Raw genomic sequence first — 45,912 nt, 5'->3', positions numbered from 1 at the left:
CTATATGACGCCAAGCAAATTTTATGAAGAAATTTTAAGAAATAATGTGAGTCGAGGAGTGTTAGTCGTTTAAGTCCAAATAATCGGGGGCCAGTACATGCCTGTAGTTTCCACTACATTTGCATCAGTATCTACGTTTTTAAAGTATATAGGTAAGGAAGAACTTGGTATACTGGTTATCGATGAAGCTGGCCAGGCCACTCCTCAATCTGCTTTAGGAGCGATATGGAGGACAAGTAAAGCCATTGTTATTGGGGACCCTATGCAAATAGAACCTATTGTTACAGTACCAGATGTATTTTATGAGAAATTTGCAGAAAAATTAGCAAAAGAATTAAATATTCTTATTTTCCTTTTGTTGTTTAATATTAAATTAAGAAATCTTGTAATAAAAACCCTTATGTTGAGAGCTTTCCTGAAAGCACAGAGTATGTAAGCCCTCCCAAGAGGATTAGACCTGCTATTCCTACCACTGAGTAAAGGTACCTGACCATATTAGAAAATCCAAGCTGGCTGCATACCAGTGCTGCTGCAGTTGTGATAACTGAATATGTTACATACTTTGTACTTTTGGCATTTGTAAAGCGTGCGACAAACCCATATAGTCCGCCAAGAGCTGTTGAGTAAATCTCAGATATTAGTATCAGGCTGTATACAATGGTAAAAACAGGTGATATTTTGTTTGTGACAAAAAGCATCGGAATCTCATATCTCGATACTTCCGGCATGTTTAAAAGAAGTGTCGTTTGAATTATCAAAGCACATGTCCCTAGTCCAATACCTCCTAACAAAGCCCCTTTGAAAAGATTGCTTTTGTTATTTATCTCTTTACCTAGAGGTACCAGGATAGCGATGGCCATAACCAGGTTGTAGGAAGCGTATACAATACCAGAAAGCAGTGGATTTGGCAGTATAGGAGTGGTATTGAGCGCTACATTTCCTGCAAATGGACTACCAGGGTTTGTAAGAAGCGTATATGTCCCGGTAGCAAAAACTCCTAAAATGAGGACAGGTACCACAGCGCTTATGGCGTTGATTATGCCTGCTATTCCGGTTAGTGTGGTCAAAAGGGTAATAATAGCCATGAAGATATTGCCCACTATAAGCGGCAGTCCAAGCTGCTCCTTAAATATTGCCCCTGTGCCAGCTATCATCGCTGTAAAAGCAACGAACAGAAAAAATGTTATAACCCAGTCTACAGCCCTACCCAAATAAGCCCCTGTAGAAAATATTACAACGTTATGATAAGAATCAGCGCTCAGCTTGTTCCCCAAAACAAGGATCACGTAACCGTAGACTACAAATATTGCTGTAGCAACTATAATGCCTGTATATCCGGCTCTGCCGTGATAGCCAAAATACTGCAGCACCTCCTGGCCCGATGCAAACCCTGCTCCTACTACCGTGCCTATGTATGTAGCAGCTATGCTAAATACAGAAAGCTCTCTTTTCAAACAATCCACCACCCTGTCTTTTTTTATTATTTTGTCCCCCACTATATAGTTTTATAGATCTTTATCATAAAAAATAACCACTGGTAAAAACCAGAGGAGTGCTCTATAGGTGTCATATATTTATTGGAATTATTAACTCAGAAAAATTGAGAATTGGACAATTTTATATATGTGTGTTATACTGAACTGTATTAAATTATAGGGATATGAGGACAGTGATATAAATGAAATCATTGGTTTTGGCTGAAAAACCCAGTGTGGCCAAGGAAATAGCCAGGGTTTTAAAGTGCAATAATAAGAATAAGGGTTATTTTGAAGGGCCTGAGTATGTCGTCACGTGGGCACTGGGACATCTGGTGACTTTGGCTGAGCCTGAGGACTACGACCCGAAATACAAGGAGTGGCGGCTGGAGGATCTTCCTATGCTGCCATCGAGTATGGACCTTCAGGTGATACGGGAGACGTCACATCAGTTTAAGGTTGTGAAGGGCCTGATGAGGCGCCGTGATATAGGTGAGCTTGTCATTGCTACGGATGCCGGACGTGAAGGTGAGCTTGTGGCCCGATGGATAATGATGAAGGCTGGCTGGAAGAAGCCTTTCAAACGCCTGTGGATATCATCGCAGACAGACAGCGCTATAAAAGAAGGGTTTAAAAATTTAAGGCCTGGCCACTCCTACGACAACCTATACTATGCAGCACAGTGTCGTGCCGAGGCTGACTGGCTGATAGGCCTCAATGTTACACGTGGCCTGGCCTGTAAATTTAATGCACAGCTCACGGCGGGAAGGGTACAGACCCCAACCCTTGCCATGATAGTTGACAGGGAAAATGAGATAAAAAATTTCATACCAAGGGATTTCTGGACCGTACGGGTTGACTTTGGAGAGTATTTTGGCGATTGGCGTGATAAAAATGGTCAGGGGAGAATATTTGAGCAGCATAAAGCAGAAGATTTAATCTCTAAGATTGAGGGGCATACCGGTGTTATAACCAGTGTAAATGTATCAGAGAAGAATGAACCGGCACCGCTGGCATATGACCTTACTGAACTGCAGAGGGATGCCAATAGGAGGTATAGCTTTTCAGCACAAAAAACCCTATCATTGCTCCAGAGCCTTTATGAACACCATAAGCTGGTTACCTATCCAAGGACAGACTCCCGCTATATAAGCACTGACATAGTGCCTACATTGCCGGGCAGGCTAAGGAGCATAGCAGTAGCGCCGTATGCGGAATTTGTAAAGCCACTGCTGCAAAAGCCCATTAAGACCACCAGGCGCTTGGTCGACAACAGCAGGGTTACTGATCACCATGCCATCATACCTACAGACCAACCGTTAAACCTGTCTCTGCTGAACTCTGATGAGTACAAGCTTTATGATTTAATAGTACGGCGTTTTATAGCAGTCCTGTACCCGCCATATTTATATGAACAGACTACCATCATTACGGAAGTCAATGGTGAGATCTTTTATTCTACGGGAAGGATAGAAAAGGATAAGGGCTGGAGAGCCGTGGCAACATATTCATCGGAGAAAGAAGATTCGGATGATGGGGCACCCGTAGAGCAGGTTTTGAATTGCCAGCACAGGGGCGACAAAAAACAGGTTAAGGGCTGCAAGGTAAACAAATCGAAGACAAAGCCGCCTGCCCGCTATACAGAGGCAACGCTCCTGACGGCCATGGAGGGCGCCGGTAAATTTGTTGAAGATGAGGAACTGCGTGAGGCTATAAAGCAGGGTGGTCTGGGTACCCCTGCGACCAGGGCTGAAATCATAGAAAAACTTTTATACAACAACTATGTGGAACGCCGCGGCAAGGAGCTGGTCCCGACAACCAAGGGCATTCAGCTTATTGAGCTTGTGCCGCAGGAGCTTAGAAAGCCCGAGCTTACAGCCCAATGGGAACTGCGCCTGTCAAACATCGCCACGGGCAAGGACAGCCATAAGGATTTTATGGAGGGTATAAGAAACACTACTGTTGAACTGGTGAATAAAATAGTTGAACAGGATGTCAAAGCATACAGGCCTGATAACATTACCAGGACAAAATGTCCAATGTGCGGCAGGTATATGCTCCTGGTGAACAGCAGAAAAGGACGTATGCTTGTATGCCCGGAAAGGTCATGCGGGTACCGTCAGCCTGAAAGACAGGATAATGCAAATATCTTTAAACGCAGCAGAAATGAGCATTATGCCAATCAAAAGCTCATTGCAAGATACAGTGACAGGGAGTCTGTTGGTATAAGTTTGGAGGTATTGCTTAAAGAGGCATTAAAAAAGAAAGGGGATCCCAACTAAGTTATAATTGAAATGCCAGTGAAAGATAAGATTTTAAAGTAAATGGAGGTAACCATATTTTATGGGATTTAAAGAATTAGGATTAAAAGAAAAAGTACTCAAGGCTATAGATGATATGGGCTTTGAGGAGCCGTCTAAAATTCAGGCAGAGGCTATTCCCGTTATTTTAGATGGTTTTGATGTCATCGGCCAGGCCCAGACGGGCACGGGTAAGACGCTTGCATTTGGAGCTCCTATCATAGACAGGTTTACAGGGTCTGATAATGAGATATACAGCGTTATACTGGCGCCTACCAGGGAACTGGCCATACAGGTGAATGATGAACTGGCACGAATTGCTAAGTACACTGATATAAAGCTGTTGCCGGTCTACGGCGGTACGCCTGTAGACAGGCAGATAAAAGCACTGAAGAAGGGCATCGATGTCATTGTCGGCACGCCGGGCAGAGTACTTGACCTGCTTAGAAGGAATATCATAAGCCTGAAGGGTGTTTGTTATCTTGTCGTTGATGAAGCGGATGAAATGCTTGATATGGGGTTTATCGATGATATAGAAGAGATAATAAGACAGTGCAACGATGACAGGCAGACAATGATGTTTTCTGCTACAATGCCTGATGCAATAAGAAGACTGACAAAAAAATACATGAAACCAGAAGCAAGATTTATTTCGATTGTGAAAAACACGATGACAGTATCCACTGTGGACCAGTATTATTACGAAATCAAGCATGAAAACCGGTTTGAATCACTGTGCAGAATACTTGATGTAGATGAACCGTCCAGCGCCATAATTTTCTGCAAGACAAAAAAAGGGGTTGATGAACTGACGGAGGCCCTGCAAGAAAGGGGCTATAATGTTGAGGGAATGCATGGTGATATGAATCAAAGTCAGAGGCTCAACACCTTGAAAAAGTTTAGAGGTGGCAACCTGGATTTTTTGGTTGCGACCGATGTTGCGGCCAGGGGCATAGATGTTGAAAATGTTACCCATGTAATAAATTATGATATGCCTCAGGACGTTGAATCATACGTGCATAGGGTCGGGAGGACGGCAAGGGTTAATAGAAAAGGGACAGCATATACCCTTGTTACTGCGAGGGAGTACATGGCCTTAAAGCAGATTGAGCGTGCTATAAAGTGTAAGATCAGGAGGAAGGAAATTCCCACAATTGATGATATATTCCAGGCCAAGTATAACAATATACTCAAGAGGGTTAAAGAGGTGCTGATACAGGAGGAGTACAAGAGATTTGTGCCGCTGGTGGTGGAACTTGATGAGGAGTTTAACCTTGTAGATGTGGCAGCGGCATTGATGAGCATGGTTTATAATAAGGAGTTAAGCTATGACTATAAGGAGAACAGCATAGGCATAGAATCGAAAAGGGTGAGGCTGTTTATTTCAGTTGGACGTAGAGACAAAATAAGCAGCAGGCAGTTGCTTAAGTTCCTAAGCGATACGGCAGACATAGATAGGCGCGATGTAGATGATATTGAGATATATGATAGGTTTACCTTTATAGATGTAGCAGAAAATACAGCAAGGGCCATATTAAAACGCTCTTCAGGTAAGATCATGGGCGGCAAAAGGATAAGGGTAGAGGTATCAAACGCAAGACGATAATCATAAAAAACGACATATTGTGAAAAATTACACTGGCCTGTTTTAATAAGGTAGAATTGAGCCTTATGGTGTGCTAAAATAAAAATAAACTATTGTTCAAAAGAGGGATAGCATGAAGATAAGAAAAGCGATAATACCAGCGGCTGGATTGGGGACAAGGTTTCTACCGGCCACAAAGGCACAGCCAAAAGAGATGCTTCCGATTGTAGACAAGCCCACAATACAGTATATTGTGGAGGAAGCTGTTAACTCCGGTATAGAGGATATACTTATTATTACCGGCCGGAACAAGAGGGCCATTGAGGACCATTTCGACAAGTCAGTAGAGCTTGAACTGGAACTCAAGAATAAGGGGAAAGAAAACCTTCTAAACCTTGTAGAGGATATAACCAATATGGTGGACATCCACTACATAAGGCAGAAAGAGCCCAGAGGCCTCGGACATGCCATATACTGTGCCAGGGCTTTTGTGGGCAATGAGCCTTTTGCCGTCCTTCTGGGCGATGATATAGTTGACAGCAGGGTGCCAGTCTTAAGGCAGATGATTGATGTGTATGAGAAATATAACTGTACCATCCTGGGTGTGCAGGAGGTGCCGGAGGATGATGTGAGCAAGTATGGTATAGTGGGCTGCTCGGAGATAGAGGATAGGATCTATAAGGTCAATAATCTCATTGAAAAGCCCAAAAAGAGTGAGGCGCCGTCAAGGGTTGGTATACTTGGCAGATACATAATTTCCCCAAGGATATTTGAGATACTGGAGCATACTAAGCCGGGGGCAGGAGGAGAGATACAGCTCACTGATGCCTTAAAGGAACTTTTGAGATATGAGGCTGTTTATGCCTACAATTTTGAGGGTAGAAGATACGATGTAGGCGATAAAATGGGCTATCTCATGGCTACCGTGGAGTTTGCACTGAAAAGGGATGATCTGAGGGAAGAGTTTGGCAGGTATTTGAAGAGTCTGGTAACAAATCTGCCGGATGATGTACTCACAGAGGCTGCCATATCAAACGATTTATAAGGATGGTATAGGATAATGGCATCTAATGTACGGAGAGCTGCTAAGGCTGCCACCTTAATCATGGCAGCAAATATAATCAGCAAATTCCTTGGTTTTTTACGTGAGATGGTCATAGCAAGAGAGTTTGGGGCAGGATTGGGTTCTGATGCATATTTTATGGCCCAGAGCATCCCTATGCTGTTTTTTACCAGTATAGGGTCTGCACTGGCTACCACCTTTATACCACTGTATACTGAATATAAATCTAAAAATGGCAGAGAAGACGCAGACAGGTTTGCCAATCAGATAATGAATCTTGTGCTGATAGTGAGCGTTGTTTTGACAGTGGCAGGTGTACTGTTTTCACCACTGCTTGTCAGGATAATAGCGCCCGGGTTTACAGGAGAGAAGTTAAGTCTTACTGTTGGGCTGTCAAGGACTTTGTTCCCGCTTATTATCTTTGTCGGCCTGGCCAATGTTGCCACAGGGATTCTTCAGTCCAATGAGTCTTTTACTGCGCCGGCCCTTGTAGGCATACCCTACAACATTATAATTATAGCGCTCACCATTATTTTGGCTGACAGGATAGGTATATACGGCCTGGCCATTGCATCAGTTCTGGCTACAGTATCTCAATATTACATACAGGTCCCCTCCATGAGGAGATTGGGATATCATCACAGGTACTCTATGGACTTTTCACATCCCGGGATAAAACGGCTTGGACTTATGATTGTCCCGGTCCTTATGGGTGTCGCTGTCAATCAGCTAAATACCTTTGTGGACCGTATGCTGGCGTCAGGATTACCCGAAGGCAGCGTCTCAGCCCTCAATTATGCCAACAGGCTCAACGGCTTTGTACTTGGGACATTTGTAACCTCTGTGGCGACCGTTGTATACCCCAGTCTTTCAAACCTGGGGGCAAAAGAGGAGATGGAGAGTTTTAAAGACTCTGTGGCAACATCCCTGAACATGATATTTCTGATAGTCCTGCCTGTCACTGCCGGGACAATTCTACTCAGGACAGAGGCGGTACGCCTACTGTTTGAGCGTGGTGCCTTTGACGCCAGAGCTACTGGTATGACCTCAGTTGCTCTGCTATTTTATTCCATAGGCATGGCCGGGGCTGCGGCAAGGGAGATACTCTCAAGGGCCTTTTACTCTTTGAAGGATACCAGGACCCCAATGTATAATGGCATGTATGCGGTGGCCTTGAATATAATACTGAACATTGTACTGGTGAGGTTTATGGGCCTGGCCGGCCTGGCCCTTGCCACTTCAATATCGGTCATATTCACCTCATTTACCCTGGGGTGGAGGCTGAGGAATAAAATAGGTGGGATAAACGGGCGGCTGATACTGAAAGAGGGCATAAAGATTGCCATATCCACCGCTGTGATGGCTGTGGCGGTCTATTTCTTTAAGAATTTCATCTATTCATATATTCCGGGGGTATCTTTGACTGCCCAGATTATTAACCTTGCTTTGACTGTATTTGTTGGTGCTATAGTATATGGGATTTGCACGATTATCTTCAAGGTTAGAGAAGTAACCAGACTGTTTTCTTTTCTTTACAGAAGACTTCACATTAATAATGTATAAACAAAGCTCCTTACCATAACGGCAAGGGGCTTTCAGATTATAAAATGGGGCCTGCTGCTTTTATTTCTTCAGAAACGTCGGTATATTTCTCAAAGTTCTTAATAAAGTTGCCGGCTAATTTTTTAGCTGTCTCATCGTATGCATACTTATCCTGCCATGTATTTCTTGGGTTTAATATTTCAGATGGCACGCCGGGACAGGAATCCGGCACCAGTATATTAAAAATCGGGTGCTGGGTATAACTGACATTCTCCAGTTCTCCGCTTACAGCTGCACTGACCATCGCCCTTGTATAGGGTAGATGCATCCTCTTGCCAATGCCGTAGGGCCCGCCTGTCCAGCCGGTGTTTACCAGATACACCGGTACATTATACTTTTCTATCTTTTCACCCAGGAGTTTTGCATAGTTCATCGGACTTAACGGTAAAAATGGTGCGGCAAAGCATGTGGAGAAGGTTGCCTGAGGCTCTGTTATGCCGCGCTCTGTGCCGGCAAGCTTGCTGGTGTATCCAGAAATGAAGTGATACATTGCCTGTTCTTTGGTTAGTTTGGCTACAGGCGGAAGCACGCCAAAAGCATCGGCAGTCAGGAATATTACAGCTTTAGGGTGGCCTCCTGTGCCTGGTATCACTGCACCAGGTATATAATCTACAGGGTATGCAGCTCTTGTGTTTTCGGTTACACTGTCACTGTCATAGTCCGGTATTCGGGTATTTTCATCCAGGACCACATTCTCAAGGACCGTGCCAAACTTTATAGCATTGTAAATTTGCGGTTCTTTTTCAACAGACAGGTTTATGCACTTGGCATAGCATCCACCCTCAAAATTGAATATGCCTTTATCAGACCAGCCATGCTCATCATCACCTATCAGTCTGCGGTTTGGGTCAGCAGAGAGTGTTGTCTTGCCGGTGCCGGAAAGCCCGAAGAACAAGGCAGTACTGCCATCGCTTCCCAGGTTGGCTGAACAGTGCATGGGGAGAACACCTTTCATAGGCAAAAGATAATTCATTACGGAAAAGACCGACTTCTTTATCTCTCCTGCATACATGGTACCGCCGATGATGATTAATTTTTTTGTGAAATTAATTACTATAAAGGCTTCGGAATTTGTGCCGTCAATGTCAGGTATGGCATTGAAGCCAGGTGCACTTATTATAGTAAACTCGGGGATATGCCCCTCAAGTTCTTCTGGCGTTGGCCTTAGGAATAGCTGGTGGGCAAACAGGTTCTGATATGCATATTCGTTGACCACTCTTATGGGTAGTCTGTAAGCGGGGTCAGCTCCAACAAACCCATCAAATACGAAAAGGTCTCTTTTTTGCAGATACGCAAGCAAGCGTTTATATAATCTATCAAAAATATCAGGTGACATGGCTTTGTTATTATCCCACCATATCTTATTATGGACCTCTGGTTCATCTACTATGAATTTGTCACTGGGCGACCTTCCGGTGTACTTGCCGGTGCGCACGTTCAGTGCTCCATTGCTGGCCAGGAATCCTTCCTTCCTTTTTATAGATTCTTCAACCAAAACTGGAACCGACATGTTATAATAGATATTACCGGGGTTTGTAAGGCCTTGGATTTTTAACTCCTGCATTTATGCACACCTCTTTTACTTTTTATATACAGTTATAATTATATTACAAATACTTTGTATATCCAAGGAGAAAAATATGCATGGCACTGTACGTTTAATCTATCTATTTTTATTTATGGCCTTTGGTTCACTCAGCCCTTTGCTAAACCTGTATTTCAGTAGAATTGGTTTCAGTGGTACAGAGATAGGTATTATAGCATCCGGCGAACTTATGGTATCCGTATTGATGCAGCCAGTATGGGGAATGATAAGTGACAGATACAGGAAGAGAAGGCATATCTTTATGGTTTCAGCCTTTACCTGCAGCCTTATAATCCTTGCCAACATGCGTTACAAGGATTTTGGCCATGTATTTGTTATTATGGGAATCCTATCTCTGTTTCAGTGTGCTCTGGTGCCTGTATTGGATTCCAGTGTCATGATAGAATTAAAGGGAAGGGGAGAGGAGTACGGTACATTCAGATTGTTTGGCTCCTTAGGTTATGCTGTTACCTCTATAGCTATTGGTTCTTTGGCTGACAGGCTGACGCTGGAAATTATATTTATCGCTTATGCTGTGAGCATGGCGATTACAGGGGTTATATCATTCAAACTTCCAGAAAAATACGCGGATGACAGCGGGATTGTCAGAAGCAGCCCGGGGTCATTATTTAAAAACAGGAATTTTTCCATATTTTTAATAGTGGCGTTTATGTCTCAGGCCTCAATGGTAGTTTCGGAGAACTTTCTTGGTGTATATATAGACTATCTGAAGGGTTCAAGCAGTATGGTCGGCCTGGCCTGGATGCTGGCTGCGCTCTCTGAAATACCTGTCTTTTACTTTACAGGCAAATTGATAAAAAGGTATAATCTAAGGAAAATAATAATATTGGCATTAATACTGGTGTTTTTAAGGGTGCTGCTTTACGGCCTATCCACCACGCCTCTTATGGTAATTGTGGTACATGGTATTAGCGGCCTGGACTATGCTACCTTTTCTGCCGCAGCCATAAACTTTGTAAGCAGGCATACCCCCGATTCACTAAAGACCAGCGGACAGACAGTATACACCATGGTTTCAACCGGGCTTGGAGGAATGGTTGGCAACATCCTGGGTGGGACCATAATGGATAAGGTGGGTATCAGGGCGATGTATCTATCATTCAGTATGGTTATTTTGATATCCCTTATTGTATTTATACTTTTTGTAAAAGATAATAGTGAAAATGTGAGGGGATTTAATGAGGTTTGAGGTATTGGTTGATGAAGAAACAGCATGTATGAAGATAGAAGACATCCTGATAAAAAAGCTTTTCATGTCAAAACGGCAGATAAGGAAACTCAAGAACATGAGGCTTATCCTCTTAAATGGTCTCCCGGTGTATATAAAGTCGTATCCTTCTAAAGGAGACAGGCTGGAGGTCATCTTTCCGGATGAGTATGTCGAAAACATAGAACCGGAGGATGTACCTGTCCATGTACTGTATGAAGATAGCGACCTCCTTATAGTAGACAAAGAGGCAGGAATCAACGTCCATCCATCATCCAGAAGAGAAGGCGGAGCTCTGGCCAATGGCATTGCCTACTATCTGATTAATAAAAATGAGAACCCTATGGTAAGGCCTGTAAACAGGCTGGATAAGGAAACATCAGGCGTAGTAATTTTTGCAAAGAATCAGTATACCCATTATTTTCTTCAGCAGCATGGGTTTGAAAAGCAGTACATTGCGGTGGTCCACGGCATAATAGAGGGGCCGTCTTATATAGACCTTCCCATTGAAAGGGAAGAGGGCAGCATAATAAAGAGGAGGGTAGGGGAAAATGGGAAAAAAGCTGTTACCTATTATGAGCCCATAGGATATGCCGGCGATTCGACAATATTGCTTGTAAAACCGGTCACCGGCAGGACTCATCAGATAAGGGTCCATCTGAGCTATACTGGACATCCCATATATGGGGACACCCTGTACGGGAGGCCTGACATAATGGACCGTCAGGCCCTCCATGCATGGAAGATAAGGCTGAGACAGCCTGTAAATGATGGGCTTATAGAATGTGAAGCACCTCTGCCAGAGGATATGGAGCGGTTGATAGATGCCCTCAGGAATCATAAAAGCTCATAGGTGTTTTTGCGCTCAGAAATAATGTCCATTACGATATCTCCACCACAGTATTTTTTTATAAGGGCGGCCATCTCTGACATGGCAGCCTTTACATCATCTTCTCCTGCCGGCGGCATACCGTCCACATTTATTATGACATCTTTACTTTCAGGGAGGATCTTTGTAGCGTCGCCCTGGCGCCATGTCCATTTGCGGCACAACACCTTCCTGTCATCCTTGTATATAACCTCGCCCGTTACCACAGGCTGAGGCTCTGACTCATTCAATGGGATATACAGCTCATCTCCCTTTGCATAGGTTAGCAGCAGGTCTCCCTCCACTCTGTCCAGGTCGTCACCTCCACAGGGGAGGACATATTTCAGTGAGATATAGTTAAATATGGTCACAAGTTTATTTATGTATGGCAGTGTATGGCCTTTCAATATCCTCTTTATAAGGTTTTCTATGGAAGGGGGATACTTGTTGGGATTGCTGCCAAACTTTTGAAAAGCCTCCCTCCAGCTGGCGATGTATGACTCTTCCCTTAAACGCTCTATTGTGAATATACTTCTGGCCCTGTCCTCCTGCGCTTTTAATGCATCATTTAATTCTTCATCAGTCCCATAGTTATTTGCATCTCTCAGGTATATTATACCTCTTATATAGCCGGGGTTGTTTTTAAAAATTTCCTCTGATATGACATATTTCACAATAATCCCTCCACTATGATATTAGCATAAAATTCGCCTGTATCAAAAATTATTCTCAGGGACATTATAAAGAGAGGAGGTGTTTTATGTGTACGACAAGGAAAAGAAAATCCAGGAAATAATCAATTTCGTAAATGACCACAGGGAATCGATGGCTAGCCAGATTGTTGGAAGGCGTATGCTGGGTGATGGTACACTTACATCCAATGAACGATTGGAGGAATTAAAAAATGCACTCTTTAATGCCAGTGAAGACGAAATTGATTCACTTTACTACATAGTCAAATAGGGGACTGTTAAGTCCTCTTTTTATATAGTATAATTATTAGTGAAAAGATGGAATAATGAAAGAAGGATGCAAATGACAGAAATAGTAAGGCCTAAATACCAGCAGATAGCCCTTGATATAGCACGGAGGATTGTTAAGGGTGAATTTTTAGAAGGGGAAAGGCTCCATGGCCGTTCAAATCTTGCCGGTCTTTATAACGTATCCCCTGAGACAATAAGAAGAGCTGTATCCCTGCTTGAGGACATGGAAGTGGTGTCATCGGAGCAGGGCAGCGGGATAATTGTTAAGTCTAAAGAGGCTGCCTATAAATATATAGATAGGTTTAATGAGAGGGATACGCTGGATTCGCTAAGGAATGAACTTTCCAGGTTGTTGCAAACAAAAAGAGAACTGGATGAACGGTTTGAAGTGATAATCATGAAGATAAGTGACTATGCAAACAGGCTTAAAAACATCAACCCTTACAATCCAGTGGAGATTGAGATTAAAAAGGGCAGCCATGTTATAGGTAAAAGTATAACAGAGCTTAAATTCTGGCAGAATACAGGTGCTACGATTATCGCCATAAGGAGAGGGAATGACATTATACTGTCTCCAGGGCCATATAATGAGATAAATGAGGGCGATGTACTGGTGCTTGTTGGAGATGAGGACATATTGAAAAACACAATGAAGTTTTTATATGGCTCCTACTGAAGGAGCCTGTATTAATTTGACAACTGACAACTCTTATAATATAATTGAGTTGTAAGAAAGGAGACCAGGTTATGATACGGTTTGAAAATGTTGCAAAAAGCTATGGAGATACAGAGGTTATAAAAGGTATAAACCTTGAGATCAACGATAATGAACTGGTTGTACTAATAGGCCCCAGTGGATGCGGTAAAACCACAAGCCTTAAGATGATAAACAGATTGATAGAACCCACATCTGGCACTATTTATATTAACGATAATGATATATTAAAAATGGATGTGATAGAACTCAGGAGAAATATCGGTTATGTCATACAGCAGATAGGACTATTCCCGCACATGACTGTTGGCGAAAATGTTGAGTTGGTCCCTCTCCTTAAGAACTGGCCCAAGTCTAAAAGGAGAGAAAGGGCGAGAGAGCTTTTGGATCTTGTCGGTATGCCTCCTGATGAGTATATAGATAGATACCCAAGTGAGCTATCGGGTGGCCAACAACAGAGGATTGGTGTCGCCAGGGCTTTGGCTACAAATCCTGATGTGATCCTTATGGATGAGCCTTTCAGTGCCTTGGACCCTATTACAAGGGCTCAGTTGCAGGATGAGTTATTCAATTTACAGCAGGAGCTGCACAAGACCATCGTGTTTGTAACCCACGATATGGATGAGGCATTAAAGCTTGGTGACAGGATCTGCATAATAAAAGATGGACAGGTGCTGCAGTTTGATACCCCGGAGAATTTACTCAGGCATCCAGCTCATGGCTTTGTAGAGGAATTTATAGGGAAGAAACGTATGTGGCAGCAGCCTGAGTATGTTAAAGTGGAGGATATAATGATAAACAATCCTGTAAAAGCATTGCCATCCAGGACATTAACTCAATCCCTGGAGATAATGAATGATAGCGGGGTAGACAGTATTCTTATAGTAAATGAAAGAAATCAGCTTCTGGGAATTGCAACAGCCAATGATATAAGGTCAAAATGGGACACAGCAAAGAGGTTAGAGGAAATATATACGCGAAATGTTTTAAGCGTGCATCCGGATGACTCAATTGTGGAGGTCTTAAAGCTGATGTCGCAAAATAATATTGGTTATGTACCTGTAGTTGATGTAAGCGGTATTCTAAAAGGTCTTATAACACGCAGTAGCCTTGTTAAGGTCCTTGGAGAGAAATATGTTGGGTGAGGGGTGAGAAAATTGGCAACGATAAATGAATACCTGACGTTTATGTCAGATAGAATAGATCAGATATTTACTTTAACCGGTCAGCATATATATCTTACATTGATTGCTGTGGCAATTGCAATATTGATTGGTGTCCCTCTTGGTATTCTCATAACAAGGGTTGATAGTATATCTGGATTGGTTATAGGAATAGCTAATGCTGTACAGGCAATACCAAGCTTGGCGCTGTTAGGTTTTTTAATACCATTTCTTGGTATTGGTTCAATACCATCGATTGTGATGATATTTTTATATTCTCTATTACCTATAATAAAAAATACCTATACCGGCCTGGCCAATGTGGATAGGGCTATGATAGAGGCCGGCAGAGGCATGGGGATGACAGATGCTCAGCTAATGAGAATGGTTCAACTTCCCCTTGCACTTCCGGTAATAATGGCTGGTATAAGAATATCAGCAGTAACTGCAGTTGGTCTTACTACCCTTGCTGCCCTTATAGGCGCTGGAGGGCTCGGACAGTTGATATACAGAGGAATATCAATGGTTAACAACAAAATGATCATTTCTGGGGCAATACCAGCTATGGTATTGGCATTGCTTGTTGACTTTATATTGAGCATAATGGAGAGGAGTGTAACACCGAAGGGATTAAAAAAATAGAGGGGGAGTAGATTTGAGAAAGAAAGGATTTATATCCGTAATTGTTTTACTTGTTCTGATATTGGGGGTTTTAGCAGGATGTGGCACGAATGCAGACAATGTTGCTGCTGGCAAAAAGGAGTTTATTGTTGGTTCAGCCAGCTATACGGAGCGGTTTATAATGGGAGAACTTTTGGCTACTCTTGTGGAAGAGAATATGCCCGATGTGAAAGTGGTGAGAAAGCTTGGGCTAAATGGTACGATGGTGGTACACAGTGCTATAACTAACGGTGATATAGATGCTGCTGTAGAATATACAGGCTCAGGTCTGATGCAGATACTGCACAAGGATCTCATTACTGACCCTGATGAGGCATACAGCGTTGTTAAAGAGAATTACCACAAAAACTGGGGAATAAAATGGCTTGAGCCTCTGGGATTCAACAATACGTACGCTATGGCTGTAAAGAAAGATTATGCTGATGCTAATGGCTTAGAGAAGGCTTCAGATTTAATCAAAGTTGCTCCTGATGCCGTTCTTGGCTGTTCTATGGAATTCAGCGAAAGGCCAGATGGATATCCGGGCTGGAGCAAAGAGTACGGGATTAAGTTCAAAGAGGTTATGCCTATGGATCCCGGTTTAATGTATAGCTCAATAAAGAATGATGAGGTTGATGTAATTTCTGCCTTTTCAACCGATGGACGTATACCTGCATTTGATCTGGTAATATTAGAAGATGACAGACGTTTCTTCCCGCCATATTATGCAGTACCAATGGTAAGGGAGGATACACTATCCGAGATACCAGGTCTTGAGGATTTGATAAATAAACTGGCAGGTAAAATTGATGATGCTAAAATGGCTGAGCTCAATGCCAAGGTTGATATAGACGGCATGGACCCTCATGAGGTGGCAAAAGAATTTTTACAGACGGAGGGATTAATATGAGTATAGGGAGGATAATGATACTATGTAGTTTGTTGCTTTTAACTGCAATAGTGGCAGGGTGCGGTACATCTGGCGGTGGCGCCAGTCAGTCGGCGGCAGGCGATACTATTGTAGTTGGCTCCAAAAACTTTACAGAGCAGATAATTGTTGGTCACATGATGGCAGACCTGATAGAAACGCATACAGACCTGAAGGTAGTGAGACAACTAAATCTTGGCGGTACAAATGTATGCTTTGAAGGCATTAAAAAAGGTAGTTCAAACAATGGGATAGATATCTATATGGACTATACAGGCACGGGTCTTGTTGATATATTGCAGATGGAACCCACTACAGACCCGGATGAAGCATATGGAACAGTGAAAAAGGAGTACAAGGATAAATGGAATCTTGTATGGCTTGAACCATGGGGGTTTAATAACACATATACATTAGCCGTAAAAGAGGATTTTGCAAATAAAAGCAATATTGAGACATTTTCTGACCTGGGTAAGATAGCTGACCAGTTGGTACTGGGGTGCTCTATGGAATTTGTAGAGAGGCCAGATGGTTATCCTGGATTAAAAGAAAAGTATGGTTTTGAGTTTAAAAATGTAAAATCCATGGATACAGGTGTAAGATATCCTGCTATTGATAATGATGAGGTTCAGGTAATAGATGCCTTTGCTACAGACGGGCTTCTTGTATCTCACAATCTTAAGATACTGGAGGATGATAAGCATTTCTTCCCACCGTATTATGCCGCACCGCTGGTAAGAGGCGATGTACTGGAAAAGCATCCTGAAATAGCTGATGTACTGAATAAGCTGGCCAATTCAATAACCGATGAAGACATGCAGAAATTAAACTATCAGATTGATGGTGAAGGAAAGAATGCAGCAGATGTGGCAAAGGAGTTTCTAAAGTCAAGGGGATTATTATAAAAGGCATTTACCCTTTATATTTTTGCCAGTAAATGATGAATCGGGTCTTGAAATCCACGGGTATGCTGAGCGGCTTTCGGCGTTTTTACCTAGCGTGCCCTCTGTGTTTTTTGGAGTGCGGTACAACTGTTTTATCAAATTCCTTAATATTGCTTGCGGTAAAGGGAGAAAATATTTGTAGAAAGGAGGGAGAGATATGTCTAACTGGAGAAAGATATATCCAAAATCAGAGGACGAGCTGGATGATCTTAGGGACGAAGTAGCAGAAGAGCTGGACCTGGATGATGACATTGAGGAGAGAGGTTGGGAGAACATGACCACAAGAGAGGTCGGCAAAATTGGCGGCCACATGGTTAAGAAGATGATACGGTATGCGGAAAAGCAGATGGATAGAAAAAGTAATATAACAGACGGCAATCAAGACAGTGAAAAAAAGAATAAAAATGAAATTTGAACGTGAATCAGCTATTCGGTGGACGATACAGGTCGGAAAGATTTAAACAGGATTAATGAATTAAGGGATGTGATAGTAATGAAAAAGGTCCAAAGGACGGCAGGCCGGGTGATTAACCCGGCCTATATTTTTTAAAGGAAATTTCGGAGTAATATCGAATATTATAAACTATCATCAAATTTACAATGGGGTGATATCGTGAAAGAATTGAGCCATGAGGATTTAAAGAAGAGAATCAGCCTTGAAGACCTTGACTTTGAGACCACAGCAAAGCTTGGCAAGGACTATGGAATTATAGGTCAGGAGAGAGCTGTGGAAGCCATGCAGTTTGGGCTTAGGATGAAAAATAAAGGCTATAACATCTATATGTCAGGGATTACTGGCACAGGGAAAAACAGTTATGCCCGCCACATAGTTAAAGAGACGGCTATTAAAGAAAAAGTCCCGGAAGACTGGTGCTATGTTTTTAATTTTAAAGAACCCACCCAGCCGATAGCGTTGAGCTTTAGGCCTGGCGAGGGTATACGATTTAAAAAAGATATGGAAGACTTTGCAGCCGTATTAAAATCGCAGATACCAAGGGTGTTTGAAAGTGAAGACTATCAATCACAGAGGAACAACATAATTAAAAAGTATCAGGACGCCAGGGTGGAGATCCTTGAAGAGCTTAAGGATACGGCGAAGGATTATGGCTTTGCCCTTCAGACAGGCCCGACGGGTTTTGTTACAATCCCGATTGTGGATGGAAGAAAGATGAGCCAGGAAGAATTTGAGGCTTTAGGTGGGAATGAGAGGAGAGAGATTGAGGATAGGCTTAACAAACTACAGTTAAAGATATCCGATGCCTTCAAAAGGTCGCAGGCATTAGAAAAGCAGATGAAGGATGAACTGAACCAGCTGGACAAAAGAGTAGGATTATTTGCAGTGGGTCAATATATTGAAGATATGAAGCGAAAGTATGGTGACAACAAAAAGGTAGAAGAATATTTTGAGAATATGCAGGAGGACATATTGGACAACCTGAATGAATTCATAAATCCTGAACAGGAAGTTCAGGAAGGCGATAACCCGTTTGCGATGATAATGAGGGGAAGAAGGGATGACTACTTTACAAGGTTTAGCGTCAATCTCCTGATAAATCATGAGAACAGTGAAGGAGCTCCGGTTGTTATAGAACATAATCCGACATACAGCAACTTATTTGGAAGTTTGGAGTATGTTAATGAGTTTGGGGTAGCAACCACTGATTTTACAAGGATAAAGCCGGGGGCTTTTCACAGGGCCAATGGTGGTTATTTAATCCTTCAGGCCCATGATGTGTTATCCTACCCGTATGTATGGGATGGGATAAAGAGGGTTTTGAAAACGGGTGAGCTGCGTATTGAACTGCCGCAGGACAGACTGGGATTTGTCTCCATGAGTTCATTAAAGCCCGAGCCAATACCTGTAAATGTAAAGATAATTATGATAGGAAGCCCGACTATATACTCTATTTTGTACAGCAGTGATGAGGACTTTGAAAAGTACTTTAAAGTACTTGTGGATTTTGACGATACCATGCCATTAAATGATGATAATATTAAAAGAATGATTGGATTTATCGGTAGTTATACAGAAAGCCATGGGCTGAGGCCATTTGATAAATCGGGGGTAGCTGCCGTGCTGGAGTTCTCGACAAGGGTCTCGGAAAGCCAGAAGAAGCTCTCAACAAGGTTCAATGCAATAGCCGAGGTGTTGCATGAATCAGACCTGTGGGCATCGGACAGCGGGAGTGATGTGGTGAGAGAAGAACATGTGAAAAAAGCCATAAGAGAAAAAGAGAAGAGGTTTAATAGATATGAGGAGAGGCTTTTAGAGGCCACACTTGATGGGACATTGATGATTGATGTAGATGGAAAGGTTGTGGGTCAGGTAAATGCCCTTACAGTAATTGATCTGGGTGATTATACATTTGGAAGACCTACAAGGGTTACTGCATCTACCTATGCTGGTAAGGAAGGCGTAGTTAACATTGAGAGAGAAAGCAGACTGAGCGGCAGCATCCACGACAAGGGAGTAATGATAATAACAGGATATCTTGGTTCAAAGTTTGCACAAAACAAGCCATTGACCCTTTCGGCACGTATATGTTTTGAACAGTCATATGGAGGCATTGAGGGAGATTCTGCATCCAGCACGGAGCTTTATGCTATACTGTCCAGTCTTTCTGGATTACCTGTACGGCAGGATATAGCTGTAACAGGGTCTGTAAATCAAAAGGGTGAGATACAGCCTATTGGCGGTGCCACTTATAAGATAGAGGGGTTTTATAAACTCTGCAAAGCAAGGGGCTTTACAGGTAGTCAAGGCGTGATAATACCATATCAGAATATAGCTAACCTGTGTCTTAACGATGACGTGATTGAGTCGGTGAAAAAGGGTGAATTTCATATATATGCCGTACATACCATAGACGAGGGGATTGAGATACTTACCGGAGTGCCTGCAGGGGAGCCAGACGAGAATAATAACTACCCTGTGGGTACGGTGAACTATCTGGTAAAGCAAAGGCTGGAACAGTTTGCAGAGAGCGTGAGAGGTATTGAGAGGAAGGAATAAAACTTATCCTTCCTTTTTTTTGTATTTTATTCTAATATTATATAAGTGGAGGTGTTTGACATGAAAACAAGAGAAGAACTGGTTGAAACACTCGATAGAGTAGATGGTAAGGGCTATAAGGCCTATAAGGATATAGAGGGAGAATACGACATGGGTGGCTTTTTGCTCTATATTGACCATGTACAGAGTGACCCCTTTGCACCGCCTTCAAGGTTGAGGGTAAGGGTGGCTCAGACGTTCCCACCCGATTATACAGCTGACAGGGATAGTGTGGTGGCCTTGAGCGATTATCTCACAAGGCAGTTTTCAAAAAGTATAAATAAATATAACACCAGGGGAAGGGGCACAGGAAGGAGCTTTTTGATATCCATTGACTGTGGCCGGCAGGAGATACTGGAGAGGACATCGATGCACATTGCACAGGAGTATGTAGAGGCAAGGTTTGAGGTAGGGCTGCCCGCTGCCGGACGTAGAATCCTTGGAAGGGAAGCAGTTAAGATATTTACAGAGACAATTCCCAGTATAGTAAAAAATTCACTTTTCTTTGGGAGTATAGACTGGAAGGAGGCTGTGGATTTTATAGATCTGTATCAGGACCAGCAGTATATAAGGAGGGTTCTTCGTAATATGGGACTGGTAGCCTTTGTGGCTGATGGAGCTGTACTTCCGAGGGAGAGTGGAATAAGTGAGAGGCCGCTTAAAAATGCTGTACCGTTTAGGTCTCCGGATACTATGAGGGTATCCATAATGTTGCCGCACAGGGGGACAATTACAGGTATGGGTATACCCGAAGGGGTGACACTCGTTGTAGGCGGAGGATACCACGGCAAGAGTACCCTGCTTAAGGCTCTCGAAAAATGTGTATACAACCATATTCCTGGTGACGGCAGGGAGTATGTCATCACCGTGGACGATGCAGTAAAGATAAGGGCTGAGGATGGAAGATACATTGAAAATGTGGACATATCGCCTTTCATTAACAATATACCGACCGGGGAGGATACGAGATTTTTTTCCACATTGAATGCCAGCGGCAGCACATCCCAGGCAGCAAATATCATTGAGGCCCTGGAGATTGGCACTTCGTTACTGCTTATGGATGAGGATACATGTGCTACAAACTTTATGATAAGGGACGCCAGAATGCAGAGGCTGGTCTCCGCAGAGAAGGAGCCAATTACACCATTTTTAGACAGTGTGAGGGCGCTTTATGAAAATAAAGGGGTCTCAACTGTGCTGGTGCTTGGTGGTGCTGGTGATTACTTTGATGTATGCGACAGGGTTATAATGATGGATGGTTTTGTGCCGCATGATGTCACTGTTAGAGCCAAGGAGATAGCTGAGGAAATAAGGTCGTTCAGAGAGCGTGATAAGGCGCCGGACTTTACCTGTATTAAGGAGAGGGTACCCATGAAAAGAAGCCTTAATGCTGGCTATAAGGATAAGATACAGTCAAAGGGCCTTGAAAATATCAGGATGGGATATGAGACGGTGGACCTGAGCATGGTGGAACAGATAGCTGATGACAGTCAGACTGCGGCCATAGCAAACATAATTCGGTATGCCAGGGACCGGTACATAGATGACAGGGCTACTCTAAGAGAGGTGATTGACAGGGTCCTGACGGACATTGACGAGAACAGCCTTTCATGCATTTCTCCATTTAAGGGGCACCCGGGTAACATGGCCAGGCCAAGGAGATATGAGATCGCAGCAGCTTTTAACAGGTACAGGGGCTTTAAGACGGTGAGATGATATGTGTGAAGGATGAGATAAGAGAATATGCACTGTCCATAGGCTTTGACGTGGTGGGGTTTACTGGTGCCGATGTGTTTGATATAGCAGACGTTCTAAAGGAAAGGGGAGAAAAGGGGTATCTGTCAGGGCTTGAAAAAGGCGGGATAGAGGAACGGATAGACCCGAGAAAGGTCCTACCTGAGGCAAGGTCTATAATTTCTGTAGGGATATATTATGGTGGGACGAAAAGGTCTGAGAAGAACAAGGGAATGATATCGCAGTCGGGACGGGGCAGAGACTATCATCTTATCCTTGATAAGATGATGGGTGAGCTGGTAGATTATCTGAAATGCGAGTACAATGCGGAGGCGGTGTGTTTGGCAGACAACGACCCGCTTGTGGATAGGGAGATAGCCAGGAGGGCAGGGGTTGGTTTTTTTGGTAAGAACTGCTCAATTATAAACCCCTTTATGGGCTCGTGGATTTTCCTCGGAGAGATATTGACTGATCTGGATATCTTGCCAGACGTGCCCCTTATGCATGCCTGTGGAGACTGTGACAGATGTATAAAGGCCTGTCCAACAGGGGCTATCGCAGCCCCTTATGTGCTGAATGCAAAGAGGTGCCTTTCGTATGTTACAGTGATGAAGGGGTTTGTTCCCTCCGAGTTTAGAGAAAGACTTCAAAACAGGATATATGGATGCGATACGTGTCAGGAAGCGTGTCCCTATAACAGGGTAGACCTGCCGGTTAATTCCTGTCTGGCACAGGATATACCGTATGATATGGAGGACATAGGGTTTATCCTGTCTATGGATAGTAAGCAGTTTAAGGAGAGCTTTAAGAACACATCGGCCGGGTGGAGAGGGAGGACAGTGATTCAGAGAAATGGGCTTATTGCAGCGGGAAATATGAGGCTCAAGGGCCAGGCCGAAAACATAATAAGACTTCTATCAGATGAAAGACCTGTTATAAGGGGCACAGCAGCATGGGCAATCTCAAGGATAATGGGAAAAGAGGCCCTTGGAATTTTGTATGAGGCCTCTAAAATAGAAAAAGATTCCGAAGTGAGAAGGGAAATTGAGGAGGCAATCTCTTGGATAAAGAAAGGGCAATGAAGATATTTGATATTCTTAAAAAGACATATCCTGACGCCAGGACCGCACTGAATTTTTCCAATCCTTTTGAGCTCTTGATAGCGACGATATTATCCGCTCAGTGCACAGATAAGAGGGTAAATGAGGTTACCAGGGAATTATTTAAATGGTACAGGACACCTGAGGACTACCTCAAACTCGGTCAGGAAGAACTGGAAAAACAGATAAGGTCCTGCGGCTTTTATCACAATAAGGCAAAAAACATATTGGAAACATGCAGAATTTTAGTGAAAGAGTTTGGAGGGAAGGTGCCATCCAATATAGATGACCTTATGAAGCTCCCGGGCGTTGGCAGGAAGACAGCCAATGTGGTTATGAGCAACGCTTTTGGAATACCGGCTATAGGTGTGGACACCCATGTGTTTCGTGTTTCGCACAGGCTGGGTCTGTCAGACGGTAAAACCCCTGAGCGTGTTGAGGAAGACCTGATGGCTCTGTTGCCAGTGGAGATGTGGTCTCTATCTCATCATCTTTTAATTTATCACGGAAGAAACATTTGTCATTCAAGAAAACCCCAGTGCGATAGATGTCCTGTAAACAGCCTCTGCAGGTATTTTTTAACCATTTCTTAAATATTTACTTTATAAAAATATGTTATACTCTTAAGAGGGGGGTACTATGATAAGAAGCGTTCTGGTTGGAGGAGGCAAGGGAGGATATAATATACTCAAGCATTTTAAAGACTCAGAGGTTATGTCTGTGATAAGTGTGATTGATGTCAATGATGACGCACCAGGTATGAAATTTGCTAAAGAGATAGGTATAAATACCAGCAATGACATTGGGTCGGTTTTGGAGTTTAACCCCGACCTTATCATAGAGGTGACTGGGAATGAGGATGTGTTGGAAAGACTGAGGGCACTGGCTGGCAATATAAGGGTAATGGATTCTGCAATGGCAAGAATCATGATGAGCGTTATAGAGAAATTAGATATGCAGGTGGAAAACCTGAAAACCCAAGGCGAGGTCATTGCTTCTAATATCAGGTCACTTTTTCAGGAGATTGAAAGAATAAACACCGTGACCAACGCTATATTTGAATGTATGGAGATGACGGGTAAAAATGTTGAAAAGATAGACTCACTGGTAGAATCAATAAAAAGAATAACGAAAGAGACAAAGATACTTGGGATCAATGCCTCAATCGAGGCGGCCAGGGCGGGCGAGTATGGCCGAGGGTTTGGAGTAGTCGCCAACGAGATTCAAAACCTTACAAGGGACACGGACCGCTCTTACGGCAATATCATTGATACCATAGATAATATAAAATCACAACTTGTGTCAATGAGTAATGAGATAAATGAACTGAAAGAGATATCAAACAGACAGGAAGAGGCATCAGGGTCCGTTTCCAATGCTTTAAATGAACTATTAAAGAATATCAGTTAATACATGATGATTTTATTGGGGTGAGGCATAGATGGTGTCCAACAATGTAACCAACGGCGGCAGAAGCAGGGTGGGTTTTGTGCTTTTGCTAGTTGTGTTAGCTGTATCTGTATTTATTCTCACTTATATTATTATATACCTGAGCAGGCCGGTGGTTTATGAAGGCGTGAGGGTGGATGGGGTCGATGTTGGCGGCATGACATTAGACAGGCTGAAGAGCTTTCTAGAACAGTCATATGCCAGCACAAATCAGGAGATAGTGCTGGATGTGCTGAATAAGAAGTATAACATCACGTTGAGGGATATAGGCCACTATGATTATGAAAGGGCTGCAGAAGAGGCATATGCATTTGGACGGCAGGGGAACATGCTTATCAACCTGAAAAACATTGCCGGGGCAAGGATGGGAAAAGTATATGTAAATTATGAAGTCAAACCAGTAATCGACGACGATAAGGCAAGGGAAACCTTGCAAAAAATAGCAAAAGACATAGACAAGCCTGCTGTAAACGCAAGAATTGCCTTTAAAGGGGACAATATTATCGAGGTGATACCCCATCAGGTTGGCTATGAACTGGATATAGAGGGTTCTTTAGAGATGCTAAAGAGGAAGATGACCTATGGGCAGCTGACCCTCCCGGTTAAAGAGATAAAACCCAGAATCACAGAGGATATGCTGAGTTCGGTAAAAGATATTATAAGCCAGTACTCCACTGTGTTTAACCCTGCTGATGTGAACAGGACGTTAAACCTGAAGACTGCAGCCAGTGCAATAAACGGACAACTGTTGCTCCCCGGAGAGGAATTCTCTTTAAATAAGGTACTGGGCCCAAGAATAAAGGAAAACGGATATCTTGAGGCACCGGTCATAATAAATGGTAAACTGATACCCGATTATGGCGGTGGGGTATGCCAGATAGCAACCACTGTATTTAATGCAGTTGTCAGGGCCAATTTGTCAGTCACAGAGAGGCACCATCATTCATTTCCCGTGGCCTATGTGCCGGTGGGCCAGGATGCAACCATATCAGGAGACGTCCTGGACTTTAGGTTCAAAAATACCTCCAAATATCCTGTGTATATAAGGGCTTACGTAAATTCCAACAGGTTTTTTGTGGACATCTATGGGAAGAACATGTCTCCAGGTCAAAAGGTAAGCCTGAGCACCGAGGTACTTGAAGTTATAGAACCCGTGACAGAGTATAAAGAAGATAAAACCCTTCCACCTGGCACAGAGGTCGTGGAAAGGGAGGCGCATAAGGGCTATAGGGTAAAGGTGTACAAGATGGTATATGATAAAAATAACAGGTTAATCGAAAAAAAGCTCATGTATACAGACACTTATAAGCCTGTGAATGCTATAATCAGACGCAATTCTGGCGGCAGTGGCTCAGGAAATGCGTCAGTTCCGCAAACTGATAGTCAATTATAAGAGGTGTTATAGTGTTATGATAGAGTTCATCGCATTTAATACCAATACGCCGGTTGGCACAGTATATATTGCTTCATATGCTGACATGCTTATACGAATAGATACAGATTACGATAGATTTTTGAATGACCTTGAAAAAAAGCATGATAGTGTTTTTGAACGACATAATGGGGTTTTGGATGAGACAGCGAGACAGTTAGACCTTTATTTTAACAGGAAATTAATTGAGTTTGACCTACCTGTGTATCTTGAGGGGACTGAGTTTTGCAGGCAGGTGTGGCAGGAGCTTACCAGAATCCCATATGGCAGCACAGTGAGTTATGGAGAGATTGCAGAAAGGATTGAAAGGCCAAAAGCAGTAAGGGCGGTGGGGAGGGCGGTGGGTTCCAATCCCATCCCCTTTGTCATACCCTGTCACAGGGTTATTGGTAAAGACGGCAGCCTGGTTGGTTTTGGGCTGGGACTGGATGTGAAAAGATTTCTGCTTGAGCTTGAATCTGTGTAAACATTCATTGCAAGTATCTCTATACGGTGCTATAATCAAGATGGAACGATTGCTGATTTTACAGCAGCATCAAATTGAATATGGCAAGTGGTTAAGGGAAAGTGGTTAAAATCCACTACAGCCCCCGCTACTGTGAGCATGGATGAAACCCTGGTGACACCACCCGTATTTCGGGGAAGGTCTGGGGAGTAAGATGAAGTGCAAGTCAGGAGACCTGCCACTGCCAGAAGTACACCTTCGGAGGGGAGGTAAGGTAATGGTGAAGAAGATAAGACCTACCCCGGAGGGGTAGGTAGTTTTTTTATGACTGTAAAAATAGAAGAGGCAATCGATTTCTTATTTGATTAATTGATTAATGAAAGGATGGGTGGGTATGAAAAAGATAGGTATACTTATGCTTATTGCTTTCTTGGTGCTGTCAGTTGCAGGCTGCGGCTCAAACAGCACAGGACAGACAGGATCGCAGCAGGCACAGAGCAATTCGGCATTTCCCGTCACCATAAAGGATTTTATGGGCAGGGAATTTACTATAGAGAAGGAGCCTCAAAGGATTGTCTCAATGGCACCAAGCAATACTGAGATCCTGTATGAGCTGGGCCTGGCCGATAAAATCGTTGGCGTGTCGGACTATGATGACTATCCACCTGAGGTAAGTCAAAAACCCAAGATGGGTGGATTTTCGACACCAAATATAGAGGCTATTGCTGGGGCGGAACCAGATGTAGTGCTTGTGGATGATGGCACCTTTGGTAAAGAGAATGCGGAGAAATTAGAGGAGATGGGCATACCGGTCATTATAACAGTTCCTGATTCATTTGATGATATATACACATCTTATGAAATGATCGGTAAAATCACTGGAACACAGGACAAAGCCGAAGAAATTATTAAAAAAATCAAGGATGGTATATCCAGCATACAGGAAAAGGTGAAGGACAGGGATAGGCCCAAGGTATATTTTGCGGTTTCCGTGGGCCAGAGCAATTATACTGCCGGCAAGGGTACCTTTATCGATGCTGCTATAAACATAGCGGGTGGTGAAAATGTAGCCTCTGATGTTGAAGGATGGCAGGATTACAGCCTTGAGAAGCTGGTGGAACATAACCCTGATATCATTATAGCCACAAACCATGCCGGCGATGTGGACAAACTCAATGAAAAACCGGGTTATAAGGAGACAAACGCAGCTAAAAATGGGAAGATATTTGTAATAGATGAGAACATTATCACCAGGCCAACAGAGAGGATACTTGAGGGGATAAACGAGTTGGCAAAGATAATTCACCCTGAAGTCTTCAAATAGAAGGTAAAGATATGAAGGGCAGATTTTATTTCTTGTTGAGCGTTTCAATAGTTTTTTTAATGATATGCATTGTGGCAAGCCTGATTATAGGGAGTGCCAGCATTACCCCAGTGGAGGCAGTAAGGATACTTTTCTCTAGGGTTTCCGGATCCTTGCTTGACGTGCCTCAGTCACATATAAACATTATAATGAATCTGAGGCTCCCAAGGACAATTCTGGCGCTTATAGTTGGGCTGGGGCTTTCCGTTGTTGGATTAACATATCAGTCAGTCTTTAAAAATCCGCTTGCAGACCCTTATATTATAGGCGTATCTTCCGGAGCAGCTTTTGGTGCATCTGTGGCTATTGCACTGCATTTAGACGGTGGTTACTGGGGCATAGGTATGATAAATCTGTTTGCGTTTGTAGGGGCACTGCTGGTCAGCTTTACTGCTCTTACGATATCAAGGGTGAATGGCAGGATACCCCCAACCACGCTTCTGCTATCGGGTGTTGCCCTTGGAAATCTTCTTACTGCAGGGATGTCGCTCATCATGTTTCTGGATCATGATGATATGGAGGAAATTGTATATTGGACCATGGGCAGTTTTGTGTCGTCCTCATGGGACAAGGTAAAATTTAGTCTGGTTTTTGTCTCTATCGGCGTACTTTTCCTTGTATTTTATATGAAAGAGCTCAACTTAATGCTCCTCGGGGATGAGACCGCCTCCAGCCTGGGGGTAGACGTGGAGAGGACCAAGGTAAGGATAATTATCATATCATCCCTGGTGACTGCAGCCTGCGTGTCTGTAAGCGGGATAATAGGCTTTGTGGGGCTTGTAATTCCGCATATATTGAGGATAATCGCAGGTCCGGACAATCGCAGGTTGTTCTTCCTCACTTTAATAGTTGGGGCAGGATTTATGGTTTTTACCGATACGATAGCAAGGTACATTTTAAGACCGGTTGAAATTCCTGTTGGTATCATTACTGCCCTGCTGGGGGGACCGTTCTTTATTTATCTTTTAAAGAGAAACAAGGGGATGAATTGATTTGAATGTTATTGATGTAAAAGGCCTTAATTTTAGCATTGATGAGAAGCCTATATTGAATGGAATTACCTTCAGTGTGCCACAGGGAACGGTTACCGGAATGCTGGGTCCCAATGGGGCCGGGAAGACTACGCTTTTAAGGCATCTTTCAGGCTATTACAAGCCTGATGCCGGTACTGTCTTTATAAATGGTGTGGATATAGTAAAGTTAAAGCCCAGAGAAAGGGCAAGGATAATAGGTCTTGTGCCTCAGGATGCTGTGAATTCTCTTGGGTTCTCTGTGTATGAGATGGTTATGATGGGCAGGAGCCCCTATATGGATTTTTTCGGCAATGAAAAGGAGGAGGATAGGAGGGTTGTTGAGGAGTGCCTTAAGATCTGTGGTGTGTATGAGCTAAAGGACAGAAGGATGGATGAGATAAGCGGTGGTGAGGCCCAGAGAGTCTTGATAGCCAGAGCGCTTGCGCAACAGCCAGAAATAATGCTGCTGGACGAGCCTGTGTCACACCTGGATATAAAATACCAGCTTGATATAATGGGGCTTGTCAGGGAACTTTCGCACAGAGGGATGACAGTGGTATCCATAGTGCATGACCTTAATATTGCGCTTAATTTTTGCGACAGGGCCGTACTTATAAAAAATGGGACGGTAATAGCCGAAGGAGAGATAGAAAAGGTTGTCAGCAGTGAAAACATATATGAGACATACGGTGTTAAAGCAAAGATAGAGGCAGGAGACTATTCTGTTGTGATTCCTGAATTAGAGATGGTTTAGCACAGGAGGTAGACAGTATGAAAGGGTGTTTAATGATACAGGGTACCTCTTCCCATGTAGGTAAGAGTATAATGACTGCAGCACTGTTGAGGATATTGAAACAGGATGGCTTTAAGGTGGCACCGTTTAAGGCTCAGAATATGGCCTTGAACTCCTATGTTACCTATGACGGCCTGGAGATGGGAAGGGCTCAGGCTATGCAGGCTGAGGCTGCAGGTGTAAGGCCTGATGTAAGGATGAACCCTATCCTGCTGAAGCCGACCTCTGACTCCGGGTCTCAGGTGATAGTTATGGGAAAGGTCATGAGCGATATGGATGCCAAGAGGTATGAGGGGTATAAGACAAGGGTAAGGGAGCTGCTGTATGAGACATTTATCGAACTTAAGAGTGAATATGACTATGTAATACTGGAGGGAGCGGGCAGTCCTGCTGAGATAAATCTCATGGAGAATGATATTGTGAATATGGGAATGGCGAGGCTTATAGACTGTCCCGTGCTCCTGGTGGGTGACATAGACAGGGGTGGCGTTTTTGCATCTTTTGTGGGGACACTGGAGCTTTTGCCCGCGAAAGACAGGGAAAGAATAAAGGGGTTTATTATAAATAAGTTTAGAGGGGACTATGAGATACTGAGGCCTGGCCTGGACATGTTGAGAGATATTACAGGCCTGCCCACAATAGGTGTGGTACCCTATATGAATTTGAGGATTGATGAGGAGGATACACCCTCAGAGCACAATATATCGAGGGGCGGCGATGTGGATATAGCCGTCATATATCTGCCCCATATATCGAACTTTACTGACTTTGACCCACTCCTGTACTATCCCGGTGTCAACCTCAGGTATGTAAAAAGCGTAGAGGAGCTTGGCAGGCCTGACCTTGTGGTAATACCGGGCTCAAAGAACACCATAGGGGACTTAAATGCGCTTAAGAATAGTGGTATAGCAGAGAGGATAGTTGAGCTTTATAATGAAGGTGCCTGTGTAATAGGCATATGCGGGGGATATCAGATGATGGGAAGAAGGATAAGTGACCCGCTGGGATTGGAAAGTGGTGAAGATGCTGAGGGACTTGGCATATTTGGTTTGGAGACCATATTTGAGCCTGGAAAGTTAACCATCAATTCAAGGGACTATATAACGGAGGAAAGGGGACTTACAGCAGGGCTAAATGGTGTAGAGGTGACCGGATATGAGATACACATGGGCAGGACGCCCCCAAAGGATGAATATACTGTATCCCAAAATGGCTTGATAGCAGTAGATTTTTCTGGAAGGGCCTTGGGGACATATCTACATGGGATATTTGAAAACCACAGGTTTACGCTTGGGGTTATAAACAACATCAGGAGATACAAGGGACTCAAGCCGGTAGATGTTGAGGTGGATTACATTGCAAAAAAAGAGGAAGAGTACAACAGGCTTGCAGAAATGGTCAGGGCCTCCATTGATATGAATACGGTATATGACCTGTTGAATGGTTGATGTTGTAATAGCATTTGTCCTTGACTTTATTCTTGGAGACCCTGCATTTTTATTACATCCTGTAAGGCTTATAGGGAGGCTTATAAATGTTGTGGAGGGTGTCCTCTACCCTGTCAAACTGCCCAAACGCCTTACTGGTCTTGTGCTTCTTGCCGTGACTGCATTTACTGCATGGATAATACCATATAGTATATTAAAAGTACTGTCCCCGTACCGGCTGTTGTACCATATTGTGGATATTTTAATGATATTTTTTTGTTTATCTCTGAGAGACCTTGGCAATGAGGCCATGAGAGTCTACCATAGCCTCATGGACAATGATGTGGTTATGGCCAGGAAAAATCTTTCAATGATAGTGGGCAGGGACACGGACTGCTTGAATGAGAATGAGATAATAAGGGCTGCGGTGGAGACGGTGGCAGAAAATATAGTGGATGGTTTTATATCCCCGCTTTTCTATATTATCCTTTTTGGAGCTCCAGCCGGCCTGGCCTTTAAGGCTGTGAGCACCTTAGATTCTATGGTGGGATACAAAAATGAGAGGTACATGGATTTTGGCTGGGCATCTGCCAGGACCGACGACCTTTTGAACTTTCTGCCTGCAAGGCTGTCCCTTTTCCTTATACCCACGGCGGCGCTGTTCATCGGTATGGATTTTAATAAGTCTCTCAGCGTGGGCATGCGTGACAGGCTTAAAAATCCCTCACCCAACAGCGGGCATGGTGAGGCGTGCTTTGCTGGTGCTATGGGTATAAAGCTTGGCGGCCTCAACTATTACAATGGCGTGCCATCGAAGAAGCCAATTATCGGAGGCAAGAGACAGGAGCTTGAGCGGGAAGATATAAGGAATGCAGTGCATTTAGCTTATGCCACAGGATTTGTTACCATGATAATATTTTGCGGGGTGAGGTATTTATATGCAGGTGCATGGTGGTGATATTTATGGAAGGGAAGGCATTGTAGACTTTTCATCGAACATTAATCCACTGGGGATCCCTGATTCTGCGATACCGGTTTTAAAGAATATTGATTTGCTTACATGCTATCCTGATGAGGAGAACAGGGATATAACAAGGAATATTTCAGAATATATGGGGGTTAAATGTGAAAATGTCATGGTTGGGAACGGCCTTTCCGAGGTTATACACATTATAATAGCAGGGCTTGGTATAAAGAGGCCTATAATAATTGGCCCTACCTTTGACGAATACAGGTTGGCCTCTCTGGCCCATGGGGCCTCGCCCACAGTCTATTATCTCAAGGAGGAGCACGATTTTGAGCCAGACAAAGTAGACCTGAATGGCTTAGACTATGATGCGGTATTTATATGTAATCCCAATAACCCCACTGGTGTCCTGTATGATAGGGAAGTAATTTTGGACCTTATTGGCCAGGCCAGAGGGGAAAATGCCTATGTTATAGTAGATGAAGCCTTCATGGAGTTTTGCTTTGAGAGGGGCTACACGATGGCCGAATACATATCGGAATATACTGGTCTCATTGTTCTGAGGGCCGCCACTAAGTTTTTTGGAATGCCTGGGCTGAGGCTGGGGTACGCCTTTTCTTCGGAGGAAGTCATATCAAAACTTAAAAGAGTGCAGCCATCATGGCCATTAAATGCCTTTGCCTCAAGGATCGGACCCATTTTTTTCGATACCAATTATATTAACAGGACAAGGGAATGGATAAATGAAGAAAGACCATACATGGCATGGCGTCTAAAGAGGATAAAAAAGATATATACCTATCCATCCTGTGCCAACTTTTTTATGATAAGATTGGATTCTATTACCTCAACGGAACTCAAGGCAAGGATGATAGAAAAAGGATTTCTAATAAGAGACCTTTCCAACATACCTGGCCTTGATACGAGGTTTATAAGGATAGCTGTTAAGGACAGGGGGCTCAATGAACAATTATTAATTGCACTGGAGGAGACGTTAAATGGCTGAAACAATACTGGTTACCGGAGGGGCAAGGTCGGGCAAGAGCCGCATGGCGGAACAACTGGCATCAGGTTTTGATGCGGTTACCTATATAGCCACATCCATTCCTGTGGATGTTGAGATGAGGCACAGGATAGATAAGCACAGGCAGAGAAGGCCCGACAGTTGGATTACTGTGGAAAAATACAGGGATCTGGACAGGGTGATAGCTGGACACAGCCACTCAAAGGCAATACTCTTAGACTGCATTACCGTCATGGTGAGTAATTTAATGCTGGACTTAAATATAGACTGGGATAAGGCGTCGATGTCCGACTTTGACAGGGCGGAGAAAGAGGTAATGGGGGAGATAGGCAAGCTTATAGATGGTATAAGGTGCTTTGAGGGCAGGTTTATCATCGTCACCAATGAGGTGGGTATGTCGCTTGTCCCTGAGTATCCACTGGGCAGGGCATTTCGCGATATCGCCGGCTTTGTAAACCAGAGACTTGCAGAGATCAGCGACACTGTATATCTTATGGTATCAGGTATAGCTGTCAAGATAAAGGGGTAATTTTGACGATGAAGCACTTATTGATGGCTATTATGTTTCTTATCAGGACACCGGTATATATTGACTTAAAACCGGAGGATGATGACTTTTCCAGGTGTACGGCCTTTTTCCCTCTGGTTGGCATAATACCAGGAGGTGTGGTTGCTGGCATAATATACCTGACAGAACCACTTGGCAGGGAGATTGCCGCTTTGCTTGCTCTTACAATGTATGTCTATCTTACACTGGGGTTTCATTTGGATGGTATGGCTGATTGTTTTGATGGCCTGGCCAGTGGTAAAAAAGAAGAAGCGCTTATGAATGTCATGAAAGATAGCAGAATTGGCACTTTTGCTGCTGCGTCTGTCTCTATAGCACTCCTTTTTTACTTTACCCTTTTAAGGTCTGCAGACTATAGGTTTCTGTTTTTTTTCCCAATAGCCGGCAGGTGGACAATGACTGTGGTTTCATCATTGTATAAACCCGCAAAGAATGAGGGACTCGGGTATCTCTTCAGCAAGAGTGCTGGCATAAGGGAATTGGCCATAGCAACATCTATATCATGTATAATTGGCTTTTTTCTGCTTGGCATGAGGTTTGTTGTACCATCTGTAGCCTCCATAGCGGCCTCATTGATGTTTGCAAAAAATATGTCGTCACGCCTTGGCGGGATCAACGGGGATGTGCTGGGAGCTTCCCTCGTGATTTCCGAGATAGTGTTCCTTCTGACAGGAGACATAATGGGGGTGTTGTGGTGAGAAGCATCTATCTCTTAAGGCACCCTGAAATAAAGGGAAAGGGAAGATACATAGGCAGGACAAATGCCGAACTTTCTGAGAACGGTCTGAAACAGGCGGAAAGAATAAAAGCATATTTCAAGGATATAAAGCTCGATATGGTGATATCCAGTCCACTTAAAAGGTGCAGGGGCGTTGCTGAACAGATAGCTTTGCAGAAGGATACACGACTTATTATAGAGGAATGTCTTGCTGAAATTGACTTTGGACTCTGGGAGGCACTGAGTTACAACGAAATTGAGAAGGAATATCGGGAGGAGTGGGAGGAATATATGGCCAGGCCTCTTTTGTTTACCTTTCCTCAAGGGGATAATGTAGTAAATTACATAAATAAATCTGCTGCATGTTTTGAACGATATGCTGGTGAATTTACCGGCAATATCCTCTTTGTATCCCATGCCGGGTTTATAAAGTCTGTGATATCAAAAATCTGGTATGATGATGTGCGCCAGTTTTTTAACATTGACTGCAGCTATGCCTCATTTTATCAATTAAATGGAAAGAATGCACCGGTTTATAAACCGTATCCATTTTATTAAAGAGGATTTTTAAAAAATATGTAGAATATATAAAATAATTATAGAAAAAGAGGTGAACAAATGGAACAGGAAAGGTACTTATCAGACAGGGTAAAATCAATTCAAACCTCTGAAATACGTCATTTTTTCAACATGGCGGGAGAGGTGAAAGGGGCCATATCTCTGAGTCTTGGCCAGCCAGACTTTGTAACGCCAAAACATATAATAGACGCTGCAGTTAAGGCTCTAAATGAAGGACATACATTTTATACCCACAACATGGGACTTTTAGAACTGAGGAAGGAGATTTCCCATTTTCTTTCCAGAAGACACAGCATAACCTATAACCCAGATACAGAGATCATAGTGACCATAGGTGTAAGCCAGGCCATTGATACGGCTCTGCGCGCACTGGTATCAGAGGGGGATGAGGTCATAATACCACAGCCATCCTTTGTTACATATAAGCCGTGTGTCATTATGGCCGGGGCGGTGCCGAAGTTTGTGCCTACCTTTGAAGAGGATAACTTTATATTGAGGCCGGATATACTGGAGAGCAATATAACGGAGAGGACAAAGGTCCTGATACTTAATTATCCCAATAATCCGACCGGCGCCATAATGACAAGAGACGAACTGGCTGCCATAGCAGAGGTGGTAAAGAGGCGTGACCTTATTGTCATATCCGATGAGATATATAGTGAGCTCACTTATGGTGTGGACTATACGTCCTTTGCCAGCCTGCCGGATATGTGGGATAGAACAATAACTGTAAACGGTTTTTCCAAAACCTATGCCATGACTGGTTGGAGGCTTGGGTATATTGCTGCGCCGGAGGGCTTTATAAAAGAAATGGTAAAAGTACATCAATATACAGTTACATGTGCCCCTTCAATGGGACAGTATGCTGCTATAGAGGCATTAAAGAATGGCGATAATGACATAAAAAATATGGTAGAGGAATATGACAAGAGGAGAAAATTTTTACTTGATGAGGTAAGGAACATGGGACTTCATTGTTTTGAACCACGGGGGGCGTTCTATATATTCCCATCCATAAAGAATACAAGCCTTACCTCTGACGAGTTTGCTACCAGGCTCCTATACGAGGGGAAGGTAGCGGTTGTACCTGGCACTGCCTTCGGGAAAAACGGTGAAGGGTTTATACGTTTATCCTATGCCAGTTCCATGGACGATCTCAAAGAAGCTGCAAAGAGAATGAGGGATTTCTTGAAAAAGTTATAAAAAGAGGATGTATTAATCCCCTTTACTGCACTCAGGGCAGTATCCATAAAAATAGAGTTGTTGTGAGACTACCTTATAATTTGTTTTCTTAGATATGATTTCCTTTAACTCCTCGGTGAAATGGTTTTCCACATCTTCGACTTTTTTACATTTCAGACAAATTATATGTGGATGGGGTTCTACATTGGCATCATACCTGAAACTGTCCTCACCGACATTTAACTCTTGAATAAGTCCAATATGGCTTAATAGATCAAGGGTCTTGTACACAGTGGCCAGGCTCATTGTTGGAAATTGAGTGGACAGACTATTGTAGATGACATCTGCGCTTGGGTGAGACTTTGTGTTTTTTAACAGATGGTATATTGCCAGTCTCTGTGGCGTGACTTTTATTCCTTTTTTCTTTAGCAGTAATGCTGCATCTTCCATAATTTCTCACCACCCTTTATTAGAGGATAACAATTATTATATTTATTATAAGTCTATTGACTATTTTAGTCAAATTAAATTTTAGGAGGTTTAAAGATGGACAAGAAAGATTTAGAAATCTTAGAGGAACTTTATCCAGGGGTAAAGGATGCGCCAATGACATCAGAGTACTGGGCTGAAAGAGCTAAAAAAATAATAGGTATATCCACTCAGGATAGAGGCATTTATCCCGTCCTTGACCACACAGGAGCAAAGGGAAATAGACTTAAGGACATAGAGGGGAATGAATACTTAGATGTAACATCCGGTGTTGCAGTAAGGGCAATAGGCTTTAGAAACCCTGATATGGTTGTCTTTGAGGAGAAGATTAAAGATGTGGCAGAAGAGTTTCCCTGCCAGGACTTCGATGCCATACCTCAGACCCTGCTGGCAGAAAAATTAGCCTCCATAGCACCAGGCAACTGGGATAAGCAGGTGTTTTTTACAACCAGTGGAGCCAGGGCTGTTGAAACAGCCATTAAATCAGTTATAGACAGGACTCATAAGTTCAGATTTGTTGGATTCAGGCCCACATTCCATGGGAGGACAGGATATGCTATTTCCTTCACAGCCTCCAAATCTACGCAGAGAAACTATTTTCCTCAGGCCCTGCCGATTGTCAGGGTACCTTATGCATACTGCTATAGATGTCCTTACCATATGACTCCGGAGGAATGTAAGGAAGAGGCATACTGCGTAAATGAGATAAGAAGGGCTCTAGAACAGGAAGGGACAGACATTGCCGGCATATTGTTCGAGCCAATATCCGGAGAAGGCGGCATAATAGTGCCTCCAGCATCATTTGTAAAAGGGTTGAGGCAGGTTGCTGATGAGTATGCGGCCGAGCTTATATGTGATGAGGTACAGGCAGGTATAGGACGAACAGGAAAATGGTGGGCAGTAGAAAACTATGATGTTGCTCCAGACACTATATGTACAGCAAAAGCCCTGGGTGCTGGATATCCAATGGGTGCTACCATAGGCAGGAGTCCGATGTTTACAAAAGGCTCCAGACACTCTGAAACCTTTTCTGCTGAGCCGAGGATGGCCCTCATGTCTCTGTTTATGATTAATTATATTGAGAAGCACAATTTGATGGAGAATGCAAAGAGTGTAGGCGCATATATGCTGGCACGGTTAAATGAAATGAAAAATAAATATGAGATAATCGGTGATGCGAGAGGGATAGGGCTGATGATGGGCATAGAGATTGTAGAAAATAAGAGGACCAAGAAGATATCTCCTGAAAAGAGGGATGAGATACTCTACAATGCAGTAAATAAAGAAAGGCTTATGATTCTTGGTGCGGGCACATCATCCATAAGGCTTTTGCCTGCATTAAACTACACAATGGATGAAGCAGAAGATGCTTTGAACAGACTGGAAAGAGCCATACAGGCGGTAAAATAAATAAATTATTTTTCATGGCCCGAAAAACCGGGCCTTTTTTAATTGGACTACTTATAGTATAATTTATACGGCAGTTTTTATATAATTTGGGGGTAAAGCTTATGTACAAACTGGTGGCAATGGATATGGACGGTACGCTTTTAAACTCGGACAAATTTATTTCTGAAAAAAATATGTATGTACTTGACAGAATAAGAAACCTGGGGATAAAGATAGCCTTTTGTACTGGCAGGTTATTCTTATCTGCACGGGCGTATGCTAAATTACTCGGAGGGAACGTCTTTATTATATCCTGTAATGGTGCATATATAACGGATGAGAAATTTAATGAAATTGCTATTCATCGTATACCTGTTGATGAGGCACTGAAGCTCGTCGATGTATGCAGGAAGTTTGATGTATACTATTATTTTTTTGATAAAACCAAGATATACTCGGAAAAGAAAGTATATAGACAATCGGTGTATTTAAAGGGCAATGAACTCTTTCCAGAGGAGGATAGGACTGAGTTTGTAATTTGCAGTGATTTAAAAGCACTTATAAAAAGAGGGAATATTGATATGTTGAAATTTGTCATTATTGATGATAATAATGACAAGCTAATGAAGGTAAGGGATGAACTTTGCAGGTTGAATTTAGAGGTGAGCAGTTCATTATCAATTAATATAGAGGTCACTGCACAGGATGTAAACAAAGGCAGAGGGCTTAAAGAACTGGCCGATTTTATCGGGGTTGATATGGCTGAGACAATAGCGGTAGGGGATAGTGAAAATGATATACCAATGTTAAAGATAGCGGGTTTTAGCATAGCCATGGGAAATGCAAGAGATGATGTCAAAGCAATGGCAGACTATATCACTGTTTCTGAAGATGCGGATGGTGTTGCGAAAGCTTTAAACAAAATTATTCTGGAGGATCAGCATGGGGAAGGTTTCTATCAGGAAATGCAGTAGTTATGAGCAGTATGAAGTGGATAATGCCGTATCTGCAGCCATAGCAGACATTGGTGGCATAGAAGAATATGTAAAACCAGGGGATAAGGTTTTTTTGAAAATAAATCTGCTTATGAAAAAGAAACCTGAGGAAGCTGTTACCACACACCCGGCAGTTATAGAGGCCGTAGTCAAGAAAATCCAGCAGGCAGGTGGGAGGGTTATAATAGGCGATAGTCCTGGGGGTTCATATAATGAAAGAACTTTAAAGACCACATACAGGGTGTGTGGGATTGATAAGGTAGCAGAAAAAACAGGGGCAGAGCTGAACCTGGACACGTCTGTAGTGGAGTTACCCAATCCTAACGGCAAAATATTGAAAAACATTACAGTGATTAAACCTGTTGCAGATGCTGATGTTATCGTATCTATACCGAAACTTAAAACCCATACACTGACGACATTTACAGGTGCAGTCAAGCTGATGTTTGGCTGCATACCAGGAAACCTCAAGGCAGAATACCATGTCCGTATGCCTGACTTAAAAGATTTTTCTGATGCCTTGATTGATATATGTATGTCTGTGAAACCGCATTTAATCGTGATGGATGCTGTAGAGGCTATGGAGGGCGAAGGGCCATCTGGCGGCAGTCCTAAGAAACTTGGATGTATATTGGCATCATCAGACCCATTTTATCTTGATGGGGCAGCGATTGGCCTGATTGGCCTGAAAACAGGGGAGGTACCAACTGTTGCGGTTGCCATAGAGAGGGGTTTATATGACTTGAACCAGCTCCAGATTATTGGGGATGACACAGTGGATTTAAAGGCTACAGATTTTATAATCCCCGCCAGAAGGTCGACAGATATGTTGTCTAATAGCGTACCTGCTTTTATAAAACCATTTGTCAAAAGATATCTCCGACCAAGACCTGTATTTGATTTTGACAGATGCAGGGGATGTGGTGATTGTGCTGCTAATTGCCCTGCAAAGGTTATCACAATGATTGATGGCAGACCCCATGTAAATTATAATGGCTGCATAAGTTGTTTTTGCTGTCAGGAGCTATGTATGTATAAAGCTGTATCTGTAAAAAGACCTTTGCTCAGTAGATTTATTTTTATGAGATGATTTGGAGGTATATTATGGGGATAGGAATGATTACGGGACTTTTGGGCGGCCTGGCCCTCTTCCTTTATGGTATGCGTTTGATGGGGGATAGTCTTCAGAAGGCCGCTGGAGATAGGATGAAGCATTTTATTGAAATCCTGACTACCAACAAGGTGATGGGTGTCTTTGTTGGTATTGTTGTAACAGGTATCATACAGAGCAGTTCTGCTACCACTGTTATGGTAGTTGGTTTTGTAAATGCCGGCCTTATGACATTGGAGCAGGCGGTAGGAGTGATAATGGGTGCTAATATAGGTACAACAGTTACTGCACAGCTAATTGCATTTAAACTTTCAGATATCGCCCCGCTTGCTGTGGCTATAGGTGTAGCAATTTGGTTTTTTAGTCCTAAAAAGTCGCAGCAACAGGTTGGTGAAGTAATAATCGGATTTGGCATTTTGTTTATGGGGATGGAGCTCATGAGCAGCTCAGTTAAGCCCCTTAAAGATGTCCCGGAATTTACTAACCTGATATTGATACTTGGCCACAACAAGTTTTTGGGTGTTCTGGTTGGACTATTGATGACGTCGGTAGTCCAGAGCTCCAGCGTTACGATAGGTATATTACAGGCACTTGCCTTTCAGGGTCTTGTACCTATAGAAGTTGCTCTACCTGTACTTTTTGGTGATAATATAGGTACTACAGTTACTGCTTTGCTTTCGAGCATAGGTGCAAATAAAACAGCAAGAAGGGCAGCCTTGGTACATACATTTTTCAATATAATAGGAACTATAATTTTCATGATTATACTGGGTCCGGTAACAGCTATTGTGAAGACTACATCCGCAGATGTAGCACGTCAGATTGCCAATGCCCATACACTTTTTAATGTTACAAATACCGTAATTCAGTTACCGTTTTCTAATTATCTTGTAAAGCTTGTCAAATATCTCATCCCTGGAGATGTGATTGTGGAAGAAAAGGGCTTGAAGTATTTAGACGAAAGGATACTGGAGACACCCTCCATAGCTGTAGTGCAGGCATACAAAGAAGTCATAAGGATGGGATATATATCCCTGCAAAACCTAAAGACCTCGATGGAAGCGTTTTTTGAGAATGATTCAAAAAAGTGCTTAGAGGTCTTTGAGCGTGAAAGGTACATAAACCAGCTTGAGTCAGAAATAACTAAATATTTAGTTGAGATTGCCAATGCATCCCTTTCGCCAGAACAGTCAAAGAAAATAACATCAATGTTTCACATAGTAAACGATATTGAGAGGATAGGAGATCACGCTGATAATATTGCTGAGTTGGCTCAATACAGCATAGAAAATAGGTTAAAATATTCTAATGCTGCCATATCAGAACTCAGAGGCATGACCAACATAGCTTATGAGGCTGTAGAAGAAGCAATTAGTGTAATGAAAAACCCCAGAGAAGATTTTTACAAAAACGTACTTGAGCTGGAAAAAGAGATAGACAGGATGGAAAAGGTGCTCCGGGATAATCACATAATAAGGCTAAATAAAGGCGAATGTGAACCATCTTCTGGGGTTGTCTATCTTGACTTGTTGAGCAATTTAGAGAGGATCGGTGACCATTCTGCAAATATAGTTCATATGGCCTACGAATAAAGATATGATATTTCAATATGCTGTGCATTTTTTCAGAGGCTCGGTTCAGAGGTCTTTATATGTAAACAAATATGATTTTGCTTTGTACCCAGCCTTTTTGAACTGGTTTATAATGTTTATAATGGCACAATTGGGAGACATATTCCACCTCTCAGGGAACGCAGGGATGACATACTTCCGTTGATAACCTATTTCAAGAATAGATTCGATTGTTGCTGGAAGAGGCTGACTTTGTTGCTAATATCTTGCAGAGTGGTGGTAAGGTTTTCAAAAACTTAAAACTACTTGACACAAACTAACACGATCAATTGAAAAAATTCTAGTGGATTTTTTTTGATAAATGAGTTATAATATATATGTAGAAACAAGATGTATATACATGTATATATATAGGAAGGTGGGGAAGGTTGCTGACAATTATAAACATACATATACGATGCAAAAAATATTTCTGCGGATTTAAGTTTCTTAAAAATAAGTTAGATAATTAACTATCAAATTTATGTGTAAGAAATTTATCAATACATCAAATGGCAGATAGTTTTTCATTTAGTGCTGCACATAGCATATTTGACAAATTAAAGCTGTATCAAAGGCACGTTTTCTACATTAGAATAGCAGTTTCAAAGAGAGTTGATTTTATTATAATCAACAAAATAATAGGGAAGGTATTGTAAGAAGCAATATTGTTAAAATAATAACAGTTAATTATGAAGAGGGGGTATCTATGGTAAATATTTCTTTTGATAAGGATTTATGTCTTGGATGCAAAACCTGTGAGTTGGCATGTGCTATAGCCCATTCGAAAACCAAGGACCTTGCTGGTGCCATAAAGGAAAACAGGATTGCACGAATAAGAATAAGAAAGGTTAGTGGGAAAATCAAACTGGAGCAGTGCAAGTTATGTAAAAATCCAAGGTGTATTGCCAGATGTCCAACAAATTCCCTTACGAAAGATAAGAATGGTACGATAAAAGTAAATTATTTCACATGTACGAGATGCGGACTGTGCGAGGAAGCGTGCCCGTTTGGAGCCATAATCCTGGGTCCTTTTCCTACATTGTGTGATAGATGTGCTGAATCCGATGGGCCTCTATGTGCAAAAGCCTGCCCCACCAAAGCTTTGAAGGTAAAGGCAGTATAATGTATCATAAGGAGTGATTTTTATGCAGGATGAATTATCATATGTCAAAGATGAGACAGCTATACCATCTCTTTTAAAAAAGGCAAAAGATGACAAGATAGAAACTGTGTGGGACAGGGCTCTTGCCATGCAGCCTCAGTGTGGCTTCGGTGAGATGGGAGTTTGTTGTACCAATTGCTCAATGGGGCCTTGCCGCATAGTGAAAATATCGCCGGACGGCCCTAAAAAGGGAATATGTGGTGCTACCGAAGACACCATAGCTTCGAGAAATTTTGCAAGATCTGTGGCAGCAGGCTCTGCCGCACATTCCGACCATGGAAGGGATATCGCGGAGGCGCTTCATTATGCAGCAGAGCAAAAACGGCCGATAAAGGATGAAAAAAAGTTGCGGGCGCTGGCGGAAGAATGGGGAATTCAAACCGAAGGCCGAAGCGTTGAAGATTTAGCATCAAAAGTCGCTGAAAAAGCTCTGAATGAATTTGGAAAACCGTTTGGTCACCTACAATTTGTTGAAAGAGCTCCCCAAAAGCGTAAGGAAATATGGGAAAGCATGGATGTCACGCCCAGGGCCATCGACAGGGACATAGTGGAGGTACTTCATTCCACGCATATGGGGTGCGATGCGGATTACAGGAACATTATAACGGCTGCTGTCAGGGCAGCGTTGAGCGATGGCTGGGGAGGTTCGATGATCGGTACCGAACTTTCGGACATATTGTTTGGGACTCCAGTTCCTCATGAAGTGGAAGCAAATTTGGGAGTATTGAAAAAGGACTGTGTGAATATAGTAGTGCACGGTCATGAACCGACTTTGTCTGAAGCCTTGGTTTTGGCGGTAAATGACCCTGATCTGATTGAAGCGGCAAAACAAGAGGGAGCGCAAGGGATAAACCTGGTAGGAATGTGCTGCACCGGGAATGAAGTGGCAATGAGGCACGGAATCCCGATGGCTGGCAATTTCTTTCAACAGGAACTGGCAGTTGTAACAGGTGTTGTGGAAGCGATGGTGGTAGATGTGCAGTGCATTATGCCGTCACTTCCTCAGGTAGCAAAATGCTATCATACCAAGCTTATTACCACATCTCGTAAAGCCAAGATACCTGGTGCCGTTCATATGGAGTTCGACGAAAAAAATTCTGTAGAATGTGCTAGAAAAATAGTGTTGGAAGCTGTAATGAACTTTAAGAATAGAACAGACAATGTGCTTGTGCCGGAGGAAAAGGTTACAGGCAGAATAGGTTACAGTGTAGAGTCTATAATCAGAGCTCTTGATGGTATTACTAACACTTTTGCCCACCAGTCGGGTACTGTAAAACCTCTGGTTGACGCCGTAAAGTCCGGTGTACTGCGTGGAGTGGCAGCCATAGTTGGCTGCAACAACCACAGGGTACCTGCTGACCAAAGTCATGTATTGCTTGCTAAAGAGCTTATAAAAAACGATGTCCTTGTTGTCACCACAGGATGTGGTGCCCATGCGTGTATTAAAGCAGGACTCATGAGCGAGGACGCTGTAAAATTATGCGGGAAGGGCCTTGCCACCTGCTGCGAACTTTTAAAAGTGCCGCCTGTGCTTCATATGGGCTCCTGTGTAGACATAAGCAGGATTCTACAGCTACTTGCAATAATATCAAAATACATGAATGTGGATATAAAAGACCTTCCTGTGGCAGCTGCAGCTCCCGAGTGGATGTCGGAAAAGGCGCTGTCTATCGGCACTTACGCCGTGGCGTCCGGAATATATGTGGTGCTGGGAGTGACACCGCAAATTACTGGTTCCGAAAATCTCACGAAATATCTGACCTCCGACATGGAAAATATTTATGGAGGAAGATTTGAGATAGAGTCCGATCCGATAAAAGCCGCCCACAAGATATTGGACCATATAGAGGTTAAAAGGAAACAACTGGATATATAATAGACATGAGCATAATTAAAGATTTTAAGGAGAAAAAGCCTTGAAACAAATATGAAACAGTGACCATGAAGCACATTGCGGACGAAGTTATAAATATCTCTGATATCATAGCCTTTGTCAGCAGTGAAGAGGGTTCAGCCAAGGGGAAGCCAGGAATGAGTGTCTTTGAGTAAGGGGACTGCGGCTTTATCGTCAAGAACATTAGGTGAAGCAGTAGTTTTGTGAATGGGTATGAGATTAAAGTCAGTTATTTCAATGAGTTTGAGTTATGCACACGACTAGGATGATTATTGAGGTGGTGATTCCATGAGGATTGCTGTTACCGGTAAGGGTGGGGTGGGGAAGACCACACTGGCAGGAGTCTTGGCCAGGACATATGCTGATGACGGATACAAAGTGCTGGCTGTAGATGCGGATCCTGATCCTAATCTGGCGTCAGCTCTAGGATTCCCTGATGAGATAGTGGAGAAAATCGTCCCGCTTTCCCAGATGAGGGATTTGATAGCCCAAAGGACTGAAGCAATACCAGGAATGGTTGGCCAGATGTTCAGGTTAAATCCAAGAGTTGACGACATACCGGAAAAATACTGCGTAACCCACAATAATGTGAAGCTTTTGGTAATGGGTACAGTGAAAGAAGGAGGCAGTGGATGCACCTGCCCTGAACATGCATTTTTGAAGGCACTTATGAGTCATCTCATACTCAAGGCAAATGAGGTATTAATACTGGATATGGAAGCAGGTATAGAGCACCTGGGCAGAGCCACTGCCAAATCTGTAGATGCTTTTTTGGTGGTTGTGGAGCCAGGGAAAAGGAGCATTCAGACGCTGAAGTCTATAAAAAAGCTTGCCCGGGATATCGGCATCAAAAACATATTTGCGGTGGGAAATAAAATAAAAAGCTCTGACGAAAAAGCTTTTATTATAGATTCATGTGACGATATACCGGTGATTGGATTCTTGTCTTATGACGAGAACTTCATATATGCTGATAGATTAGGAGTTTCACCTTATGAGCAGAGCAATAAAAATGTTCACGAGGTAAAGATGATAAAGGAGGGATTGGAATCAAGACTGAAGTCAACCTTATAAAAAATTTATGAACTACTGAAAACGGCATTGAAATTACTTTTAGAAAACGGAAGAATTGCTGTGGATGAATTCATGATGGACAATTCATTTGCACCCAACCCTGCCGGAAGCGGTCATGGAAGCTTTAAAAGACGTAAGTGGCGTGGCATACCGCTGGTGCAGCTACCCAACGATGTACCTGCTCGGGAAGCAGCCGAAAAGATATTTGATTTCTATTTAACGCCTGTAAAAACTCTTTAA

Annotated in this window: 43 protein-coding genes and 1 riboswitch; of the genes, 39 read left to right on the top strand and 4 right to left on the bottom strand. The window is 42.9% G+C overall.

The genetic code is table 11. The features are described 5' to 3' along the window. The first annotated feature begins 97 nt into the window (after positions 1-97). Positions 98-436: an AAA domain-containing protein gene (locus tag FWJ32_RS14030; RefSeq protein ID WP_203227758.1), complete on the top strand. Its 339-nt coding sequence runs from the start codon at positions 98-100 to the stop codon at positions 434-436. On the opposite strand, the gene FWJ32_RS11570 is transcribed toward FWJ32_RS14030, so the two are convergent. Beyond that, a complete protein-coding gene (locus FWJ32_RS11570) occupies positions 399-1,454 on the bottom strand; it encodes a YkvI family membrane protein (protein ID WP_149546118.1) in 1,056 nt (351 codons plus the stop codon). The genes FWJ32_RS14030 and FWJ32_RS11570 overlap by 38 nt on opposite strands. 224 nt (positions 1,455-1,678) lie before the next feature. On the opposite strand from FWJ32_RS11570, the gene FWJ32_RS11565 reads away from it, so the two are divergent. The 4 genes from FWJ32_RS11565 to murJ all read left to right on the top strand — a co-directional run bounded on the left by FWJ32_RS11565 (position 1,679) and on the right by murJ (position 7,986). Further along, positions 1,679-3,757, top strand: coding sequence for a DNA topoisomerase III (locus FWJ32_RS11565; RefSeq protein WP_149546117.1), 2,079 nt, complete (start codon positions 1,679-1,681; stop codon positions 3,755-3,757). Positions 3,758-3,818: 61 nt separating this feature from the next. Further along, positions 3,819-5,381, top strand: coding sequence for a DEAD/DEAH box helicase (locus tag FWJ32_RS11560; protein WP_149546116.1), 1,563 nt, complete (start codon positions 3,819-3,821; stop codon positions 5,379-5,381). Positions 5,382-5,493: 112 nt separating this feature from the next. After that, the gene (galU, locus tag FWJ32_RS11555; protein WP_149546115.1) at positions 5,494-6,405 is read left to right on the top strand and encodes a UTP--glucose-1-phosphate uridylyltransferase GalU; all 912 of its coding nucleotides are present in this window, start codon (positions 5,494-5,496) and stop codon (positions 6,403-6,405) included. Between the two features lie 15 nt (positions 6,406-6,420). Further along, positions 6,421-7,986 carry a murein biosynthesis integral membrane protein MurJ gene (gene murJ, locus FWJ32_RS11550; RefSeq protein WP_149546114.1) on the top strand — a complete coding sequence of 522 codons (1,566 nt, stop codon included), beginning with the start codon at positions 6,421-6,423 and terminating at the stop codon, positions 7,984-7,986. A gap of 37 nt (positions 7,987-8,023) precedes the next feature. On the opposite strand, the gene pckA is transcribed toward murJ, so the two are convergent. Continuing rightward, positions 8,024-9,589 (bottom strand): phosphoenolpyruvate carboxykinase (ATP), encoded by a 1,566-nt coding sequence (pckA, locus tag FWJ32_RS11545; RefSeq protein WP_149546113.1) that lies wholly within the window; start codon positions 9,587-9,589, stop codon positions 8,024-8,026. Between the two features lie 76 nt (positions 9,590-9,665). Here pckA and FWJ32_RS11540 point away from each other — a divergent pair, with 76 nt between their 5' ends. Both FWJ32_RS11540 and FWJ32_RS11535 read left to right on the top strand, forming a co-directional pair. Next, entirely contained in the window at positions 9,666-10,820 is a 1,155-nt protein-coding gene (locus tag FWJ32_RS11540; protein WP_149546112.1) for an MFS transporter, read from the top strand. After that, entirely contained in the window at positions 10,810-11,691 is an 882-nt protein-coding gene (locus tag FWJ32_RS11535) for an RluA family pseudouridine synthase (protein ID WP_149546111.1), read from the top strand. The genes FWJ32_RS11540 and FWJ32_RS11535 overlap by 11 nt, the downstream gene beginning before the upstream one ends. On the opposite strand, the gene FWJ32_RS11530 is transcribed toward FWJ32_RS11535, so the two are convergent. Next, positions 11,676-12,380 carry a B3/B4 domain-containing protein gene (locus FWJ32_RS11530; RefSeq protein ID WP_162523616.1) on the bottom strand — a complete coding sequence of 235 codons (705 nt, stop codon included), beginning with the start codon at positions 12,378-12,380 and terminating at the stop codon, positions 11,676-11,678. The two genes, FWJ32_RS11535 and FWJ32_RS11530, sit on opposite strands and share 16 nt — an antisense overlap. Before the next feature lie 88 nt (positions 12,381-12,468). On the opposite strand from FWJ32_RS11530, the gene FWJ32_RS11525 reads away from it, so the two are divergent. The 24 genes from FWJ32_RS11525 to FWJ32_RS11410 all read left to right on the top strand — a co-directional run bounded on the left by FWJ32_RS11525 (position 12,469) and on the right by FWJ32_RS11410 (position 35,966). Beyond that, on the top strand, positions 12,469-12,669 hold the full coding sequence (locus FWJ32_RS11525) for a hypothetical protein (RefSeq protein WP_149546109.1): 201 nt from the start codon (positions 12,469-12,471) through the stop codon (positions 12,667-12,669). 72 nt (positions 12,670-12,741) lie between these two features. After that, the gene (locus FWJ32_RS11520) at positions 12,742-13,365 is read left to right on the top strand and encodes a GntR family transcriptional regulator (RefSeq protein ID WP_149546108.1); all 624 of its coding nucleotides are present in this window, start codon (positions 12,742-12,744) and stop codon (positions 13,363-13,365) included. A 71-nt stretch (positions 13,366-13,436) separates the two neighbouring features. After that, on the top strand, positions 13,437-14,549 hold the full coding sequence (locus tag FWJ32_RS11515; protein ID WP_149546107.1) for an ABC transporter ATP-binding protein: 1,113 nt from the start codon (positions 13,437-13,439) through the stop codon (positions 14,547-14,549). A 12-nt stretch (positions 14,550-14,561) separates the two neighbouring features. After that, on the top strand, positions 14,562-15,209 hold the full coding sequence (locus FWJ32_RS11510; RefSeq protein ID WP_476727230.1) for an ABC transporter permease: 648 nt from the start codon (positions 14,562-14,564) through the stop codon (positions 15,207-15,209). Positions 15,210-15,222: 13 nt separating this feature from the next. Further along, a complete protein-coding gene (locus FWJ32_RS11505) occupies positions 15,223-16,137 on the top strand; it encodes an ABC transporter substrate-binding protein (RefSeq protein WP_149546106.1) in 915 nt (304 codons plus the stop codon). Beyond that, positions 16,134-17,060: a glycine betaine ABC transporter substrate-binding protein gene (locus FWJ32_RS11500; protein ID WP_238988879.1), complete on the top strand. Its 927-nt coding sequence runs from the start codon at positions 16,134-16,136 to the stop codon at positions 17,058-17,060. Before FWJ32_RS11505 ends, FWJ32_RS11500 begins: the two co-directional genes overlap by 4 nt. A 196-nt stretch (positions 17,061-17,256) precedes the next feature. Beyond that, positions 17,257-17,514, top strand: a complete 258-nt coding sequence (locus tag FWJ32_RS11495) for an alpha/beta-type small acid-soluble spore protein (RefSeq protein WP_149546105.1) — start codon at positions 17,257-17,259, stop codon at positions 17,512-17,514. Positions 17,515-17,712: 198 nt separating this feature from the next. Continuing rightward, positions 17,713-20,112 carry a Lon protease family protein gene (locus FWJ32_RS11490; protein WP_149546104.1) on the top strand — a complete coding sequence of 800 codons (2,400 nt, stop codon included), beginning with the start codon at positions 17,713-17,715 and terminating at the stop codon, positions 20,110-20,112. A gap of 60 nt (positions 20,113-20,172) precedes the next feature. After that, positions 20,173-21,867, top strand: a complete 1,695-nt coding sequence (locus tag FWJ32_RS11485; protein WP_149546103.1) for an ABC-ATPase domain-containing protein — start codon at positions 20,173-20,175, stop codon at positions 21,865-21,867. Between the two features lie 5 nt (positions 21,868-21,872). Beyond that, complete coding sequence (gene queG / locus FWJ32_RS11480; protein WP_162523615.1) at positions 21,873-22,967, top strand: tRNA epoxyqueuosine(34) reductase QueG; 1,095 nt, start codon at positions 21,873-21,875, stop codon at positions 22,965-22,967. After that, positions 22,964-23,578, top strand: coding sequence for an endonuclease III (gene nth / locus FWJ32_RS11475; protein WP_149546120.1), 615 nt, complete (start codon positions 22,964-22,966; stop codon positions 23,576-23,578). Before queG ends, nth begins: the two co-directional genes overlap by 4 nt. Positions 23,579-23,624: 46 nt before the next feature. Beyond that, positions 23,625-24,395 carry a methyl-accepting chemotaxis protein gene (locus FWJ32_RS11470; protein WP_149546101.1) on the top strand — a complete coding sequence of 257 codons (771 nt, stop codon included), beginning with the start codon at positions 23,625-23,627 and terminating at the stop codon, positions 24,393-24,395. 34 nt (positions 24,396-24,429) lie between these two features. Beyond that, the gene (locus FWJ32_RS11465) at positions 24,430-25,827 is read left to right on the top strand and encodes a VanW family protein (protein ID WP_162523614.1); all 1,398 of its coding nucleotides are present in this window, start codon (positions 24,430-24,432) and stop codon (positions 25,825-25,827) included. Between the two features lie 16 nt (positions 25,828-25,843). Further along, on the top strand, positions 25,844-26,332 hold the full coding sequence (locus FWJ32_RS11460) for a methylated-DNA--[protein]-cysteine S-methyltransferase (RefSeq protein WP_149546099.1): 489 nt from the start codon (positions 25,844-25,846) through the stop codon (positions 26,330-26,332). 71 nt (positions 26,333-26,403) lie between these two features. Continuing rightward, positions 26,404-26,568, top strand: a riboswitch (cobalamin riboswitch). A 137-nt stretch (positions 26,569-26,705) separates the two neighbouring features. Further along, a complete protein-coding gene (locus tag FWJ32_RS11455; RefSeq protein ID WP_149546098.1) occupies positions 26,706-27,635 on the top strand; it encodes an ABC transporter substrate-binding protein in 930 nt (309 codons plus the stop codon). 11 nt (positions 27,636-27,646) lie between these two features. Further along, the gene (locus FWJ32_RS11450) at positions 27,647-28,666 is read left to right on the top strand and encodes a FecCD family ABC transporter permease (RefSeq protein ID WP_149546097.1); all 1,020 of its coding nucleotides are present in this window, start codon (positions 27,647-27,649) and stop codon (positions 28,664-28,666) included. Between the two features lies 1 nt (position 28,667). Further along, a complete protein-coding gene (locus tag FWJ32_RS11445) occupies positions 28,668-29,441 on the top strand; it encodes an ABC transporter ATP-binding protein (RefSeq protein WP_149546096.1) in 774 nt (257 codons plus the stop codon). 17 nt (positions 29,442-29,458) lie between these two features. Beyond that, complete coding sequence (locus FWJ32_RS11440; protein WP_149546095.1) at positions 29,459-30,928, top strand: cobyric acid synthase; 1,470 nt, start codon at positions 29,459-29,461, stop codon at positions 30,926-30,928. Beyond that, a complete protein-coding gene (gene cbiB, locus FWJ32_RS11435) occupies positions 30,921-31,865 on the top strand; it encodes an adenosylcobinamide-phosphate synthase CbiB (protein ID WP_149546094.1) in 945 nt (314 codons plus the stop codon). Before FWJ32_RS11440 ends, cbiB begins: the two co-directional genes overlap by 8 nt. Then, positions 31,846-32,880 carry a pyridoxal phosphate-dependent aminotransferase gene (locus tag FWJ32_RS11430; protein WP_149546093.1) on the top strand — a complete coding sequence of 345 codons (1,035 nt, stop codon included), beginning with the start codon at positions 31,846-31,848 and terminating at the stop codon, positions 32,878-32,880. The genes cbiB and FWJ32_RS11430 overlap by 20 nt, the downstream gene beginning before the upstream one ends. Next, positions 32,873-33,427, top strand: coding sequence for a bifunctional adenosylcobinamide kinase/adenosylcobinamide-phosphate guanylyltransferase (cobU, locus tag FWJ32_RS11425; RefSeq protein ID WP_149546092.1), 555 nt, complete (start codon positions 32,873-32,875; stop codon positions 33,425-33,427). The genes FWJ32_RS11430 and cobU overlap by 8 nt, the downstream gene beginning before the upstream one ends. Before the next feature lie 8 nt (positions 33,428-33,435). Further along, positions 33,436-34,164, top strand: coding sequence for an adenosylcobinamide-GDP ribazoletransferase (gene cobS, locus FWJ32_RS11420; protein ID WP_149546091.1), 729 nt, complete (start codon positions 33,436-33,438; stop codon positions 34,162-34,164). Continuing rightward, the gene (locus FWJ32_RS11415) at positions 34,161-34,742 is read left to right on the top strand and encodes a histidine phosphatase family protein (protein ID WP_162523613.1); all 582 of its coding nucleotides are present in this window, start codon (positions 34,161-34,163) and stop codon (positions 34,740-34,742) included. Before cobS ends, FWJ32_RS11415 begins: the two co-directional genes overlap by 4 nt. 60 nt (positions 34,743-34,802) lie before the next feature. Next, a complete protein-coding gene (locus FWJ32_RS11410; RefSeq protein WP_149546089.1) occupies positions 34,803-35,966 on the top strand; it encodes a pyridoxal phosphate-dependent aminotransferase in 1,164 nt (387 codons plus the stop codon). 12 nt (positions 35,967-35,978) lie between these two features. Here the strand turns inward: FWJ32_RS11410 and perR are convergent, their stop codons facing one another. After that, complete coding sequence (perR, locus tag FWJ32_RS11405) at positions 35,979-36,395, bottom strand: transcriptional regulator PerR (protein WP_149546088.1); 417 nt, start codon at positions 36,393-36,395, stop codon at positions 35,979-35,981. 96 nt (positions 36,396-36,491) lie between these two features. Here perR and FWJ32_RS11400 point away from each other — a divergent pair, with 96 nt between their 5' ends. The 8 genes from FWJ32_RS11400 (at position 36,492) to FWJ32_RS11365 (ending at position 45,912) form a co-directional block, all read left to right on the top strand. After that, on the top strand, positions 36,492-37,844 hold the full coding sequence (locus tag FWJ32_RS11400; RefSeq protein WP_149546087.1) for an aminotransferase class III-fold pyridoxal phosphate-dependent enzyme: 1,353 nt from the start codon (positions 36,492-36,494) through the stop codon (positions 37,842-37,844). A gap of 101 nt (positions 37,845-37,945) precedes the next feature. Next, a complete protein-coding gene (locus FWJ32_RS11395; protein WP_149546086.1) occupies positions 37,946-38,797 on the top strand; it encodes a Cof-type HAD-IIB family hydrolase in 852 nt (283 codons plus the stop codon). Then, positions 38,766-39,908 (top strand): DUF362 domain-containing protein, encoded by a 1,143-nt coding sequence (locus FWJ32_RS11390; RefSeq protein ID WP_149546085.1) that lies wholly within the window; start codon positions 38,766-38,768, stop codon positions 39,906-39,908. The genes FWJ32_RS11395 and FWJ32_RS11390 overlap by 32 nt, the downstream gene beginning before the upstream one ends. Positions 39,909-39,922: 14 nt before the next feature. After that, a complete protein-coding gene (locus FWJ32_RS11385) occupies positions 39,923-41,521 on the top strand; it encodes a Na/Pi cotransporter family protein (RefSeq protein ID WP_149546084.1) in 1,599 nt (532 codons plus the stop codon). Positions 41,522-42,248: 727 nt separating this feature from the next. Continuing rightward, positions 42,249-42,665: a 4Fe-4S binding protein gene (locus tag FWJ32_RS11380; protein ID WP_149546083.1), complete on the top strand. Its 417-nt coding sequence runs from the start codon at positions 42,249-42,251 to the stop codon at positions 42,663-42,665. 22 nt (positions 42,666-42,687) lie between these two features. After that, entirely contained in the window at positions 42,688-44,580 is a 1,893-nt protein-coding gene (gene cooS, locus FWJ32_RS11375) for an anaerobic carbon-monoxide dehydrogenase catalytic subunit (RefSeq protein WP_149546082.1), read from the top strand. Positions 44,581-44,886: 306 nt separating this feature from the next. Next, complete coding sequence (locus tag FWJ32_RS11370) at positions 44,887-45,672, top strand: ATP-binding protein (protein WP_149546081.1); 786 nt, start codon at positions 44,887-44,889, stop codon at positions 45,670-45,672. Between the two features lie 75 nt (positions 45,673-45,747). After that, positions 45,748-45,912, top strand: a complete 165-nt coding sequence (locus FWJ32_RS11365) for a hypothetical protein (protein ID WP_162523612.1) — start codon at positions 45,748-45,750, stop codon at positions 45,910-45,912.

Origin of the sequence: Calorimonas adulescens (assembly GCF_008274215.1) — a bacterium.
Classification (GTDB): domain Bacteria; phylum Bacillota; class Thermoanaerobacteria; order Thermoanaerobacterales; family UBA4877; genus Calorimonas; species Calorimonas adulescens.
This window is presented reverse-complemented; position numbering and strand designations above follow the sequence as displayed.

Excerpts from the sequence above, each read along its gene's own strand:
- nth (WP_149546120.1), top strand. The coding sequence starts at position 22,964 with ATGAAGATATTTGATATTCTTAAAAAGACATATCCTGACGCCAGGACC.
- FWJ32_RS11485 (WP_149546103.1), top strand. The coding sequence starts at position 20,173 with ATGAAAACAAGAGAAGAACTGGTTGAAACACTCGATAGAGTAGATGGT.
- FWJ32_RS11470 (WP_149546101.1), top strand. The coding sequence starts at position 23,625 with ATGATAAGAAGCGTTCTGGTTGGAGGAGGCAAGGGAGGATATAATATA.
- FWJ32_RS11535 (WP_149546111.1), top strand. The coding sequence starts at position 10,810 with ATGAGGTTTGAGGTATTGGTTGATGAAGAAACAGCATGTATGAAGATA.
- FWJ32_RS11365 (WP_162523612.1), top strand. The coding sequence starts at position 45,748 with ATGGACAATTCATTTGCACCCAACCCTGCCGGAAGCGGTCATGGAAGC.
- FWJ32_RS11370 (WP_149546081.1), top strand. The coding sequence starts at position 44,887 with ATGAGGATTGCTGTTACCGGTAAGGGTGGGGTGGGGAAGACCACACTG.
- FWJ32_RS11540 (WP_149546112.1), top strand. The coding sequence starts at position 9,666 with ATGCATGGCACTGTACGTTTAATCTATCTATTTTTATTTATGGCCTTT.
- FWJ32_RS11380 (WP_149546083.1), top strand. The coding sequence starts at position 42,249 with ATGGTAAATATTTCTTTTGATAAGGATTTATGTCTTGGATGCAAAACC.
- cobS (WP_149546091.1), top strand. The coding sequence starts at position 33,436 with ATGAAGCACTTATTGATGGCTATTATGTTTCTTATCAGGACACCGGTA.
- FWJ32_RS11460 (WP_149546099.1), top strand. The coding sequence starts at position 25,844 with ATGATAGAGTTCATCGCATTTAATACCAATACGCCGGTTGGCACAGTA.
- FWJ32_RS11500 (WP_238988879.1), top strand. The coding sequence starts at position 16,134 with ATGAGTATAGGGAGGATAATGATACTATGTAGTTTGTTGCTTTTAACT.
- FWJ32_RS11410 (WP_149546089.1), top strand. The coding sequence starts at position 34,803 with ATGGAACAGGAAAGGTACTTATCAGACAGGGTAAAATCAATTCAAACC.
- cobU (WP_149546092.1), top strand. The coding sequence starts at position 32,873 with ATGGCTGAAACAATACTGGTTACCGGAGGGGCAAGGTCGGGCAAGAGC.
- cooS (WP_149546082.1), top strand. The coding sequence starts at position 42,688 with ATGCAGGATGAATTATCATATGTCAAAGATGAGACAGCTATACCATCT.
- galU (WP_149546115.1), top strand. The coding sequence starts at position 5,494 with ATGAAGATAAGAAAAGCGATAATACCAGCGGCTGGATTGGGGACAAGG.
- FWJ32_RS11390 (WP_149546085.1), top strand. The coding sequence starts at position 38,766 with ATGGGGAAGGTTTCTATCAGGAAATGCAGTAGTTATGAGCAGTATGAA.
- cbiB (WP_149546094.1), top strand. The coding sequence starts at position 30,921 with ATGGTTGATGTTGTAATAGCATTTGTCCTTGACTTTATTCTTGGAGAC.
- FWJ32_RS11515 (WP_149546107.1), top strand. The coding sequence starts at position 13,437 with ATGATACGGTTTGAAAATGTTGCAAAAAGCTATGGAGATACAGAGGTT.
- FWJ32_RS11520 (WP_149546108.1), top strand. The coding sequence starts at position 12,742 with ATGACAGAAATAGTAAGGCCTAAATACCAGCAGATAGCCCTTGATATA.
- murJ (WP_149546114.1), top strand. The coding sequence starts at position 6,421 with ATGGCATCTAATGTACGGAGAGCTGCTAAGGCTGCCACCTTAATCATG.
- FWJ32_RS11440 (WP_149546095.1), top strand. The coding sequence starts at position 29,459 with ATGAAAGGGTGTTTAATGATACAGGGTACCTCTTCCCATGTAGGTAAG.
- FWJ32_RS11495 (WP_149546105.1), top strand. The coding sequence starts at position 17,257 with ATGTCTAACTGGAGAAAGATATATCCAAAATCAGAGGACGAGCTGGAT.
- FWJ32_RS11450 (WP_149546097.1), top strand. The coding sequence starts at position 27,647 with ATGAAGGGCAGATTTTATTTCTTGTTGAGCGTTTCAATAGTTTTTTTA.
- pckA (WP_149546113.1), bottom strand. The coding sequence starts at position 9,589 with ATGCAGGAGTTAAAAATCCAAGGCCTTACAAACCCCGGTAATATCTAT.
- FWJ32_RS11430 (WP_149546093.1), top strand. The coding sequence starts at position 31,846 with ATGCAGGTGCATGGTGGTGATATTTATGGAAGGGAAGGCATTGTAGAC.
- FWJ32_RS11560 (WP_149546116.1), top strand. The coding sequence starts at position 3,819 with ATGGGATTTAAAGAATTAGGATTAAAAGAAAAAGTACTCAAGGCTATA.
- FWJ32_RS11400 (WP_149546087.1), top strand. The coding sequence starts at position 36,492 with ATGGACAAGAAAGATTTAGAAATCTTAGAGGAACTTTATCCAGGGGTA.
- FWJ32_RS11385 (WP_149546084.1), top strand. The coding sequence starts at position 39,923 with ATGGGGATAGGAATGATTACGGGACTTTTGGGCGGCCTGGCCCTCTTC.
- FWJ32_RS11395 (WP_149546086.1), top strand. The coding sequence starts at position 37,946 with ATGTACAAACTGGTGGCAATGGATATGGACGGTACGCTTTTAAACTCG.
- FWJ32_RS14030 (WP_203227758.1), top strand. The coding sequence starts at position 98 with ATGCCTGTAGTTTCCACTACATTTGCATCAGTATCTACGTTTTTAAAG.
- FWJ32_RS11565 (WP_149546117.1), top strand. The coding sequence starts at position 1,679 with ATGAAATCATTGGTTTTGGCTGAAAAACCCAGTGTGGCCAAGGAAATA.
- FWJ32_RS11455 (WP_149546098.1), top strand. The coding sequence starts at position 26,706 with ATGAAAAAGATAGGTATACTTATGCTTATTGCTTTCTTGGTGCTGTCA.
- perR (WP_149546088.1), bottom strand. The coding sequence starts at position 36,395 with ATGGAAGATGCAGCATTACTGCTAAAGAAAAAAGGAATAAAAGTCACG.